This window comes from Hydrogenophaga sp. GW101-3F08 (genome assembly GCF_059424585.1).
In genome coordinates, this window is the sequence record NZ_JBWKZP010000002.1 from 668666 (window position 1) to 724778 (window position 56113).

Annotated in this window: 53 protein-coding genes (2 of these 53 cut by a window edge); 22 read left to right on the forward strand and 31 right to left on the reverse strand. The window is 66.3% G+C overall.

The window, feature by feature from the left end:
- A protein-coding gene (locus AC07YZ_RS08765; protein WP_226493550.1) for a phosphopantetheine-binding protein crosses the window boundary here: on the forward strand, position 1 shows a 1-nt sliver of it. It extends 284 nt beyond the left edge of the window; a 1-nt sliver of its 285-nt coding sequence is all that appears in the window; the start codon falls outside the window, past its left edge; its stop codon straddles the left edge of the window (only 1 of its three bases is visible, at position 1).
- Positions 1 to 672 carry the 3' portion of a COG4648 family protein gene (locus AC07YZ_RS08770; protein WP_494794465.1) on the forward strand. 3 nt of this gene lie to the left of the window's left edge, so only the last 672 of its 675 coding nucleotides appear in the window; its start codon lies beyond the left edge, outside the window; its stop codon occupies positions 670 to 672. Before AC07YZ_RS08765 ends, AC07YZ_RS08770 begins: the two co-directional genes overlap by 4 nt.
- Entirely contained in the window at positions 669 to 2018 is a 1350-nt protein-coding gene (locus tag AC07YZ_RS08775; protein ID WP_494794466.1) for an AMP-binding protein, read from the forward strand. Before AC07YZ_RS08770 ends, AC07YZ_RS08775 begins: the two co-directional genes overlap by 4 nt.
- Positions 2005 to 2310 carry a 3-hydroxyacyl-ACP dehydratase FabZ family protein gene (locus AC07YZ_RS08780; RefSeq protein ID WP_494794467.1) on the forward strand — a complete coding sequence of 102 codons (306 nt, stop codon included), beginning with the start codon at positions 2005 to 2007 and terminating at the stop codon, positions 2308 to 2310. Before AC07YZ_RS08775 ends, AC07YZ_RS08780 begins: the two co-directional genes overlap by 14 nt.
- Positions 2307 to 3212, forward strand: a complete 906-nt coding sequence (locus AC07YZ_RS08785) for a lysophospholipid acyltransferase family protein (RefSeq protein WP_494794468.1) — start codon at positions 2307 to 2309, stop codon at positions 3210 to 3212. The genes AC07YZ_RS08780 and AC07YZ_RS08785 overlap by 4 nt, the downstream gene beginning before the upstream one ends.
- Positions 3209 to 3778, forward strand: a complete 570-nt coding sequence (locus AC07YZ_RS08790) for a LolA family protein (protein WP_494794469.1) — start codon at positions 3209 to 3211, stop codon at positions 3776 to 3778. Before AC07YZ_RS08785 ends, AC07YZ_RS08790 begins: the two co-directional genes overlap by 4 nt.
- Positions 3775 to 6111 carry an MMPL family transporter gene (locus AC07YZ_RS08795; protein ID WP_494794470.1) on the forward strand — a complete coding sequence of 779 codons (2337 nt, stop codon included), beginning with the start codon at positions 3775 to 3777 and terminating at the stop codon, positions 6109 to 6111. Before AC07YZ_RS08790 ends, AC07YZ_RS08795 begins: the two co-directional genes overlap by 4 nt.
- Before the next feature lie 44 nt (positions 6112 to 6155).
- The gene (locus tag AC07YZ_RS08800; RefSeq protein WP_494794471.1) at positions 6156 to 6749 is read left to right on the forward strand and encodes an alpha/beta hydrolase; all 594 of its coding nucleotides are present in this window, start codon (positions 6156 to 6158) and stop codon (positions 6747 to 6749) included.
- Between the two features lie 3 nt (positions 6750 to 6752).
- A complete protein-coding gene (locus AC07YZ_RS08805) occupies positions 6753 to 7553 on the forward strand; it encodes a polysaccharide deacetylase family protein (RefSeq protein ID WP_494794472.1) in 801 nt (266 codons plus the stop codon).
- Between the two features lie 140 nt (positions 7554 to 7693).
- A complete protein-coding gene (locus tag AC07YZ_RS08810) occupies positions 7694 to 8884 on the forward strand; it encodes a beta-ketoacyl-[acyl-carrier-protein] synthase family protein (RefSeq protein ID WP_494794473.1) in 1191 nt (396 codons plus the stop codon).
- Entirely contained in the window at positions 8881 to 9723 is an 843-nt protein-coding gene (locus tag AC07YZ_RS08815; RefSeq protein WP_494794474.1) for a beta-ketoacyl synthase chain length factor, read from the forward strand. The genes AC07YZ_RS08810 and AC07YZ_RS08815 overlap by 4 nt, the downstream gene beginning before the upstream one ends.
- Positions 9717 to 10151, forward strand: coding sequence for a hotdog family protein (locus AC07YZ_RS08820; protein ID WP_494794475.1), 435 nt, complete (start codon positions 9717 to 9719; stop codon positions 10149 to 10151). The genes AC07YZ_RS08815 and AC07YZ_RS08820 overlap by 7 nt, the downstream gene beginning before the upstream one ends.
- 14 nt (positions 10152 to 10165) lie before the next feature.
- On the forward strand, positions 10166 to 10885 hold the full coding sequence (fabG, locus tag AC07YZ_RS08825; RefSeq protein ID WP_494794476.1) for a 3-oxoacyl-ACP reductase FabG: 720 nt from the start codon (positions 10166 to 10168) through the stop codon (positions 10883 to 10885).
- Positions 10886 to 10992: 107 nt separating this feature from the next.
- Entirely contained in the window at positions 10993 to 11544 is a 552-nt protein-coding gene (locus AC07YZ_RS08830) for a hypothetical protein (RefSeq protein WP_494794477.1), read from the forward strand.
- A gap of 27 nt (positions 11545 to 11571) precedes the next feature.
- Here the strand turns inward: AC07YZ_RS08830 and AC07YZ_RS08835 are convergent, their stop codons facing one another.
- Genes AC07YZ_RS08835 through AC07YZ_RS08860 form a run of 6 tightly spaced genes read right to left on the reverse strand, consistent with a single transcriptional unit; the run spans position 11572 to position 17272 of the window.
- On the reverse strand, positions 11572 to 12780 hold the full coding sequence (locus tag AC07YZ_RS08835) for a cation:proton antiporter (protein WP_494794478.1): 1209 nt from the start codon (positions 12778 to 12780) through the stop codon (positions 11572 to 11574).
- Positions 12777 to 13535, reverse strand: coding sequence for a class I SAM-dependent methyltransferase (locus tag AC07YZ_RS08840; protein ID WP_494794479.1), 759 nt, complete (start codon positions 13533 to 13535; stop codon positions 12777 to 12779). The genes AC07YZ_RS08835 and AC07YZ_RS08840 overlap by 4 nt, the downstream gene beginning before the upstream one ends.
- Position 13536: 1 nt before the next feature.
- Positions 13537 to 14319, reverse strand: a complete 783-nt coding sequence (locus AC07YZ_RS08845; RefSeq protein WP_494794480.1) for a glycosyltransferase family 2 protein — start codon at positions 14317 to 14319, stop codon at positions 13537 to 13539.
- On the reverse strand, positions 14312 to 15094 hold the full coding sequence (locus AC07YZ_RS08850; protein WP_494794481.1) for a lysophospholipid acyltransferase family protein: 783 nt from the start codon (positions 15092 to 15094) through the stop codon (positions 14312 to 14314). The genes AC07YZ_RS08845 and AC07YZ_RS08850 overlap by 8 nt, the downstream gene beginning before the upstream one ends.
- Positions 15087 to 15962, reverse strand: a complete 876-nt coding sequence (locus AC07YZ_RS08855) for a MipA/OmpV family protein (RefSeq protein WP_226493532.1) — start codon at positions 15960 to 15962, stop codon at positions 15087 to 15089. Before AC07YZ_RS08855 ends, AC07YZ_RS08850 begins: the two co-directional genes overlap by 8 nt.
- Positions 15959 to 17272 (reverse strand): NAD(P)/FAD-dependent oxidoreductase, encoded by a 1314-nt coding sequence (locus AC07YZ_RS08860; RefSeq protein WP_494794482.1) that lies wholly within the window; start codon positions 17270 to 17272, stop codon positions 15959 to 15961. Before AC07YZ_RS08860 ends, AC07YZ_RS08855 begins: the two co-directional genes overlap by 4 nt.
- Before the next feature lie 179 nt (positions 17273 to 17451).
- On the opposite strand from AC07YZ_RS08860, the gene dnaE reads away from it, so the two are divergent.
- Positions 17452 to 21018 carry a DNA polymerase III subunit alpha gene (gene dnaE / locus AC07YZ_RS08865; RefSeq protein ID WP_494794483.1) on the forward strand — a complete coding sequence of 1189 codons (3567 nt, stop codon included), beginning with the start codon at positions 17452 to 17454 and terminating at the stop codon, positions 21016 to 21018.
- 123 nt (positions 21019 to 21141) lie between these two features.
- Entirely contained in the window at positions 21142 to 23373 is a 2232-nt protein-coding gene (locus AC07YZ_RS08870) for an ATP-binding protein (RefSeq protein ID WP_494794484.1), read from the forward strand.
- Between the two features lie 3 nt (positions 23374 to 23376).
- On the opposite strand, the gene tolA is transcribed toward AC07YZ_RS08870, so the two are convergent.
- From tolA to ribD, 10 genes are all read right to left on the reverse strand, one after another.
- Positions 23377 to 24279, reverse strand: a complete 903-nt coding sequence (tolA, locus tag AC07YZ_RS08875; RefSeq protein ID WP_226493528.1) for a cell envelope integrity protein TolA — start codon at positions 24277 to 24279, stop codon at positions 23377 to 23379.
- Positions 24280 to 24302: 23 nt separating this feature from the next.
- Positions 24303 to 24743: an ExbD/TolR family protein gene (locus AC07YZ_RS08880; protein ID WP_494794485.1), complete on the reverse strand. Its 441-nt coding sequence runs from the start codon at positions 24741 to 24743 to the stop codon at positions 24303 to 24305.
- Between the two features lies 1 nt (position 24744).
- Complete coding sequence (gene tolQ, locus AC07YZ_RS08885; RefSeq protein ID WP_226493526.1) at positions 24745 to 25437, reverse strand: protein TolQ; 693 nt, start codon at positions 25435 to 25437, stop codon at positions 24745 to 24747.
- Between the two features lie 41 nt (positions 25438 to 25478).
- Positions 25479 to 25916, reverse strand: coding sequence for a tol-pal system-associated acyl-CoA thioesterase (gene ybgC, locus AC07YZ_RS08890; protein WP_226493525.1), 438 nt, complete (start codon positions 25914 to 25916; stop codon positions 25479 to 25481).
- Positions 25917 to 25978: 62 nt separating this feature from the next.
- Positions 25979 to 27199: a pyridoxal phosphate-dependent aminotransferase gene (locus AC07YZ_RS08895; RefSeq protein ID WP_494794486.1), complete on the reverse strand. Its 1221-nt coding sequence runs from the start codon at positions 27197 to 27199 to the stop codon at positions 25979 to 25981.
- 80 nt (positions 27200 to 27279) lie between these two features.
- The gene (gene nusB, locus AC07YZ_RS08900; protein WP_494794487.1) at positions 27280 to 27807 is read right to left on the reverse strand and encodes a transcription antitermination factor NusB; all 528 of its coding nucleotides are present in this window, start codon (positions 27805 to 27807) and stop codon (positions 27280 to 27282) included.
- A gap of 2 nt (positions 27808 to 27809) precedes the next feature.
- On the reverse strand, positions 27810 to 28274 hold the full coding sequence (gene ribH / locus AC07YZ_RS08905; RefSeq protein ID WP_494794488.1) for a 6,7-dimethyl-8-ribityllumazine synthase: 465 nt from the start codon (positions 28272 to 28274) through the stop codon (positions 27810 to 27812).
- Positions 28275 to 28310: 36 nt separating this feature from the next.
- Positions 28311 to 29441, reverse strand: coding sequence for a bifunctional 3,4-dihydroxy-2-butanone-4-phosphate synthase/GTP cyclohydrolase II (gene ribBA / locus AC07YZ_RS08910; protein ID WP_494794489.1), 1131 nt, complete (start codon positions 29439 to 29441; stop codon positions 28311 to 28313).
- On the reverse strand, positions 29438 to 30082 hold the full coding sequence (locus AC07YZ_RS08915; RefSeq protein WP_494794490.1) for a riboflavin synthase: 645 nt from the start codon (positions 30080 to 30082) through the stop codon (positions 29438 to 29440). The genes ribBA and AC07YZ_RS08915 overlap by 4 nt, the downstream gene beginning before the upstream one ends.
- Positions 30083 to 30198: 116 nt before the next feature.
- Entirely contained in the window at positions 30199 to 31422 is a 1224-nt protein-coding gene (gene ribD / locus AC07YZ_RS08920) for a bifunctional diaminohydroxyphosphoribosylaminopyrimidine deaminase/5-amino-6-(5-phosphoribosylamino)uracil reductase RibD (protein ID WP_494794491.1), read from the reverse strand.
- Positions 31423 to 31493: 71 nt separating this feature from the next.
- On the opposite strand from ribD, the gene AC07YZ_RS08925 reads away from it, so the two are divergent.
- The gene (locus AC07YZ_RS08925) at positions 31494 to 32009 is read left to right on the forward strand and encodes a GspH/FimT family protein (RefSeq protein ID WP_494794492.1); all 516 of its coding nucleotides are present in this window, start codon (positions 31494 to 31496) and stop codon (positions 32007 to 32009) included.
- A gap of 72 nt (positions 32010 to 32081) precedes the next feature.
- Here AC07YZ_RS08925 and AC07YZ_RS08930 read toward each other — a convergent pair whose 3' ends face one another.
- The 9 genes from AC07YZ_RS08930 to AC07YZ_RS08970 form a co-directional block, all read right to left on the reverse strand.
- Positions 32082 to 32570: a type IV pilin protein gene (locus tag AC07YZ_RS08930; RefSeq protein WP_319004829.1), complete on the reverse strand. Its 489-nt coding sequence runs from the start codon at positions 32568 to 32570 to the stop codon at positions 32082 to 32084.
- A complete protein-coding gene (locus AC07YZ_RS08935; RefSeq protein WP_494794493.1) occupies positions 32567 to 36841 on the reverse strand; it encodes a pilus assembly protein in 4275 nt (1424 codons plus the stop codon). Before AC07YZ_RS08935 ends, AC07YZ_RS08930 begins: the two co-directional genes overlap by 4 nt.
- Before the next feature lie 31 nt (positions 36842 to 36872).
- Positions 36873 to 37394 (reverse strand): pilus assembly PilX family protein, encoded by a 522-nt coding sequence (locus AC07YZ_RS08940; RefSeq protein WP_494794494.1) that lies wholly within the window; start codon positions 37392 to 37394, stop codon positions 36873 to 36875.
- 50 nt (positions 37395 to 37444) lie between these two features.
- The gene (locus AC07YZ_RS08945; protein WP_226493515.1) at positions 37445 to 38503 is read right to left on the reverse strand and encodes a PilW family protein; all 1059 of its coding nucleotides are present in this window, start codon (positions 38501 to 38503) and stop codon (positions 37445 to 37447) included.
- An 8-nt stretch (positions 38504 to 38511) separates the two neighbouring features.
- Positions 38512 to 38985 carry a type IV pilus modification protein PilV gene (gene pilV / locus AC07YZ_RS08950; RefSeq protein WP_494794495.1) on the reverse strand — a complete coding sequence of 158 codons (474 nt, stop codon included), beginning with the start codon at positions 38983 to 38985 and terminating at the stop codon, positions 38512 to 38514.
- The gene (locus tag AC07YZ_RS08955; protein WP_494794496.1) at positions 38975 to 39460 is read right to left on the reverse strand and encodes a GspH/FimT family pseudopilin; all 486 of its coding nucleotides are present in this window, start codon (positions 39458 to 39460) and stop codon (positions 38975 to 38977) included. Before AC07YZ_RS08955 ends, pilV begins: the two co-directional genes overlap by 11 nt.
- Positions 39461 to 39620: 160 nt before the next feature.
- Positions 39621 to 40082, reverse strand: coding sequence for a transcriptional regulator NrdR (gene nrdR, locus AC07YZ_RS08960; protein ID WP_494794497.1), 462 nt, complete (start codon positions 40080 to 40082; stop codon positions 39621 to 39623).
- 103 nt (positions 40083 to 40185) lie between these two features.
- Entirely contained in the window at positions 40186 to 41430 is a 1245-nt protein-coding gene (glyA, locus tag AC07YZ_RS08965) for a serine hydroxymethyltransferase (RefSeq protein WP_226493511.1), read from the reverse strand.
- A gap of 300 nt (positions 41431 to 41730) precedes the next feature.
- A complete protein-coding gene (locus AC07YZ_RS08970; RefSeq protein WP_226494764.1) occupies positions 41731 to 42582 on the reverse strand; it encodes a lytic transglycosylase domain-containing protein in 852 nt (283 codons plus the stop codon).
- A 783-nt stretch (positions 42583 to 43365) separates the two neighbouring features.
- On the opposite strand from AC07YZ_RS08970, the gene AC07YZ_RS08975 reads away from it, so the two are divergent.
- On the forward strand, positions 43366 to 46113 hold the full coding sequence (locus tag AC07YZ_RS08975; RefSeq protein WP_494794498.1) for a DUF349 domain-containing protein: 2748 nt from the start codon (positions 43366 to 43368) through the stop codon (positions 46111 to 46113).
- A 91-nt stretch (positions 46114 to 46204) separates the two neighbouring features.
- Here AC07YZ_RS08975 and AC07YZ_RS08980 read toward each other — a convergent pair whose 3' ends face one another.
- From AC07YZ_RS08980 to AC07YZ_RS09005, 6 genes are all read right to left on the reverse strand, one after another.
- On the reverse strand, positions 46205 to 47086 hold the full coding sequence (locus AC07YZ_RS08980) for a M90 family metallopeptidase (RefSeq protein WP_494794499.1): 882 nt from the start codon (positions 47084 to 47086) through the stop codon (positions 46205 to 46207).
- Between the two features lie 3 nt (positions 47087 to 47089).
- On the reverse strand, positions 47090 to 47956 hold the full coding sequence (locus AC07YZ_RS08985; RefSeq protein WP_494794500.1) for a UDP-2,3-diacylglucosamine diphosphatase: 867 nt from the start codon (positions 47954 to 47956) through the stop codon (positions 47090 to 47092).
- Between the two features lie 38 nt (positions 47957 to 47994).
- On the reverse strand, positions 47995 to 48501 hold the full coding sequence (locus AC07YZ_RS08990) for a peptidylprolyl isomerase (protein WP_068174292.1): 507 nt from the start codon (positions 48499 to 48501) through the stop codon (positions 47995 to 47997).
- Between the two features lie 2 nt (positions 48502 to 48503).
- Positions 48504 to 49061: a peptidylprolyl isomerase gene (locus tag AC07YZ_RS08995; RefSeq protein ID WP_494794573.1), complete on the reverse strand. Its 558-nt coding sequence runs from the start codon at positions 49059 to 49061 to the stop codon at positions 48504 to 48506.
- A 50-nt stretch (positions 49062 to 49111) separates the two neighbouring features.
- The gene (locus AC07YZ_RS09000; RefSeq protein WP_494794501.1) at positions 49112 to 50278 is read right to left on the reverse strand and encodes a L,D-transpeptidase family protein; all 1167 of its coding nucleotides are present in this window, start codon (positions 50276 to 50278) and stop codon (positions 49112 to 49114) included.
- Between the two features lie 338 nt (positions 50279 to 50616).
- On the reverse strand, positions 50617 to 51645 hold the full coding sequence (locus AC07YZ_RS09005; RefSeq protein ID WP_494794502.1) for a YybH family protein: 1029 nt from the start codon (positions 51643 to 51645) through the stop codon (positions 50617 to 50619).
- A 306-nt stretch (positions 51646 to 51951) separates the two neighbouring features.
- Here AC07YZ_RS09005 and cysS point away from each other — a divergent pair, with 306 nt between their 5' ends.
- The 4 genes from cysS to tilS all read left to right on the forward strand — a co-directional run bounded on the left by cysS (position 51952) and on the right by tilS (position 56095).
- Positions 51952 to 53337: a cysteine--tRNA ligase gene (gene cysS / locus AC07YZ_RS09010; RefSeq protein ID WP_494794503.1), complete on the forward strand. Its 1386-nt coding sequence runs from the start codon at positions 51952 to 51954 to the stop codon at positions 53335 to 53337.
- Positions 53337 to 53987 carry a DNA-3-methyladenine glycosylase family protein gene (locus AC07YZ_RS09015; RefSeq protein ID WP_226493504.1) on the forward strand — a complete coding sequence of 217 codons (651 nt, stop codon included), beginning with the start codon at positions 53337 to 53339 and terminating at the stop codon, positions 53985 to 53987. Before cysS ends, AC07YZ_RS09015 begins: the two co-directional genes overlap by 1 nt.
- 136 nt (positions 53988 to 54123) lie before the next feature.
- Positions 54124 to 55113 carry an acetyl-CoA carboxylase carboxyltransferase subunit alpha gene (locus tag AC07YZ_RS09020; protein ID WP_226493503.1) on the forward strand — a complete coding sequence of 330 codons (990 nt, stop codon included), beginning with the start codon at positions 54124 to 54126 and terminating at the stop codon, positions 55111 to 55113.
- Between the two features lie 7 nt (positions 55114 to 55120).
- Positions 55121 to 56095, forward strand: a complete 975-nt coding sequence (gene tilS / locus AC07YZ_RS09025) for a tRNA lysidine(34) synthetase TilS (RefSeq protein WP_494794504.1) — start codon at positions 55121 to 55123, stop codon at positions 56093 to 56095.
- Positions 56096 to 56113: the final 18 nt, after the last annotated feature.

A 56113-nucleotide genomic window follows, 5' to 3' on the forward strand; every position in this document is an offset into this window, starting at 1 on the left:
AACCAGACCCCGGTCCAGGTGTGGCGCATCGTCGCGACGGGCGCGCTGTTCGTCGCCTGGGCGATCGCGGCGCACCTCGGCAGCGCGGGGGTGGGCAGTGCCGGCTTCAACGCGGGGGTGGCGGTGTTGCCGCTGTTCGTGGCCCTGGGCGCGCTGCTGTGGCAGGCGCGCAGCCTGGCCGTGCTGGTTGGCGGCCTGGTGGTGGCGCTGGCCGCCGTGGTCTGGGCCTGGCCCCAGCTGCGGGACAACGTTCCCGGGCTGTACTACCTGCAGCACCTGGGCAGCCATCTGGCGCTGGGGGTGTTGTTCGGCAAGACGCTGTGGGGCCCGGGCGATGCCCTGATCACGGGCATGGCCCGGCATATTTTCGGCAACGGGATTTCCGAGCGCAAGGTCCGCTACACCCGGCAGGTGACCGCGGCCTGGGCGGTGTATTTCTTCGCCAATGCGCTGGTCTCGACCGGGCTGTTCCTGTGGGCGCCGCTGGAGATCTGGTCGATCCATGCGAACCTGCTCACCGGCCCCCTGATCGCGCTGATGTTCCTGGGCGAGCACCTGGTCAGAAAGCGCATGCTGCCCGTGCATGAGCGGCCCAGCATCGTCAGCGTGGTGCGCGCCTACCGCCAGCGCACCGGCCAGGCCGCCAGCAGCGAACCGGCTTCCCGTCCATGAGCGAATACCCCCTGGTCAGCGGCCGGGCGCTGGACGACATCCTGGCCTGGCGGCCCGAAGGCGCGGTGACGGTCCGCGACTTCCTGTCGGACGCCAGCGCCGTGGCCGCCGGCCTGCCCGACGGCACCGGTGTGCTCAACCTGTGCGAAGACCGGTACCGGTTCGCCGTGGTGTTCGCGGCCTGTCTGCTGACCGGCAAAACCAGCCTGCAGCCCTCGTCGCAATCGGTCGAAACGCTGCGTCAGATCATGCGGGACTACCCCGGGGTTTTCTGTGTGACGGACGGGGCCTTCGAGGCGCCCGGGCTCGACCTGCCCAGGCTGGACTTCCCCGATCTGTCCGCGCTGGAGCGGCCCGTGGTGGACCGCATGCCCATGATCGCTGCCGACCGGGTGGTGGCCATCCTGTTCACCTCGGGGTCCACCGGACTGCCGCAGCCCCAGAGCAAGACCTGGGGCAAGCTGGTGTTGAACGGCCGTGCCGAGGCGCGTGGTCTGGGGCTGGAGCAGACCCCGCATGTGCTTATCGGCACGGTGCCGGTGCAGCACAGCTACGGATTCGAGTCCACCTTTTTGCTGGCGCTGCACGGGGGCTGCAGTTTCTGGAGTGGCAAGCCGTTTTACCCGCAGGACGTGGTCGGGGCGCTGCAGGCCGTGCCCGGCCCCCGCATGCTGGTGACCACGCCGTACCACCTTTCGGCGCTGCTGTCTTCGGGCCTGGCCTTGCCGGCGGTGGACAAGTGGCTGTCGGCCACCGCGCCGCTGAGCACCGAACTGGCCGCGCAGGCGGAACGCCAGAGCGGCGCGCCGGTGCACGAAATCTACGGCTCCACGGAGTCGTCCCAGCTCGCCAGCCGGCGCACCACCGACGGTGCTGCCTGGCAGCTGCTGCCCGGTGTGGCGCTGGCGCAGGAGGGTGACACCACCTTCGCCCAGGCCGGCCATGTGGAAGGGCGCGTGCCGCTGTCCGACATCATCGAGCTGTTGCCGGACGGCCGCTTCCTGCTGCACGGGCGCCATGCGGACCTGGTCAACATCGCGGGCAAGCGCACCTCGCTGGCCTACCTCAACCACCAGTTGTGCGCGATCGAGGGGGTGCAGGACGGTGCCTTCTTCCTGCCGGACGAAGACGCCCGCGACGGCGTGACCCGCCTGACCGCGTTCGTGGTGGCGCCGGGGCTGGCGCGTGCCGATCTGGTGGCCGCGCTGCGCCAGCGCATCGACGCCATCTTCATGCCGCGGCCGCTGGTGCTGGTGGACGGTCTGCCGCGCAACAGCACCGGCAAACTGCCGCGCAGCGGCCTGCAGGCGCTCTACCAGAGCCGGGTGTCCGATGGGCAGCGCTGAGTCCGTCTGGCGCGTCCCGACGGACCACCCCGCCTTTGCCGGGCATTTTCCGGCGCGCCCCATCGTCCCGGGTGTCGTGTTGCTCGACCACGCGATCCTGCTGGCCCAGGGCCTGCAGGGCGGGCCTGTCGAGGGATGGCGGGTGGACCAGGCCAAGTTCCTCAGCCCCTGCGGGCCGGGGGAAGAACTGCATTTCACGCTGGAGGTGTCGGCGCGCGGCTCCATCGCCTTTCGGGTGAGCTGCGAGGGCCGTGCCGTCGCTTCCGGCAGCCTGGTGCCACCCTCCCAATGACCGCCCGCGTCCGACCCGGGTGGATGCGTCAGCAGGAGCGCAGCAACACCGCCATCCTCAAGCTGATGGTCTGGATTTCACTGACCTTCGGCCGCGGCCTGGGCCGCCTGGTGCTGCACGGCATCGCGCTCTATTTCTCCCTCTTTTCACCCCAGGCGCGCCGGGCCAGCCAGGCCTACCTGGCGCGCGCGCTCGGGCGGCCCGCGCGCTGGCGCGACGGCTACCGCCACGTCTTCAGCTTCGCCAGCACCATCCACGACCGGGTGTACCTGCTCAACGACCGCTTCGACGCGTTCGACATCGAGGTGTCTGGCGCCCACCACCTGGACCAGGCCTTGCTCCAGCAGAAAGGCGCCCTGCTGGTCGGGGCGCACCTGGGCAGCTTCGAGGTGTTGCGCTCGGTGGGGCGCAGCCACACCGGGCTGCACGTGGCCATGCTGATGTACGAGGAAAACGCGCGCAAGATCAATGCCGCGCTGGCCGCGATCAACCCCAAGGCGGTGCAAGATATCATCCGCCTCGGTCGCCCTGAATCCCTGCTGGAAGTCCGCGACAAGCTGGACGACGGGTATCTGGTGGGCGTACTGGCGGACCGCTCGCTCGGGGGCGATGCCCAGCTGGAGGTGCCCTTTCTCGGCGAGCCGGCCGCGTTTCCACTGGGGCCCTGGCGCATGGCGGCGATGTTGCGCCGACCGGTGTTTTTCATGACCGGGCTGTACCTGGGGGGCAATCGCTACCAGATCCACCTGGAACCTCTGGCCGATTTCTCCGAAACTTCGCGCGGCGAACGTGATCCAGCCATTGAGCAAGCGGTGCGGCGCTACGCCGATCTGCTCACGCGGTTCTGCCGGCAGGCCCCTTACAACTGGTTCAACTTCTTCGATTTCTGGCAGAAAAAATGATCAAACGGTGGTTTTTCGGTGTGGCACTGCTGGGCCTGACGGGGCTGGCACACGCCGCCTACGACGTGCAGCAGCTGATGGCCGAGCTGGCCCAGAACAAGGGCGGGCGGGTGCGCTTCGTTGAAAAGCGTTTCGTGGCGCTGCTGGACAAGCCCCTGCTGGCCTCGGGCGAGATGAGCTACACCCCGCCCGACCGGCTGGAAAAGCACACCCTGTTGCCCAAGCCCGAAACCATGGTGCTCGACGGGGACCGGCTCATCCTGGAGCGCGACAAGCGCCGCATGACGATCAACCTGGCCAGCCGGCCCGAAGCGCTGGCTTTTGTCGACAGCATCCGCAGCACGCTCTCGGGCAACCGGCGCTCGCTGGAGCAGAACTACGCGCTGCAGCTCTCGGGCGACAGCCGCCAGTGGGTGCTGGTGCTGGTGCCCAGCGAACAGGGCATCGCCGCCTTGCTCCAACGCATCACCGTCAGCGGGACCCAGAGCCAGGTGCGCAAGATCGAGTACCTGCAGACCGATGGCGACCGCTCCGAACTCACGATTGAACCGATCGAAGCGCAATGAGTTCTGCGCTGCGTGTTTTTGGTCTGTGGCTGCTGGCCATGGCCGCTGGGGCTGCGGTGGTCTGGAACAGCCATTTCTCGGCCGACATGTCGTTTTTCCTGCCCTCCAAGCCGAGCGCCGAGCAGAAGGTGCTGGTCGGCCAGCTCAAGGACGGCACGGTGTCCCGCCTGTTGATGGTGGCCATCGAAGGGGGCGACGCCGCGGCGCGGGCCAAGGTGTCGCGCGCACTGCGCAGCCAGCTTGCGGGCCAGCCCGGGTTTGTCTCGGTCCAGAACGGTGAAATCGAAGGCCTGGGGGCCGAGCGCGACTTCCTGGTGCGCTACCGCTACCAGCTGAGCCCAGCGGTGACGCCGGAGCGCTTCACGGTCGAGGGTCTGCGGGCCGCCGTGGGCAACGCCATCGACACGCTCGCCTCGCCCGTGGGCATGCTGTTCAAACCCTATCTGACGCGCGACCCGACGGGCGAGCTGCTGGCCGTGCTGGACCAGCTCAACCCCGGTGACCAGCCCGAGACCCGGGCCGGGGTCTGGGCTTCGCGCGACGGTGAGCGCGCCATGCTGCTGCTGCAGACGCGGGCGCTGGGCTCCGACACCGATGGCCAGGAAGCGGCCATCGCCCAGGTGAAGGACACCTTCGCCCGCGTCGCCGGGGAGGCCGGCGCGAGCGGGCTGACGCTGAGCCTGTCCGGGCCGGGTCAGTTCGCCGTGAAGTCGCGTGCAACCATCAAGGCCGAGGTGTCGCGCCTGTTCCTGTTGAGCAGCCTGGGCATCATCGTGGTGCTGCTGGCGGTGTACCGCTCGGGGCGCCTGCTCGCGCTGAGCCTGCTGCCGATGGCCAGCGGCGCGCTGGCCGGGGTGGTGGTGGTGAGTCTGGTGCACGGCACGGTCTTCGGCATCACCGTGGGTTTTGGCTCGGCCCTGATCGGCGAAGCGGTGGACTACGCCATCTACTTTTTCGTGCAGTCCGGCCGCCAGGGGCTCAAGAGCTGGCGCGAGGTGTTCTGGCCCACGATCCGGCTGGGTGTGTTGACCTCGGCGCTCGGTTTTGGCGCGCTGCTGTTCTCGGGCTTCCCGGGCCTGGCGCAACTGGGGCTGTACGCCCTGTCCGGCGTGGTCACCGCCGCGTTGGTCACCCGCTTTGTCCTGCCCACGCTGGCGGGCGGGCATGTGCGCGTGCCGGTGCCGGGGCGTTTCGTGAACGGGCTTTTCGCGGCGTTGGGCCAGGCGCACCGGCTGCGTCTGCCGGTGGCGCTGCTGGCCCTGGCGGCCTGCGTTTTTCTGTTCGTCGAGCGCGACGGGCTCTGGGATTCCAACCTGTCGGCGCTGTCCACCGTCAACCAGGTGGACGCGGCCAACGACGGACGCTTGCGCTCCGACCTGGGCGCGCCCGACGCGCGCTACATGGTCACCGTGACCGCGCCCGATCAGGAAAGCGCCTTGCAGGCCGCCGAGCGCGCCGGCGAGCAGCTCGACCGGCTGGTGGCCGATGGCCGCATCGGCGGCTACGACAGCCCGGCGCGTTTTCTGCCCAGCGTGCAGCGCCAGACCGCGCGGCTGGCCAGCCTGCCTTCGGCCAGCGAGCTGCAGACGCGGGTGTCGCAGGCGTTGAGCGATTCACCGCTGTCCGCGGGCAAGCTCGGGGGCTTCATCGAAGACGTCGAGGCGGCGCGGCGCGGCGGCGTTCTGCAGCGCAAGGACCTGGACGGCACGGACCTCGCGCTGGCGGTCGACTCCCTGCTCTCGCAGGGGCCGGACGGCTGGAACGCGATGCTGCCGCTGCGCCCGTCGAGCGAGGCGCAGGACGGCGAGCTGCCGGTGGAGCAGGTGCGTGCCGCGCTGGCGGGCAGCGGGGCCGTGTTCGTGGACATGAAGTCCGAATTCGACACGCTCTACCAGGGTTACCTGAGCGAGGCGGTGAGCCTGTCGCTGGCCGGTTTCGTGGCCATCGTGGGCCTGCTGGCGTTCAGCTTGCGCTCCGCGCGGCGGCTGGCGCGGGTGCTGCTCACGCTGGTGCTGACGGTGGCGATCGTGATCGCGGGGCTGCACCTGATCGGCGAGCGCCTGCACCTGCTGCACCTGGTCGGCATGCTGCTGATCGTGGCGGTGGGCTCCAACTACGCGCTGTTCTTCGACCGTGCGGCCGCTGGCGAACCGCTGGACGCGGAAATCCTGTTGTCCATGGTCGTGGCCGCCCTGACCACCGTGATCGGTTTCGGTGCGCTGGCGCTGTCCAGCGTGCCGGTGCTCAATGCCGTCGGGGTCACGGTGGGGCCGGGTGCCCTGCTGGCGATCCTGTTGTCGGCGGTGCTGGTGTACCCGGCACGGGCGAGGTAAGGGTGGACGGCGCTCTGCACCTTCACCGCGGCGCATCGACCCTGATGGTGCTGCTGCCCGGCGCCCAGATGCGGCCGCAGGAGATCGTGGACGCCGGCCTTTTTGACGCCGTGCGCCAACGCGGTCTGGCGCTGGATCTGCTGGTGATGGACCTGCGGCACGAAGCCGCGTGTGGCCACTCGGCCATGGACCGGCTGGAAAACGGCGTGCTGGCCCCGGCGCGTGAGCGCTACCAGCGCGTCTGGCTGGGCGGCATTTCCCTGGGCGGGTTGCTCGCCCTGTGCCACCAGGCCGAAAGCGCGGGCCGGGTGGACGGGTTGTGCCTGTTGTCGCCGTACCCAGGCAGCCGCATCACCACCAACACGATCGCGCGCGCCGGCGGGCTCGACGCCTGGCAGCCCAGCAACGAACAGCTGGAAGACCCGGAGTTCCGCGCCTGGCGCTGGCTCAAGAAGCCCGAGATCGACGTGCCGGTGTATTTCGGCTATGGCCTGCAAGACCGGTTTGCCGACGGCATGCACCAGATGGCCGGGCGCCTGCCCGGCGCCACCACCTGCACCCCGGCCGGCGGCCACGACTGGCCGGTCTGGCGCGCGTTGTGGGCAGACTTCCTCGACCGCAGCCATTTCCCCGCCTGACCCATGCCCCGACCCTGGACCGCTTCACCCACACTGAAAGCCAGCCTGGTGGTGCACGGCGCCGCAGCGCTGGGCACGCTGGCCGTGCCCGCCGCCTGGCCCTGGGCGCTGGGCGCGCTGCTGGCCAACCACGCGGTCCTGTCCACCGCCGGTCTGTTGCCGCGCTGCACGCTGCTCGGGCCCAACATCACCCGTTTGCCGGCTGGCGCGGTGGCGCGGCGCGAAATCGCCCTGACCATCGACGACGGGCCCGATCCCGAGGTCACGCCGCGCGTGCTCGACCTGCTGGACGCCGCGCAGGCGAAGGCCAGTTTCTTCTGCATCGGCCGGCGCGCCCGGCAATACCCGGGCGTGTGCCGCGAGATCGTGGCGCGCGGCCACCGCGTGGAAAACCACGGTGACAGCCATTCCAACGCGTTCTCGGTGTTCGGGCCGGCGCGCATGCGGGCCGACATCGCGGCGGCGCAGGCCACGCTGGCCGACATCACCGGGCAGGCCCCGTTGTTCTTTCGCCCCACCGCCGGTTTGCGCAACCCGTTCCTGGAGCCGGTGCTGGCCGCGCTGGACCTGCGGCTGGCGGCCTGGACGCGGCGCCCCTACGACACCCGCACCGGCGATGCGCAGCGGGTGCTGGCGCGGCTCACCCGCGGGCTGGCCGCGGGCGACATTCTGCTGATGCACGACGGGCACTCGGCCCGCACGCCCGATGGCCAGGCGGTGATCCTGGCCAGCCTGCCCGCGCTGTTGCAGACCCTGAACGAGCAAGACCTTCTGCCTGTCACTCTGCAGGCCGCGCTTTCCTGAGGCCGCCGCGTTTTCAGGGCCGGTTGGCACGGCGCTTGCCAGGGAAAACCCTTGGCGAACCCGATGCCAGTGTGGCGTGCACCGATCTGAGTGGTGGGGTGGACCCCATAAAATCGGGGTTTCCCTTTTCAAAGCTCTCTGTGACGCCTTTGCTGCTCTCCGCCTTCACCGCGACCACCTGCCTGGGCAGGGGGCTGGACGCCACACGCGACGCCTTGCGCAGCAACCGCTCCGGCCTGAAACCCTGCCGCTTCGAGACCGTTGAACTCGACACCTGGATCGGCGAGGTGGCCGACGTGGACGCGCAGCGCCTGCCCGCCGCGCTGGCGAGCCACGACTGCCGCAACAACCGCCTGACGCAGATGGGACTCGAAACCGACGGCTTCGCGGACCGCGTGCGCGAGGCGGTGGCCCGCCACGGCCGCACCCGCGTCGGCGTGTTTCTGGGCACCAGCACCGCCGGCATCCTGCAGACCGAACTGGCCTATCGCCGCCGCGACCCGGTCAGTGGCGCCTTGCCCGACGACTTCGTCTACCGGCACACGCACAACGCCTTTTCGCTGGCCGAATTCACGCACGACTACTTCGGGCTCGAAGGCATGGCCATGGCCATTTCCACCGCCTGTTCGTCCAGCGCCAAGGTGTTCGCCGCCGCCGCCCGGCAGCTCGCGCTCGGCACCATCGACGCCGCCATCGTGGGCGGCGTGGACACCCTGTGCCTCACCACGCTCTACGGTTTTGCCTCGCTGCAGCTGACCTCGTCCCAGCCCTGCCGGCCCTACGATGTGGCGCGCGACGGCATCTCCATCGGGGAGGGGGCGGCCTTCGGTCTGCTGGAGCGTGCCCCGCGGCCCGAGCCCGGCGCGGTGCTGCTCATGGGCGTGGGCGAGTCGAGCGACGCGTACCACATGTCCGCGCCACACCCGCAAGGGCTGGGCGCCCGCATGGCCATGGAAGCCGCGCTGCGTTCGGCGGGGATCGGCGCCGATGCGGTGGACTACATCAACCTGCACGGCACCGCCACCCCGGCGAACGACGCCGCCGAGGGCCTGGCGATACAGGCCCTGTTTGGCGACCGGGTGCCCTGCAACTCCACCAAGGGCGCCACCGGCCACACCCTGGGCGCGGCGGGCGCCGTGGGGGCGGTGGTCTGCGCGCTGGCGCTGACCGATGGCCAACTGCCGGGCAGCCCCGGCACGCAGGTGCTGGACCCGACCCTGCCGATCCGCTACCAGACCCACAGCGTGGCCGCCCCGGTGCGGCGCGTGCTGTCCAATTCCTTCGGTTTCGGCGGCAGCAACTGCAGCCTGGTGCTGGGGGTGGCCGCATGAACGCACACACCACCCAACCGGCCGGCACCGACGTGCCCGCAGACACCCCGTTGCACGCCTGGATCGATGGCATTGGCGTGATCACACCCGGCCTGCCGGACTGGCCAACGGCGCGCGAGGTGTTGCGCGGCGAACAGGCCTTTGTCCGCGCGGCCTCGCTGTTGCCGGTGCCCACGCTGCTGCCCGCGGCCGAACGCCGGCGCGCCAGCCGTGTCGTCAAACTGAGCCTGGGCCTGGGCCTGGAGGCCGCCGCGCAGGCCGGCGCCGACGTCGCCTCGCTGACCACGGTGTTCTCCGCCTCCGGGGCCGACGGCCACAACTGCCATGCGCTGTGTGAGCAACTGGCCACCGAAGACCGGCAGATCTCGCCCACGCGCTTTCACAACTCGGTGCACAACGCGGCCGCCGGCTATTGGGGCATCGCCACCCACAGCATGGCGCCGTGCCAGGTGATCTGCGCCTACGACGCCAGCATGGGCGCAGGCCTGCTCGACGCGCTGGCCCAGGTGGCCTGCGATCAGCAGCCGGTGCTGCTGGTGGCCTACGACAGCGAATACCCCGAACCGCTGCACAGCAAGCGCGACACGCCCGACTGCGGTGGTGTGGCCCTGCTGCTGTCCCCCGTGCGCAGCGAACGTTCCCTGGCCTCGATACGCGTCACACCGACCACCGAAGCCGCCGACACGCTGGCCGACGCCGGTCTGGAGACCCTGCGCCTGCAGGTCCCCGCGCTGCGGGCCTTGCCGCTGCTGCAGCGTCTGGCCACCGGGGCGGCGGGCCCGGTCTGCCTGGACTACCTGGCCCCGATGCAACTGATGGTGGACCTGCGGCCGTGTTAGACCACGACTGGATCGCCGCCCACATCCCGCACCAGGGCCGCATGTGCCTGCTCGACGCGGTGCTGGACTGGTCGGACACCACCATCGTGTGCCGCGCCGACAGCCACACCGCCGCCGACCACCCGCTGCGCGCCGACGGCCGGCTGGGCATCGCGGCGGGCATCGAATACGCCGCGCAGGCCATGGCCGTGTACGGCGTGCTGCTGGCGCCGGCGGCGCAGCCCCCGCGCCTGGGTTACCTCACCAGCGTGCGCGGCGTGCAGATGCACGTGGTGCGGCTGGACGATCTGGCCGGCGCGCTGGAGGTGCGGGCCGAGCGCCTCAGCGGTGACGCCACGCTCATCCTCTACCGTTTTCAGGTGCTCCACGAAGGCCGCTGTCTGCTCGACGGCCGGGCGTCCGTGGTGCTCGACGCCCAAGCCCTTTGAAGGAAACAACCCCCATGAAGCGAGCCCTGGTCACAGGTGGCAGCGGTGGCATCGGCGCCGCCATTTGCAGCAGGCTGGCCGCCGACGGCCACCACGTCATCGTGCACGCCAACCGCGGCCTGGAAAAAGCGCAGGCGCTGGTCGCGCAGATACAGGCCGCGGGTGGCAGCGCGCAGGCGGTGGCGTTCGACGTCACCGACCGCCAGGCCACGGCGGCGGCGCTGGAGCGTCTGGTGGAAGAGGGTGCGATCCAGATCCTGGTCAACAACGCCGGCATCCACGACGACGCGGTGTTCCCGGGCATGAGCGGTGAGCAATGGGACCGCGTGCTGGACGTGTCGCTCAACGGTTTTTTCAACGTCACGCAACCGCTGACCATGCCCATGATGCGCACGCGCTGGGGCCGCATCGTCAGCATCTCGTCGGTGGCCGCGATCGCGGGCAACCGAGGCCAGGTCAACTACTCGGCCGCCAAGGGCGCGCTGCACGCGGCGAGCAAGTCGCTGGCGCTGGAGCTGGCCAGCCGCGGCGTCACGGTGAACGCGGTCGCGCCCGGCCTGATCGCCACCGGCATGATCGACGGCAGTTTCGACGCCGATGCCGTCAAGAAGCTCGTGCCCATGCAGCGTGTGGGCCGCCCGGAAGAGGTGGCGGACTTGGTGGCCTTCCTGGCCTCGGACCGCGCGGCCTACATTTCGGGACAGGTGATCTCCATCAATGGTGCGATGATCTGAAGCGCTGTTTTGAGCGCCGGCCGGCGGCGTGTGAACGCCCCGGGGCGCGCATGCTTGTCCGACCCCTGCCGCTTGTGAACGAGCGGCCATTGCCGAAGGAGAACGCCATGTTGCCCACTCTGAACCGTTACCTGGCCTGTCTGTGTGTCGCAGCCCTTGCGGGTTCGCCCGCGGTGCACGCACAGAGTGGGTCCACGCAAGCGCCCGCACAGGCCGCGCAGCCGCCCGTTGCGACGCAGCCCGCCGTGCCAACCCCGTCAGAGGACGACGCCCCGGTGCAGGCCTGTCTGAAGGCCTGGGGCGCCCACCCGTTCGGCACCCGCCCGACCTACCGCACGCTGGCGACTTCGGTGAAGGTGTTCGGCATCGGCTCCGATACGGCCGACAAGGAGGTCACCAGCCAACCCGCGCTGATTCTGGTCAACCCCGGTGTGAACGTGATGGGCGGCTCGGTGATCGAGCTGATGAACCCCAATGGCTGGTACTGCCTGCGGGCCTCGGTCAACGTCATGGGCGGCATGAACATCAAGCTGCACTGCCGCGCGCGGCTGGCCTCCTCGTCGGGCGGCGCGACCGTGATGAGCGCGGACAACGACGCCAAGGGCGTCACGGTCATGGGCTCGATCCAGGTCGAGCGCGTGGGCTGTGGCGGGGCCTGAAAGGCGATCCGACCCCGCGCCCGGGGGTCACTTGGACACCAAGCCGGCCTGGAAGCGCTGCGCGGCGCGGTGCATCAGCGGTTTGACCATGGGTACGGTCAGCATGGTGCTGGCCACCGCCATCAGCAGCAGGGCGGTGAACGCCGCGTTGGTGATGATCTGCTTGTCCAGCAGGATGTTGGCGAAGATGATCATGATCAGCGCCTTGGTCTGCAGCAGCCAGCCGATGATGGACGCCTCGCCGGGCGACCAGCGCAGCACGTAGGCCGCCAGCCGCACCCCGAGCAGCTTGCCCACCACCGAGGCCACCAGCAGCAGCCCGGCGGCCGCGAACACCGCCGTGCCGCCCACCGCCCAGTTGGTGCGCAGGCCGGTGGAGAGGAAGAACACCGGCATCATCACCAGCAGCACGTGGTGGCGAAGCTGGTCGAGCTTGTCCTGGTCGAACCAGTGCGCGTCCATCACGGCGCCCGCGAGGAACGCACCCACCATGTAATGCAGGCCGGCCCAGTCGGCGCCCAGCCCGCACACGGCCAGCCAGATCAGGGCCATGTACCAGCGGTCGCGCTCGGGCAGCCAGGCCATGAGTTTGCGATAGGCCAGGCTGAGCACCACGAAGGCGAGCAGGAAGGCGACCTGTTTGCCGATCCGGCCCCAGTCCATCAGGATCAGGGCCAGCACGCCCCAGATCGCGATGTCGTCCAGGCTCGCATAGCGCAGGATGCGCTGCCCCAGGGGCTGGCGCAGGATGTCGAGCTTTTCCATCAGCAGGATCAGGATCGGCAGCGCCGTCACCGCGCAGGCCATGCCGATGCCAAGCACGAACTGCCAGGACATGGCTTGCGCGCCCATCCAGCCGTCAAACCCGAGCATCACCGCCGCCGCGGCGCAGCCCAGAAGCAGGGGCGCGCCCAACGCCAGGCCGGCCGTGATGCTGCTCTCGCGCCGGTGCTCCCAGGCCTTCTTCAGGTCGAGCTCCACACCGGCGATCATCACGAACAACATCACCGACCACCAGGCCAGGCCGTTGAGCAGCTGGATCACGCTGGGGGTGAAGACGAAGTCGTAGTAGGCCGGAAACCACTTGCCCAGCACACCGGGCCCGAGCAGGATGCCGGTGATGATCTGCACCACCACCAGCGGCGCGTAGTGGTCGGTGCGGCCCAGGCGCCAGATCAGCCAGGGCACGGTGAAGATGATCGCCATGGCGATCAGGAAAACCTCGGTGGTGCTCATTTTTTGCCTCCTGTGTATTCGCGGAACACGCCCAGACTGATGCGGCAGTCCACGTCCTGGAACCCGGCCCGGCGCAGGGCCTCCAGGATGCGTTCGGGCTCGATCGCCGCCTCGATGGTGTCGCCGTAGTACTCCCACAGCCGTTTCACGTCGGCATGCCGGCGCGTCAGGCGGGCCAGCACCGGCACCACCACCGCGATGTGGAAGTGCAGCAGGCCGCGCGCGATCCGGCTGCGGGGACGGCTGATTTCCATGATGCAGACCTTGCCGCCCGGGCGCAGCACGCGCAGGTATTCGGCGAAGGCCCGGTCGAGGTCGCCCACGTGGCGCAGGGCGTAGCCCATGGAGACGAAGTCCACCTGCGCGTCGGGCAGGGGAATGGACTCGGCGTAGGCCTCGATGGTCTCGACATCCACCTTCTTGCGCAGCTCGGCCAGCATGCCGGGCGAGGGGTCGAGCGCCAGCACGCGCCCTTCGGGCCCGACCAGTTCGTGGCCCGCCACGGTGACCAGGCCGGTGCCGGCGGCCACGTCCAGCAGGGTCATGCCGGGCTGCAGGCCGTTGCGCACCAGCACCTCGCGCCGGTACCAGGCGCCGCTGCCCAGCGCGGTGAGCGCCTCGGCGTTGTCGTAGCCGGGCGCGGCCTGGTCGAACATGGCGCGGGTGACGCTGCGGCGCTCGTCCTCGCTGCGGAAATAGGGGTTCAGGCGCGGGTCGGATTTCAGCGCGGCGGTGCGCGGTGGGGTGGGTGTCATGTCAATGTCCAGAGGCGCTCAGGCGGCGCCAGATCAGCAGGGGCAGACGCAACACGAACCCCAGGAAGAGCCGGGTGTGCATCCAGGTCAGCAGGGTGTTGTCGCGCAGGTATTTGAAGTGCGACACGCCGCCTTCTTCGGCCGAGAGGTAGCGCACCGGCGCGTCGATGTTGATGGGCCGCACACCGGCCCAGCACAGCCGCACGACGGCCTCGGGGTCGAAGTCGAAGCGGCGCATGAAGCGGTGGCCCTGCATGATGGTCATGAGCGGGGCGATCGGGTAGACGCGAAAACCGTACAGCGAGTCGCCGATGCCCATCCACAGGGTCTCCAGGTTGGCCCAGCCGTTGGACACCTTGCGGCCGTTGACGCGCAGCGCCGGCGCCTCGGGGCCGAACACCGGTTTGCCCAGCACCATTGCGCCGGGTTGGTGTTGCGAGGCCTGCATGAAGGCCGGAATCAGGTCGGCCGGGTGTTGGCCGTCGGAATCCATGGTGAGCGCGTGGGTGAAGCCGGACCGGGCCGCCTGCGAAATGCCTTCGAGCACGGCCGCGCCCTTGCCCCGGTTTTCCGGCAGCACGATGACCCGCAGGCCCTCGTCGCCGGTGGCCATGTCCTGCAGCTGCTGGGCCGTGCCGTCGGTGCTGCCGTCCACGACCACCCAGACCGGGGTCCATTGCGCGCGGGCAAGCCGGACCGTTTCCAGCACCCCGACGCCGGGGTTGTAACTGGGGATCAGCACCAGGTGGGTGCTGCTGGACGGGGGTGTCGGGGCGTCATTCATCGTGGGTGAAACGGGCGGACCCGTGCAGGCTGGACTCGTTGCGGAAATAGGCTTCCAGCTCGTGGGTGAAGGCCGCGTAGTCGAGGGGCGCCGGGAAGCGCCGGCCCAGGCGCACGCGGCAGTGCAGGGGCAGCTCGGGGCGGCGAAACAGTGGCCAGGCCTTGCCCAGGTAGGGGGTGGAATATTCGATCAGCAGGGTCTGTACGGGCACGCCCGAGCGCCGAGCGATCATGCCCAGCGTCGGGGTGAAGGGGTCGACCGGGAAGTTCCGGGTGCGACTACCTTCCGGGAACAGCAGCACCTGGGCGCCTTCTTCCAGCCCCGCTCGGCTTTGCCGGATGATCTGCAGCGCGCCGTCGTTGCGGATGTAGCGGGCCAGGCGCGCGGCCGAGCCGAACAGCACGTTGTCCATCAGGCTGGCTTTCATCACACAGATGGCGTTGGGCAGGCGCGAGACGATCAGTACCGCGTCGAGCAGAGAGGGGTGGTTGGCCGCGATGATCATTGGGCCTTCCCGGTGCAGGTGTTCGAGCTCGGAGAGGTCGAAGCGGCAGGCACACAGCCCACCGAGGACGTGCAGGTAGAGGCGAAAGCCGATGGTGATGACGCGCCGTCCCAGGGTCTGCCCGAGTCCGCGCGGCAGCACCGGGTGCAACAGCATGGCGAAAGGCAGCCAGCTCAGGCAGAGCGCCGCCAGAGTGCCCAGACCGATGAGCATGGCCACATGCTCGTAGGCGATCCACAGGGGGTTGCGTCGCAGGCTCCGCTCAGTCATCGACCGGCACACGGGTGGACGACTCGCCGAAGATCCACGACACCGCCACACCGCCGGCGACGTAGTGCTTGCTGCGCACCAGCGGGCTGTCCTCGAAGCTCGCCCCGCCCAGGTTGTCGTAGCGCAGGAACGCACCGACCCAGTGGCGCGGGTAGCGCTTGGACAGCGCCAGCAGGTACTGCATGCCGGCAAACCCGGCGCGGGCCTGGTAAGCGGGGCGATCGGCCGTGGCATAGGGCGCATCGACGCCGTAGAAATAGGCGTGCTGGCGCCGGTCGCCATACAACGGCCCGGCCTGCAGCCCCAGGTTCCAGCCCGGCATGCCCGGCACGTCGGTGACGTCCAGGTTCAGCTTGGGGTGGAACACGGCGCCGATGCTGCGGGAATGGCTGTTGAGAGTGTAGGCGGCGCGCAGCGGCAGCTCCAGCTTGAGCAGGCGCGCGCGGCCCTCGGTCTGCCAGAGCACGAGGTCGAGGCGCGGGCCGAACTCCACATTCGCGTCCAGATCGGGCATGCCCGCGCGGGCGCGGATCTTGTCGCTGGTGGCGGGTGGCGACAGCGCGGCCGACACCGTGAGCTCGACCCGGTCCGAATCGAACAACTGGCCGCGCACCCCGTGGCGGTCGGCCTTGAGGAATTCGCCGTGGTAGGTGAAGTACGGGGAGGGCAGCACAAACTGGCTGGTCTGATCCGATCCCCGGTAGGCGGGGAAGCTCACGACCGCCACGCCCATGCCCGCCTCCCAGAGCGGTTTTTCCTCCGCAGCCAGGGCGGTCGAAGCGCCCACGCAAACCAGGGCCGCGCAGGCCAGTGCAGCTTTCGGGCGGGTGCGCGGCCCGAAGGCCGGCGTGTGCTGGGGGCGTGTCATGCGTTGTACAGGCTGGGGTCTTCCACCGCGCGGATGTTGGCCCGGCGGCGCTGCCAGGCCTGGAAGGCGCGGCGGGGTTGCAGGACGTTGGCGGCGTAGTACATCGCCTTGAAGAAAAAAACCGCGCGCCAGATGGGGGTCTTGCCGAACACGTCGCCCGCCAGCACCGACAGCAGCGCTTCCTTGAAGCGGAAGATGTTGCTCGGTTCCATGAAGAAGTCGCGCATGATGGGGTTCGTCACGCGGTAGATGAACCAGGAGAAAGCCTTGGGGCCGTGTCGCATCACGCGGTCGAACTCCTTCAGGGCGGCGCGCGCCTGGGCCGGGCGCCTGAGGCAGGTGTCGATGGTCTCGGCGCCGATCACCCCGCTGTGCATCGCCAGCCACACGCCGGACGAAAACACCGGGTCGATGAAGGCGTAGGCGTCTCCCAGCAGCAGGTGGTTCTTGCCATGGTTGCTCTGCGACACATAGGAAAAATTCCCGGTCGCTTCCACCTTGTTGATCAGCGTGGCCTCGCCCAGCCGGGCGGCCAGCTCGGGGGTCTGCGCGATGTTGTCCATCATGAACTGCTGCAGGCTGCGCTGGCCCCGGGTCTTCATGTAGTACGGCCAGGTCACCATGCCCACGCTGGTGGTGTCGTTGGTCATGGGGATGAACCAGAACCAGCCGTGTTCGAACCAGAAGATGGTGATGTTGCCTTCGGCCGAACCTTCGTTGCGCTTGGCGTGGCTGAAGTGGCCGTACACCGCCGAGCTGTTGTGCTTGGGGTTGCGCTGCTTGATCTTGAAGCGGTTGGCCAGGAATGTGTCGCGGCCCGAGGCGTCCACCACGAAGCGCGGGTGCCATTCGACCTCGCGGCCATCCTCGTACTGGGCGTGCACGGTCGAAGCCTCGTCGTTCTGGAAATCGACCGCCGTCACCTTGCAGCCTTCGTGCACGTCCACCCCTTTGCGGGCGGCGTTGCGGATCAGGATTTCATCGAACTCCGCGCGCTTGACCTGGTAGGCGTGCGGCATGGACTTGTCCCAGGCGTCAGCAAAATGAAACGTCTGTTTCCAGTCGTGATGGGGCGAGACGAACTCGGCGCCGGGCTTGTGCATGCCGATGGCCTTGATCTCGTCGGCGATGCCCATTTTTTCAAACAGGGGCAGGTTGGCCGGCAGCAGCGATTCCCCGATGTGGAAGCGGGGATGGTGGGCCTTTTCCAGCAACACCACCTTGTGGCCCTTCTCCGCCAGCATGCTGGAGACGGTGGACCCGGCCGGGCCGCCCCCGATCACCAGCACGTCACATGTCCGGTCATCCATTCCCTGTGCCTGTGTATTCATCGGTTTTCTCCGCCGGAGCCTTCGTTGTCGAAGGGGGTTTGAGGGGTGCGCGTCAGCGGGCGATCTTACCCGCTCGACCCGCTGTTGCATGGGGGCGGGTGAGCCGGTGACAGCGTCCACCGGCTGGTCAGGCGAAAAGAAGATGGCATGATCGAAAGATGTTCATCCATCTGCGCCTGCACACCGAATTTTCCGTCGTTGACGGCACCAACCGCATCGACGACGTGGTGGCCGCGGCGGCCGCCGACGGCCAGCCCGCCCTGGCCATCACCGACCTGAGCAACCTGTTTGGGGCGGTCAAGTTTTACAAGGCCGCGCGCGGCGCGGGCGTCAAGCCGCTGCTGGGCGCCGAGGTGATGCTGCAAGGCTTCACCGACGAAACGCCGGGCGCCATGCCCGGCAGCCACCAGCCGGCCGCGCCGCGCGTGATCCTGCTGGTGCAGGACAAGCAGGGTTATCTGAATCTGAGCGAGCTGCTGGCGCGCGCCTGGACACGCAACGACGGCCGTGGCCTGGCGGTGCTGCAGCGCGAATGGCTCGAAGAACTCAACGGCGGCTTGCTGATGCTCTCGGGCGCGCAGGCCGGGCCGGTGGGGCAGGCGCTGATCCAGGGCGATGCAAACCGCGCGGCCGACATCGCGCTGCAGCTCGGAAGCCTGTTCACGCACCGCTTCTACATCGAGCTGCAGCGCGCCGGCCGCGTGGACGACGAGCGCCATGTGACCGCGGCCGTGCAACTGGCCGCCCGGCTGCACCTGCCGGTGGTAGCCACGCACCCGGTGCAGTTCCTGGAGCCCGACGACTACGAGGCGCACGAAGCCCGGGTCTGCATTTCCGACGGCGAGATCCTGGGCAACAACCGGCGCGTGCGCCGCTTCACCCGCGAGCAGTACTTCAAGAGCGCGGCGCACATGGAAGCGCTGTTCGCCGACATCCCCAGCGCCGTGGCCAACACGCTGGAGATCGCCAAGCGCTGCAACCTGAGCCTGGTGCTGGGCAAGCCGCAGTTGCCGAATTTCCCGATCCCGCCGGTCAACGGCGTGGTCATGTCGGTGGAGGACTATTTCCGCCACGTCTCGTACGAAGGGCTGGAAGGGCGGCTGCGCCATTTGTTCCGCGACGAGGCCAAGCGCGAGGAGCAGCGCCCGCGGTATGTGGAGCGGCTGGAGTTCGAGCTCAACACCATCCTGAAGATGGGGTTCCCGGGCTACTTCCTCATCGTGTCGGACTTCATCAAGTGGGCCAAGGAAAACGGCTGCCCGGTGGGGCCGGGCCGGGGTTCCGGTGCCGGCTCGCTGGTGGCCTACGCGCTGCTGATCACCGACCTGGACCCGCTGCAGTACAACCTGCTGTTCGAGCGCTTCCTGAACCCGGAGCGGGTGTCCATGCCCGACTTCGACATCGACTTCTGCCAGTCCAACCGCGACCGCGTGATCGACTACGTGAAGGAGCGCTACGGCAAGGACGCCGTGAGCCAGATCGCCACCTTCGGCACCATGGCCGCGCGCGCGGCCATCCGCGACGTGGGCCGGGTGCTCGACTTCTCCTACGGCTTCTGTGACGGCATCTCCAAGCTGATCCCGAACAAGCCCGGCATGTCGGTCACGCTGCAGTACCCGCCGGTGCCGAAAAAAGAGGGCGACAAGAACAACTACGCGATCGAGATGGAGCCGGTGCTGGCCGAGCGCATCCAGAAGGAAGACGACGTCAAGACCTTGATCGAGCTGGCGCAGAAGCTCGAAGGCATGACGCGCAACATCGGCATGCACGCCGGCGGCGTGCTGATCGCGCCGGGCAAGCTCACCGATTTCTGCCCGCTTTACCAGCAGCCCGGCAGCGAGTCGGCGGTGAGCCAGTACGACAAGGACGACGTGGAGGCCGTGGGCCTGGTGAAGTTCGACTTCCTGGGACTGGCCACGCTGACCATCCTGGAGATCGCGCGCGAGTTCATCATGAAGCGGCATCCCGGGCAGGAGAACTTCCGCTACGAGGACGTGCCGCTGGACGACCGGGCGGTGTACGCGCTGTTCTCGCGCGGCCAGACCGAGGCGGTGTTCCAGTTTGAAAGCCGCGGCATGCAGGGCATGCTGAAAGACGCCAAACCGAGCCGTCTGGAAGACCTGATCGCCCTGAACGCGCTCTACCGCCCAGGCCCGATGGACCTGATCCCCAGCTTCGTGAACCGCAAGCACGGCAAGGAAGTGGTGGAGTACCCGCATCCGCTGGTGGAGTCGGTGCTCTCCGAGACCTACGGCATCATGGTCTACCAGGAGCAGGTGATGCAGACCGCGCAGGTGCTGGGCGGTTATTCGCTGGGCGGCGCCGACATGCTGCGCCGCGCCATGGGCAAGAAGAAGGCCGAGGAGATGGCCGAGCACCGCGCCATCTTCCGCAAGGGCGCGGCGGAAAAGGGCATCAGCGAAGACAAGGCCGACGAGGTCTTCGACCTGATGGAGAAGTTCGCGGGCTACGGCTTCAACAAGTCGCACGCCGCCGCCTACTCGCTGCTGGCCTACCACACCGGCTGGCTCAAGGTGCACTACACGGCCGAGTTCTTCTGCGCCAACATGACGGTGGAAATGGACGACACCGACAAGCTCAGGGTGTTGTTCGAAGACGCGCAGAAGATGGGGATCGCCTTCGAGGCGCCCGACGTGAACCGCGGCTTCCACCGCTTCGAACCCATCACCGACAAGTCCATCCGCTACGGCCTGGGCGCGATCAAGGGCACGGGCCAGCAGGCCATCGACGCCATCGTGGCCGCGCGTGAAGGCCGGGGCGAGGGCCCCAGCGGCGGCGAGTCCGGCCCGTTCAAGAGCCTGTTCGACTTCTGCCGCCGGGTGGACCGCACACGCCTGAACAAGCGCACGGTGGAAGCGCTGATCAAGGCAGGCGCGTTCGATTCCCTTCACCGGAACCGTGCCGAGGTGCTGGCCTCGGTCGAGCGGGCGTTCGACTTCGCCGCGGCCCAGCAGGCCAACGCCAACCAGGGCGGGCTGTTCGACATGATGGGCGGCGACGACCACGGGTCGAGCACGCAGGAGCCCGATCTGGTGGCCACCACGCCCTGGGGCGTGAAAGAGCAACTGACGCTGGAGAAAACCGCGATCGGCTTCTACTTCTCCGGCCACCTGTTTGACGAGGTGCAGCGCGAGGTGCGGCGTTTCGCGCGCACCGAGCTGGCCGACGTAAAGGAGAGCCGCGACCCGGTGATCCTGGCCGGCATCGTGACCGACTTCCGTGTCATCAATGGACAACGCGGCAAGCTCGCGCTCTTCAAGCTCGACGACAAAACCGGGGTGCTGGAGGTGAGCGCCGACGAAAACCTGATCAACCTGCACCGCAACCTGCTGAAGGACGACGAGCTCATCATCGTGCAGGCGCTGGCCCAGCCGGACCGTTTCTCCGGCGGCCTGCGGCTGAAGATCCAGCAGATCTGGGACCTGGCCGCGGCGCGTTGCCGTTTCGGCAAATACCTGCGCGTGGCCGTGAACGGCCAGGCGCCGGCGGTGGCGGCGCTGGTGCGCGAGTTTCCTCCGAAGCGGGAAGTCACCGATCAGGGCGAGTTCACGCGTGGCCTGCCGGTGCGCCTGGCCCTGCTGCGCGAAGGTGCCCAGTGCGAACTGCAACTGGACGACCGGGCGCTGTTTTTCCCGACCGACGCCGCGCTGGCGAGCTGGATGGCACAGGCGCACGAACAGCGCGCCGAAATCGTGTTCGACTGATGGGGTTGCACCACACGGGTGCGTTTGTAGGCGTGCAAAAACCACGCCAGCGCGACCTGCATCACGCGCTGGCAAGGTTTATGCCTTTACTGGGGTCGGCTTGCGTCGATAGTCAAGGCAACCATGAAACTACAACACAAGGCCTGGGCGCTGGTTCTCGTCACCGTCGGGCTCTGCTCCCTGGCCGCCATGTTCGGCATGCGCTGGCTGGTGGGCGATTCGTTTTCCCGACTGGAGCGAGAGCGCGCCGCGCGTGAAGGCGATCGGGCCAGCCGCCTGTTGAGCCAGCAGGTCCAGGGGCTGAGCGCCACCGTGCGCGACTACGCCCAGTGGGTCGATGCCGTGTCCTTTGCCCAGGGGCGCAAGCCCAGCTTCGTGGACGACAACTTCGACACCAGCAACATGGGCTACCTGCGCATTTCCGAGGTGCTGATCGTCGATGCCAAAGGCAACCCCCTGACCAGCCTGGCCGCGGGATCGGCACCCGAGCTCATGCCGGTGTCGCCCGAACGCCTGCAGGAGCTGCGTGCGCTGTTGGCCCCGGTGATCGCCGACCCGAGTGGGCGCACCCTGCTGCAGACCTACCGCGTGCAGGACGGCCGCCTCGATCTGGTGACGGCCTCGGCCATCCGCGATCCCGACCGGCCGGACGATGTCTCCCACGGCGCCATTCTGATGCTGCGCCATTTTGACGAGGCCGAGCTGCAGCGTTTCAGCGAACTGCTGATGATGCCGGTGCGTCTGTCGTTCGACCACCCCGGCCACTTGGGCGAGCTGACGCACCTGGCGCCGGTGGACGACAAGCACGAGGATCTGCACGCCGTGCTGCGGGATCAGCAAGGCCAGCCCGTGGCCGAACTGGTGCTCAGCCTGGACCGCCAGTTGTTCCAGGCCGCGCAGTCCTTGAGCCTGACCGGCATGGCCCTGTCCGCCCTGGCCGGTTTGCTGGCCAGCCTGCTGCTGGTGGTGCTGCTGGATCGCCTGTTGCTGCGTCGCCTGCAAGCGCTGCACCGGGAGGTGCAGGACATCACGGAACGCGGTCCCACGGCGACGGACCGTCTGCAGATACCAGGAAAAGACGAACTGAGCACGCTGGGAGAGGGCATCAACCACCTGCTGGAGCGGGTGCAGCGCGATGCCCAGACCCAGCGCGAGGCGCACGAACGCCATGAGGCGCTGCAGGTGCAACTGATGCAGAGCCAGAAGACCGAGGCGCTCGGCCGGCTGACCGGCGGCATCGCGCACGATTTCAACAATTCGCTGGCGGCCATCACCGGCTGGGTGCGCTTGGCCTCCGAAGATCTGGACACCGAACACCCCAGCCACGAGGCCTTGCAGCAGGCGCTCAAGGCCACCCGCTATGCCGACGGGCTGATGCGCCAGTTGCTCGCCTTTGGCCGCCAGTCGGCACCCAAACTCCAGCAGGTGCACCTCTCCCACCTCATCGAGGAAACGCGCCAGATGATGGCCTCGGGTCTCACGAGAGAGTGCGAGCTGGTGGTGGAGTGCCGGGTGGACGACGACGAGGTCGTGGCCGACCCCACCCAGTTGCAGCAGGTGCTGGTGAACCTGCTCATCAACGCGGCCGATGCCATGAAAGGCAAGGGGCGCATCGAACTGCTGCTCGACGAGCTGGAATTGCCACCGCCTCCCGGGCAGGCGCCGCCACCCGGTGCGGCCGAACTGAACCCGGGAAGGTACTTGGTGCTGCAGGTGTGCGACCGCGGTCCCGGCATCCCGCCCGAGCACCTGGACAGGCTGTTCGAACCCTTCTTCACCACCAAGCCCAAGGGCCGCGGCACGGGGCTGGGCCTGTCGGTGGCTCAGGGCATCATGGCGCGCCACCAAGGGGCCATCGGCCTGCGCAGCGAGGTGGGCGAGGGGGCCTGTTTCATGCTGTATCTGCCGGAGAGCCGGCACGACGCGACCGCAGCGCCTCTCACCACGCCCGGCGGCGGGTCTGACCAGGGGCGGCAACTGCTGTTCGTGGACGACGATCAGTCGGTGCGCCACGCCTGGAGCGCGCTGCTGGAGCGCAAGGGCTGGCAGGTCACGCGCTCGCGCGATGGGGAAGAGGCCTGGGCCCAGTTCATGCAGACCGGCAAGCGCTGGGATCTGGTGCTCACCGACCAGTCCATGCCACGGCTCGATGGCGTGGGGCTGGCCCTGCGCATCCGGGCGACCCAGTCGCCACCGCCCATCGTGCTCATGAGCGGACACGCCAACGAGGTGCCGTCCGATTTGCTGCAGACGCTGTTTGCCGCCGTGCTGCACAAGCCGGTGGATGCCAACGAGCTCGAGCGGGCGCTGCAGAAGGTGCTTGCGCCCGACGAACCGGCGGCCGCCGGGCACTGATGGTCAGTCCAGCGGGCGCACCACCACGGTCATGGGAGAAGGCACGGTTCCGTCCGTGTCGCGCGGCAGGCTGCCGGTGCGGTCGATCGCCCGCAGGGCTGCGTCGTCCCAGGCGGTGTTGCCACTGCTCTTGACGAGGCGACGACCGGTGATGGTGCCGTCGGGTGACGCGCGCACCTCGACTTCGGCCCGCAGGCTGTTCGGGAAATCCTGGGCGTAGATGATGTTGGGCCGGATGCGCGCGATCACGCGCGCCGCGTAGCCGGCCGATGGCCCGCTCGACTGCTGGGCCGAGCCCTGGGCCTGGGGGCCGCCACTGGCGCCTGCCTGGCCCAGAATGCGTCGCATCTGATCGTCCCGCGCCTTTTTCGCCAGCGCTTCGTCCCGCCGCTCCTGGGCCTCGCGCTTTTGGTCGGCCAGCTTTTTCTCTTCGGCCTTCTTCTTGGCGTCCTCGGCCTTTTTCTTCTCGAGTTCCTTTTTCTCGCGCGCCTTCTCTTCAGCCTCTTTCTTGGCCACCTGTTTCGCCTTCTGCTCTTCGGCCTCGCGCCGGTCTTCCTCGAGTTGTTTCTTCTTGGCCTGCGCGGTCGCGATGTCGGCCTGCTTGACGGCCGGCGGTGTCGGTTCGGGTTTGGGCTCGGGCTGCGGTTTGGGTTGTGGTTTCGGCTCGGGCTCGGGGGGCGGTGGGGGCGGAGGAGGGGGCTCCACGGCCCGGGGGGCCGCTTCCTGCGGCAGGCGAGACCAGAGCTCGGCCTCGAAGGTCACGGGCGGCGTGTCGCTTTGCCAGCGCACGCCCCAGGTCAGCGCGCCCATCAGCAACAGGTGCGCGATCAGGGCCAGGCCCATGGGGCCGAGCCAGCGGCCGGGACGCGGCGGCTTGAGGTCCAGGGGTTCGGCGGTGACTTGCATGCTCGGGCGGTGAGGCGCTGGGCTCAGCGGGAAGTCTGCACGGACAGGCCGACGCGTTCAACACCCGCGCGCTGCAGCGTGTCCATGACCTTCACCACGGTTTCGTACTTGATGGTCTTGTCGGCGCTGATCACCACGGGGACCTTGGTCGCCTCGGAGGGGCTGGAGGCGCTCTGCAGCTGGCGCACCTGCTCGGCCAGTTGCGCCATCTTGACGGTCTGCGCGCCCTTGCTGGAGCTGCCATCACGCACCTGGATGCGCTCTTCCTTGTCGATCAGCACCTGGACATAACCCTTGGGTGGCGCATTGGCCTGGCCCACGCTGGGCAGGTCGATCTGGCTGGGCGAAATCAGGGGCGCGGTCACCATGAAGATGATCAGCAGCACCAGCATCACGTCGATGAAGGGCACCATGTTGATCTCGTTCTTGGTGCGCCGCACGCGGCGGGAGGATGTGGCGGCCATGTCAGTGTCCCGAGGCCGACTGGTTGCCCAGGTTGCGGTGCAGGATGTTGGAGAACTCTTCCATGAAGGTCTCCAGCCGGTTGGCCACGCGGTCGATGTCGTGGGCGAAACGGTTGTAGGCCACCACGGCGGGAATCGCGGCGAACAGGCCGATGGCGGTGGCCACCAAGGCCTCGGCGATGCCGGGCGCCACCGTGGCCAGGGTCACCTGGGCCAGCGCGGCCAGGCCGGTGAAGGCGTGCATGATGCCCCAGACGGTGCCGAACAGGCCCACATAAGGCGCCACGGAGCCCACGGTGCCGAGGAACGAGAGGTTCACCTCCAGCGTGTCGAGTTCGCGCTGGAAGCTCGCGCGCATGGCACGGCGCGCGCCGTCGAGCAGGGCGCCGTTGTCGCTGATGCGGCGCTCGCGCAGCTTCTGGTATTCGCGCATGCCGCTGGCGAAGATGCGTTCCATCGGGCCGCCGTGGCGGGCGCTCTGCGCGGCCGCGGCGTACAGGTCGTTGAGGTTGGCGCCCGACCAGAACTCGCGCTCGAAGGCTTCGTTGTGCGTGTTCACGCGCTTGAGGGCGAAGACCTTGCGGAAGATCGCGGCCCAGCTGATGACGGACATCACCACCAGCAGCACCACCACGGCTTGAACCACCCAGCTCGCATTGATCAGCAGTTGGACGATGGAGAGATCTTGGGTCATGGGTCTGAAACGGTTGTTCGATCGAATCTCGCCTGGACGGATCAACCGCAGGCGCTCAGGGATTCCAGTATGGAGGCTGGGATGCGTTGGGGTCGCATGCTGGCGGCGTCCACCCACCCGATGCGGATGGTGCCTTCGCACAGCAGCATGGTAGCGGCGTCGGGCTGGCCGGGTGTCAGGCAGGCCGTCTGTTGCATTGTCAGCGAAGCGCGGCCCGCTTCCTGCACACGCGCTGTAACGAGAAGCAAATCGTCGAGCCGGGCCGGGCGGTGGTAGCGCATCTGGGCGCTGGTGACGACGAACATGCCACCCACTTCCTGGCGCAGGCGCTGCTGTTCGAGCCCCAGTGCGCGCAGCCATTCGGTGCGCGCGCGTTCGAAGAACTTGAGGTAGTTGGCGTAGAACACGATGCCGCCCGCGTCGGTGTCTTCCCAGTACACGCGCACCGGCCAGTGGAACGTGGCCCCCGCGCTCTCCAAGGGGGCTGAATCCGCCTTGGGGCGACGCGGCGGCTGGGCCGGGGTTGCGACTGGCGCCCCGCTCACAGCGCCGCCTCCAGCCGGGTCACGGCTTCGCGCAGCTGCGCCATCGAGTTGGCGGTGGAGAAGCGCAGGTAGCGCCAGGGGTCGGCGTTGCCGAAGTCGCGGCCTGGCGTGGTGGCGATCTGGCAGCGGCGCATCAGCTCAAAGGCCAGGGCCCAGCTGCCGCCTTCGCCGGGGTGTTCGCCGCGCAGGGGAATGCCCCAGCGTTCGCACAACGGCGCCACGTCGGCCCAGGCGTAGAACGCGCCATCGGGCATCACGGGCACCGTCAGGCCCAGGCGGTTGAGTTCGGGAATGAAGGCGTCGCGCCGGGCCTGGAACTCACCCCGGCGGCGCTCGTACTCGGCCAGGCTGTCGGGTTCGAAGCAGGCCAGCGCGGCGTGTTGTGCGATGGTGCTGGCGCAGATGAACAGGTTCTGCGCCAGCCGCTCCACCACCGGCACCAGCGCGGGCGGCAGCACCAGCCAGCCCAGGCGCCAGCCGGTCATGTTGAAGTACTTGGAGAAGCTGTTGATGCTGATGACCTCGTCGCCGAGGCCGTCAGGCAGACCGAGCGCGCTGTGGCCGTAGTCGGCATCGAAGCTCAGGCCCAGGTAGATTTCGTCGACCATCGTCACGCCGCCCTGGCGGCGCACGAAGCGGGCGATGCGCTCCAGTTCATCGCGCGCGATCGAGGTGCCGGTGGGGTTGGACGGCGAGGCCAGCAGCACACCGCGCGTGGCTGGCCGCCAGTGGTCTTCGACCTGCGCCGCGCTGAGCTGGAACCGTTGTTCGGGGCCACAAGGGACCAGCACCGCACGGCCTTCGGCGGCCTGCACAAACTGCCGGTTGCAGGGGTAGCTCGGGTCGGGCATCAGCACTTCGTCGCCCGCTTCGATGAGCGCGAGACAGGCCAGTTGCAACGCGGCCGAGGCCCCGGCGGTGACCACGATGCGCCCCGGGTCGATATCAAGCCCGAAGCGCGAGGCGTACCAGCCGCTGATCGCTTCGCGCAGCGCCGGCAGGCCGGTGGCCGGGGTGTACTGGCTGCGCCCGGCATGGATGGCGCGCTCGGCGGCGGCCTGCACCAGCGGCGGCGCGGTGAAATCCGGCTCGCCGATGTTGAGGTAAAGCATGGGGCGGTCGCCCGGACCGGCCTGCGCGGCCATGGCGGAAGCGGCCTTGGCCAGCTCCATCACGTAAAAGGGTTCGACGCGCTGTGCGCGCTGGGCGATCTTCATCTCAGTTCTTCACCACGCGAAGCGCCGCGGCGCATGAAGCGGCCCGGTCGGAAGTTCCGACGGGTTGCCTTTGGACGGACTCAAACCGCATCGTCGGCGGCGCGGGGCGGAGGCGCTTTGCGCGGCCCTGTCTTGGCCGGTGCCGCGGCCACTTCGAGCGGACGCAATTGCGCGGCGAGCTGGTGCAGCACACCGTTGACGTACTTGTGGCCGTCGGTGCCGCCGAACGATTTGGCCAGTTCGATGCACTCGTTGAGCACCACGCGCCAGGGCACGTCCAGGCAATGCTGGAATTCGTAGACGCCGATCCACAACACGCCGCGCTCGATCGGCGAGAGCTCGACCAGCGGGCGGTCGAGCAGGGGGGTGATCAGACCGTCCAGCGCCACGGCCTCGGCGATGCAGCCGTGCAGCAGTGCGTCGTAGTGCACGCTGTCGGCTTTGTGGAAGCCTGCGAGATCGCGCGTGAAGAGGTCGATATCGGTCGCCTCGTTGCGGCCCACCAGGTGCTGGTAGAGCGCCTGCAGGGCGAATTCGCGTGCGCGGGTGCGGGCCGATTTGTCGGCGGCCTTGCGGGCTTTGGGGGCGCTGGTGGTGGTGTCGTTCATGTTCAGCCGATGTGTTCCAGCAGGTGAGCCATCTCGACCGCCACGCGCGCCGCATCGCGGCCTTTGTCGGTCTGGCGGGCCACCGCTTGTTCCACGTTCTCGGTGGTGAGGATGGCGTTCGCGATGGGCAATTGGTAGTCCAGCGCGAGGCGGGTGACCGCCGAGCCAGACTCGTTGGCCACCAGTTCGAAGTGGTAGGTCTCGCCGCGGATGATGCAGCCCAGCGCGATGAGGGCGTCGAAGTCATCGCGCTCGGCCAGGGCCTGCAGCGCCACCGGAATCTCCAGCGCGCCGGGCACCTTCACGTGGGCGATGTTTTTTTCCTGCACGCCCAGGGCCAGCAGCTCGGCCTGGCAGGCCTGGTAGAGCGCGTCGGTGATGCCTTCGTTGAAGCGGGCCTGGACGATGCCGATGCTGAGTTTTTTGCCATCCAGCAGGTTGGCTGTGCCTTTGTCTGCGCCGAACATGAGGGGTTCCGTTTCTGTGTGTTGTTGTGAGAGAGGTCAGGCGGTGCGGCTGAGGTAGCCGGTGATTTCCAGGCCGTAGCCGGCCATGCTGGGCATGCGCCGTGGGTTGCCCATGAGCTGCATCTTATGCACGCCGCATTCGCGCAGGATCTGCGCGCCCACGCCGTAGGTGCGCAGGTCCATGCGCCCGCGTTCGGGGGCCTGGGCCGAACGGGCCGTGCCTTCGAACTGCGACAGCAGCTGTTCGGCGGTTTCGCCGCAGTTGAGCAACACGGCCACGCCCGCACCGGCCTCGCTGATGTGGCGCAGGCTCGCCTCCAGGCTCCAGCTGTGCATGGAGCGGCCGACTTCGAGCGCATCGAAAACCGACAGCGGCTCGTGCACACGCACGGCCACGCTGTGCTCGGGGGTCCACTGGCCCTTGACCAGGGCCAGGTGCAGCGCGCCACTGGGTTGGTCGCGGAAGGCGGTGGCGCTGAATTCGCCAAAGGCGGTGTTGAGCGCGCGGGTACCGAGTTTCTGCACCAGCGATTCGTTGCGACTGCGGTGTTCGATCAGGTCGGCGATGGTGCCGATCTTCAGGCCGTGTTCGGCCGCGAAGAGCTGCAGATCGGGCAGGCGCGCCATGGTGCCGTCGTCTTTCATGATCTCGCAGATCACGGCGGCGGGGCTGCAGCCCGCCATGGCGGCCAGATCACAGCCGGCTTCGGTGTGGCCCGCGCGCATGAGCACGCCGCCCTCGACCGCCTGCAAGGGGAAGATGTGGCCGGGCTGCACCAGGTCGGCGGCTTGCGCGTTGACCGCCACGGCGGCCTGCACGGTGCGCGCGCGGTCGGCGGCCGAGATGCCGGTGGTCACGCCTTCCGCCGCCTCGATCGACACGGTGAAGGCCGTGCCCATCTTGGTGCCGTTGCGCGGCACCATGGGGGGCAGGCGCAGGCGCTCACAGCGCTCGCGCGTGAGCGTGAGGCAGATCAGGCCGCGGCCGTAACGGGCCATGAAGTTGATGGCCTCGGGGGTGACGTGGTCGGCGGCGAGCACCAGGTCGCCTTCGTTTTCGCGGTCCTCTTCGTCCACCAGGATCACGATGCGCCCGGCACGCATGTCGGCCACGATGTCTTCAACGGGAGAAATGGGGACCGGAGCCAGGGTGTCGGTGGCGCTCATGCGGTTTCCTTCGATGGGGTGAAGCCCGCGCTGAGCATGCGCTCCACGTAGCGCGCGACGGTGTCGATTTCAAGATTCACGCCGCTGCCCACGGCCAGCTGGCCCAGTGCGGTGGCGTGCACGGTGTGGGGAATGAGGTTGATGCTGACCTCGCAGCCCTGGGCGCTGTCGTGCACCTGGTTAACGGTCAGGCTGACGCCGTTGACGGTGATCGAACCCTTGTAGGCCAGGTATTTGCCCAGCTCGGGCGGCGCCATCACGCGCAGCTCCCAGCTTTCGCCCACCTGAGCGAAGCGGGTCACCCGACCGATGCCGTCCACGTGGCCGGACACGATGTGCCCGCCCAGGCGGTCGTGTGCGCGCAGGGCCTTTTCCAGATTGATGCGGTGGCCGACCTGGTCCAGGCCGGTGGTGCGGGCCAGGGATTCGGCAGAAATGTCGATGCTGAACCGCTGCTGCGCAAGGTCCAGCGAGGTGACGGTCATGCACGCGCCGTTGAGCGCGATGCTGTCACCCAGGGCCACGTCGTCGAGGTAGCCCGGCGGCGCCTCGATGGTGAGTCGCTTGCCGTGGTCCAAAGAGCTGCCCTGAGCGTGGAGGTCGGCGATACGCCCCACGCCGGTGATGATGCCGGTAAACATAGGCGCGTATTTTCGCAGGGTTTGAAGCCCTATTCCGGTCAGGGCGCGCGACGGGGGCAGAAATGCCGGCCCGAAGGCCGGAAAACCGGCGCTGGAGGTGGTCGGCGGCGACGCCCTCAGGCGGTCAGGAAATCGTCGCGACCCACCACCCGCGCCAGGATGCGCAGGTCGTCGCCCATCCGATCCACCGACTGGAAACCGAGTTCGACGCCATCTTCCAGTTTCTCCAGCGGCCCAAAACTCGCGAGGCCGCGGCCGCTGCCCAGGAGTTTGGGGGCCAGGTAGAGCAGAAATTCGTCCGCCAGACCTTCGCGAATCAGCGACCCGTTGAGCTTGTGGCCGGCTTCGACGTGCAGTTCATTGACCTCGCGGCGCGCCAGATCGCGCAGCATGGCGGCCAGATCGACCTTGCCCTCGGTGCCCGGCGACTGGCCCGGCAAAGGGATGACGGTGGCACCGAGGGCTTCCAGCGCGGCTTGTCGCTGGCCGTCGGCGACGGCGCAGTAGATGAATATCCGCCGCGTCAGCCCATGTGCAGGAGCTTGGAACAACCGGGCATCCAGGGGCGTTTCCAGTCGGCTGTCGACCAGCACCAGGTGCGGTTGGCGTGGCGTGTCCACCAGACGCGCGTCGAGCATCGGGTCGTCTTCCAGCACGGTGCCAATGCCGGTCAGCACCGCGCAGGCCCGGGCACGCCAGGCATGACCGTCGGCGCGCGCCGCTTCGCCGGTGATCCACTGGCTCGTGCCGTTGTCCAGAGCGGTGGTGCCGTCGAGCGAAGCGGCCATCTTCATGCGCACCCAGGGCGTCTGGCGGATCATGCGACTGAAGAAGCCGATGTTGAGTTCACGCACGGCGCGGGCCACCACGTGATCGGTTGGCAGCACGTCCACCTCGATGCCGGCGGCCTGCAGGCGTTGCACGCCGCGCCCCGCCACCAGAGGGTTGGGGTCCAGCGTGACCACCACCACCTTGCCCACGCCAGCCGCGATCAGCGCGTCGCAGCAGGGGGGTGTGCGGCCGTGGTGGGAGCAGGGTTCTAGGGTCACGTAGGCCGTGGCGCCACGAACACTGAGGCCTTGTTCAGCGGCCGCACGCAGCGCCGTGATCTCGGCGTGCGGGCCGCCCACCGCCTGCGTGCTACCCGTCACCCGGTGTCCGCTGCTGGTGATCAGGGTGCATCCCACGGCCGGATTGGGCGGGCAGAGGGTGCGGATCCTGGCGCTGGCTTCCAATGCCGCATGCACCGGGCTCGCCTGCAAAGAGTCCTCCGAATGGGGGTTCTCAGGGTCGGGTGTGCTCGAATAGACTCCGGACAGGGATGGGGTCGATGGTGTCATGGTGTCCTCAGAGACACGCCATCATAGGTCAGCTCGGGCCGGCTCTCCCTGGTGGTTAAGGGAGGGAAATCATGAAGCTGAACGCAGCCCGTGGGGTGACTGCGCTGGAGTTGCTCGTCGTCCTGTCGGTGGTCGCCATTCTGGCGACCCTGGCTTTGCCATCCTGGCAGGAACTGTCCAATGCCCAGCGGCGCTGGGCGGTGGCCAGTCAGCTAAGCGCCCATCTGGCGCTGGCTCGCAGCGCTGCCATTTCACGAGGGCGATCGGTGACGCTATCGCCTCGGGGGCAGGGATGGTCTGGTGGGTGGCGGGTTTATCTCGACAGCCAGCCAAATGGCCAATGGGACGCCGGTGAAAGTATCCTGGCCGAGCATGAAGGTGACGCACAGACCAGCATTGCTGGCAACGGCAGCATGAATCGCTACATCCTCTTCGACCCCGACGGGCGCCCGGTCCAAACGGGTGGTGGATTTCTGGCGGGTACTCTGCGGGTGTGCGTCCCTGCCACACGGGGCGTGACGGCGCTGATCATGAACGCCGCAGGGCGTGTGCGCGAAGAGCGGCGAAATGGGGATTGCATGACCTGATCCCCATGAATGCGGCAAAAAAACGGGCACGCCTGTGGTGCCCGTGATCTTCTCAGGACTGCGTCCGGCAACTCACCGCCAGCAATCTCCCAATGCGGCCGTGCCGGTCCTGCCTTTGGTGCCAGCCTGTGTCAGGGTCAATGTGCCACATCCAGCATCGACCGTTGCCTGGCTTCCTTGGGGGGCCGCCTGTACCGTGTAAGTCGACTGCGTCGGTTGACCCGATGTGAAACTGAACGTATAGAAGTTGGTCATGTCCGCTCGGCAGGCCGGGTTTGGCAGCGCCACGGCCACCGGCGTAGCGGCCGCTGTCTGGTCATAGCGCATGTTGGTCGTGTAGAAGCGCTCCATGAACTGGGCCATTTCCACCAGGCATCCCTGCGCGGCAGCGCGGCGCGTCTTGGCGACCGATTGCTGGTAGCTCGGGTAGGCCACCGCCGCAAGAATGGCAACCACCGCCACCACGATCATCACCTCGATCAGGGTGAAACCCTGCATTCTGGAGGTGTTGTTCATGCGTTTGCCAGCCATGCGGCTGATCGACTTTTGCCAAGTGCTCATCGAACAATCTCCCGCCAGGAAATGCGACCACGGAACGATGACCCACCACCACCGAGGTTGACGCGGACATCTTCCACCTTGCCTTCGGAGCCGCCCACCACCAGGCGGTCGCCAATCAGAATGGGCTCGCCAGGCTTACCGACACCGAGATCAATGGAGCCCGCATAGTCGCCATCAGGGAAGGTGTCATCTGTGAAGCCTCCGTCGTCATCAAAGTCGAAGAGGGGGTTGACCAACCGACCACCGGTGTATGGGTTGACCGCATTCAGGAAACCTCGACCGGTCGGCTTGCAAACGTCGTCCACTGGAATCACGGAGCTGGCGAGCAGGGTAGGTTCTGCCAGCTGATAGACCCGAGATGCCGTGACCATTCGTTCGCCCTCGGCGATTAGGTCAATGACCCAACCTTTCTTGAATTGCATGGCATTTGGGTTAATCACATTAAAAGACCGGGCTGACTTGCCGGCAATCGTGTCTTGGTCTTCAAAACCCGGGGTCAGCAGCAGATCTGATCGCGCGATCGGTGCCCCCTCGTCGATCAATCCGTACCAGGACTGTCTGTCGGTATTGCTTGGGTCAGAAACTTGGAAATCACTGCCAGTACCGAAATAAACGTACCACTGGCCCACATGCGGGTCACCGGTGTATTCCGGCATCGTCTTTTGGTGCGCAGTAATGGGGGCCGTGATCGGTTGTGGAGCCCCTGCGGCGCTTGTGGCCGTGAACAGAGGTTGTCCACTGAAGGCCACCGACCAGTCCGATGAGGTGCTGCTGCTCAGGTCAAACTTCCACACGTTGCCTTTGAGGTCACCCGCATAGGCGGTGACCACCTTGCCCGAACCATCCAGCACAAGGCCCGGTGTGGACAGACCGTTGTCGCCCGCCACGCCGGTATCAATTTTTTCAATCAGGGTACCGTTGTCCAGTCGGAAGATGTAGAGAACAGCCTTCTGGTCGGTGCTGTTGTAGCCGTTGCCGATGATCACCGCCCAGGTGCCGTTCTGCAGTTGGGCAATGATCGGACGACCCAGCATATAGCCCAGGTCTGGATCGGTGGAGGAGAAATACTCCCACAGCACATCGTCCCCATCAAAATTGGCCGGATCGCTCACATTCAGGCCAAACAGGCCCTTGCCGCCACGGCCGAGGGTCCCCACCAGATAGTTCACGCCTCCTGTCTGGACCTTGGTCGAAACGGCGATGTCGCCGTCGACAAAGAACTCGTGGCTGGTGTTATAGCTGGTGGCAGTCAGGTTCTTCAGCCTTGCCGTGACGGCGCTCGGGATGTAAGCAAAGTGCTCGTTACCGTTTTGCGAATCAAAGGCATGCAACATGCCGTCGTTGGCGCTGATGAAGACCGTGTTCGAGTCCTTTACGTAGAAGGGCGACGAGTGCGCAATGTCTCCCAGCACCGTGTCCGGATTGCGGTTGCGCAGCGTACCGCCCTTGCTCAGTTCATGGGTGCGATCACCGCGGAGGTAGTTCAGAATGTCCGATGAGTTGTCAAACAGGGCCTGTTCGCTCGAAGACAAGGTCGCCCAGTTGAACAGTCTACCAACCAGGCTCCCGGTGCGCATGGATCCATAGTAGATATCACGGGGGGCATCGTGCGCGGGAATCAGTTGCGATGCCCGCCAGGCTGGATTGGCATTGACACCGTCGGTGGTGACTTGGTAGGCCACCAGGTCACCGGACCATTTTTCGCTGTTGAAGATACCCTGGTAGACAAAGGTCTCGGTAGAGAGTGTGGTGCTGTTGGCCACCACATTGCCGCCACTGCCGCTGCGCTTGATGATGTTCTCGAACGCCTTCTTGAGGGAGTCCTTGAGCTTCAGTGGGTTCTGCACGAAAAAATAGGTGTCCGGCACACCATCGCTGTCTTTGTCCCACTCGGAGTCCTGATCCAGGCTGTCACTTTCGTTGCCGTCAACATAGCCACCGTGCTTGGCGGCGTACCACAGCGGGTCCTTGAGCAGGGTGGCGGAAGGGCTGGTGCTGGTCGTGAACGTGTAGGTGGATACGGTTTGCCCGATGGATGGGATGTTCTGGCACTCGGTCTGCTGGGCCGCCGTCAGCGTGCCGTCACAGTAGCCAGGCGTCCGTCCCGCAGGGACGTTCAGAAAATACATGGGGCTTGAGGTTTCATCACGGGCCACCAGGTAAACCCCATCCTGCGTGGAGCCCGACACGATATAGCCCATGTTCTGTTGCATGCCACCGGCCTGGTAGGTGGGGGTGACCGTCACCTCGACCTGGCCCAATGCGTTTTCCTTGACGACGTATTTCGAGATGGCATCCATGTCATGGTCGGCGCCTTGCTCCACGTCCTCAAAATTGATCTGGAACTCGGCGTAGTAGCGACCATTGTTCACGCTGCTGTCGGCATCGCCTGTTCCCGAATTGGCGATCTTCTCCACATAGAAATCGACAATCTGATTGGTGGGCTGGAACTGCCCCTTGGTGTTCGAAACGCCGAACCCTCCCACTGTCTTGGCGAACGGAACAATGGTGATGGTTCGTCCGCTGGACGTCTTGACCGCGATCTTGGGCAGGGGAGAGCTCAACGCCACCACATAGGTGTCAACAGTCTGGTTGCCCGTCAACGTGGTGCGCAAATCGGTGGTCTTGGCAAAGCGGGCCACCGAGGCGCTGTAGTAGCTGCCCTCCTTGGTCGGCTCCTCGGGCGCCAAGCCCCGGATCCGCCCCAGCGATTTGACGGTCTTTGGGGTAGGCGCGGTGTCAAAAAAATTCTCCGATTGGCCGATGAAGAACTGCTGGTCGATGATGTTGGTTTCCAGCGAGGAGATGGTGGTGCCGATGGTTTCGACACTCATTCCCGTCAGGTCGCCTGTGAACGAACCAAATTCGCTGTAGACGCCAGGGAGCTGGTCCGAATCGAATGATGGGTTGACGTCCGAGATGGTCAGGAAGTTGGCCCGTGCGCAGGAAGAGGCACTGGCAGCGCTGTTGGACGCATATGGGTCATCCCAGGCTGCAGAGCTCAGACCCACTTGTCCATCGATCGTGGTGCCATCCGCGTAGGCAGCGGTGGCGGCACTTTTACCGGCAAAGTAACGGGTGGCTTCGTACAACAGTTCACCCACCGGATTGCCCCAGTCGGCAAACTCGCCGTCGGTCATCGAACGCGTCGCAACCCAACCCCCTCGGTAGTGGTTGTTTGTTGTCGTGTTGTTGTAGTCCCGGATGCGCAGCTTGTTGAAGGTATTGACGATGGGGGCATTGGAATTGAATTGCCCAGAGGTGCTGTTCACTTCGTCGGCAAACGACGAAACGACCTTGCGCAGCCGTCCGCCGCTCATGGGTTTATCGTAGCTGCCAGACAGCATGCCGAAGAACATGCTCTCGTTTTCGCCGTAGTCGTGCAGCAGGCCCACCGGTTTGTAGACCGGGGTGCCACCATTGGGATATTGCTTGCAGCCGTTGTGGAAGTTGGCGGTACAGACCTGAACCCGGACGCGGTAGTTGACTTCGCCATCGGTGTTGTTCGGGAAGTTGCCTGTGGACAGCGTGCTGCCCAGCACCGGGCGCTCCTTGGAGGCCCATTCCCAGATCCGGTGGTCGCCGCTAACACTCGTCCGTACGCGCAGCAGCGGCTGACGTGTATCACTGCAATCGCTCAACGTGCTGCAGTTGACTCCATCGGTACTGGTCAGGCTGCCGAAAAAATGCCGACGGTTGGTGCCATTGGGCTCGTTGAACGGGGTGTAGTCGCTGATCTTGTAACCATCGGTCGTTTCGCTGTGGTACTCCTTGCCCCAGCTGTGCGAGTCTTGCGGAATGTAGGCGCGGCGCAGCACGGTGTCGCTGGTGGTGTCGACCTCCCGGTGGCCACCATAGAGCACTTTGCGCAAGGCGTCGATGCGGCTGGTGGTCATGTAGTTGAGCCAGCGGCCAGACCATTGGGCCGAGCCGGTACAACGGCCCAGATTGTCCGTGGTGCCGGCCGGCTCAAAACGGTCGCTGCTGTAGTTGTAGCAATAACCGGAGTCAAACAAGCCGTAGTAGTTGATCGACGGCTTGAACCGGATGTCCAGCGTGCCATCACCATCGACGTCGCTGGCATCGTTGTAGGCCTCGTAGAACAGCTTGTGGTCCTTGCTCATGACCAGCATGGTCATGGGGGTGGCATTGGTGGTAGACCCCAGAGGGGTGCTGGGCCAGGTCACGGCACCGGCACTGAGATAAATGCCGGCCGCCAGGGTGGTCAGTGCCACCTTTGCGACACGGTTGGCGAGCGTGGACAGCTTCATGATGACCTTCCTTCTTTTCACTTTTTTGGTGTCATTCCGTGGCGTAGACGGACTGCAGAATCACTTCCGCCCGATCGGATCCGGCTTGGCTGCGCGCCGTGATGCGGTAGCGGGCGCAGGTGGCATTCACCAGCGGTGTGCTGGGGTCGCAGGGGAACGCGTTGCCCAGGAATTCCACGAAATACTGCGGCGAGGACCCGGCCTGGGTATTCAGGCTGACGGTGGCGTTGGTCCAACCTGAGAAACCGTTTATGGCCCAACGGCCTTCACAGTAGAGACCCGGCGCGGAGCATAGGCCGCCGGAACAGGTTGAACTGCATTCGGTGGCGTTGGTGGGCGCGGCGAGCGCCAGGGCACTGGTGTGCTTGGGGGTTGTCTGGGCCTGAGCCGCGGCCACGGCTTCGCCTGCACGCAGCCCAGCTTCAGCCGACTGGAAGGCTAGGCTGCGGTCGTAGAAGTTGGAGGACATCTTCGCTTCCAGCACCACGTTGCGCAGACTGGCCACGCCGATCAGTGTGATGAGGACCAGCAGGATGAGCGAGATGATGAGCACGGCGCCGCGCTCCTGTCTCGGTGCGGGTATGTGGGAAGTGTGCAATGGCTTCATGGCAGGCGGTTGCGAAGGGTGACCACGTGCGTCATCTGGCGCTGCAAGGCGGCGCCGTCGGTGCCCACGTTCTGCAGGCTTTGTAAGGTCAGCGTGACGCGAACGGCATTGACCCGGGGCCAACTGGTGACGGAGGCTGCGGTCGCGTAGTCGGTCGGCAATGCACCCGTGGCGTCTGTTTCCAGATAGGTCAGTTGCATGTCGGTGACGCCTTCGGCAATCTCTTCAATCAGCGGCGTTGCGCTGACTGTTCCACCGCTGTTCACCAATCGTGCTCTGTACAGCGACCGCCCGCCTCGCCCATTGAATCCGATGTACCAGATCTCGCTGGTCAGCTTGACCATGTAGCCGCCACTGAAGTCGTACAGATTGCCGTTGACGTTCGAGCAATCGGTGGGGTAGCCCAAACCCTTGCTGCAGTTTCCGGGCGACACCCCAGCAACACCTGTGTTGTGAACCACTGTGCTATTGGAGGTACTCGCACTGGTCACCTGCAGAAGAGCGGCCTGCCGATAGTTGCACACCAGTACGATGTCGCCATCCACTAGGCCATGACTGTTGGTGCCTACGTCAAACTGGGCCGAAGTGGGAACGTGCCCGTTGATCCGCACGCCGGTGTTCAGGTTGCCAAACACCAGGAAGACCGCATCGGTGCCATCGACCCGTTGACCCGCACCGGTACCGATGGTGATGCCGTTGGCTGCCGTACTGTTGTCATAGCCCCGGATGCCATCGGTCCAGTTGGCCCACCAGAAGGCGCTGCCACCGGAATCAGGGTTTATCACATCCGCGGTGGGCACACCCCGACCACACGGACTTCCGCCGGCTTCGCGCACTTGCCGCGCCATCAGTTCCACGGCAGTGCGTCCGCTTTCCTGCATGCGGGAGAGCTGCTCGGTGGTGCGATAGGCCTGCTGATTGGTGACGAACACGCCGATGACGCCTCCCACCAGGAACAAGCCCAGCGCAATGGCCACCATGAGCTCAACAATACCGAAGCCGCGAATCTGTCTGCGGGAGGGGCGGGGTCTGGAAATTCTGGGACGCTGGGTCATGGTTGTTCTCACAGCACACTGATCGTCTCGACCATCTGATTGGAGTCGCCGCTGATAGCCCGCGTGTCGTCCCAGAAGATGCGGACGGTGCATCGCTCACCCTGGCAGGTGATTTCGCCGCAGGTGGTGTCGCGATTTCCCAGGGTCTGCTTCAGCGCCTGCATCCAGAGACGTTGGTCGCTGGTGATCAGTGTGGTGCTGGCGCTGACGCTGCATGTTCTGCTGATGTTGTATTGCCCGGTACGCGCGGCATTCACGTTGGCGCGCATCGCGTCCAGCATCAGGTAGCTCAAGGTCACGGCCTGGCTGCGCTCGAATGCGCTCTGGTTGTTCTTCAGCGTACTGCTTTGCAGGCCTGCAATGCCCAGCAGGCCGATGGCCAGCACGAGCACGGCCACGAGCACCTCGATGAGGCCGAAGCCTCGTTGGGAAGAACGGCCGGCACGCGCCGGACGGGCAGGTTGTCTGTGTTTATTCGACATGGATCGATCCCGTGCGAATCCGGATGTTGCGGGTTTGTGCGCCTGACGTGATGGTGATCTGGCCACCGGTGATCAAGGTGGTACCGACGGTGGCGGTGCTGCAGGTGCAGCTGTAAGGCAGGCCGTCGGCCCGGTAGTCTGCGCAGAAGGTGCCCACCGTGGTGCTGCCTTGCAGGGTGCCTTCGCGGATGGCCGTGGCTGAAGAGGGCGTGCGAACGATCCAGCCAGTGCTCGCACTGCAGAACCGGTGCGTTGCGTTCTTGCGAATGGCTTCGCTGCGCGCGGTTTGCAGCCCACCCAGCAACTCGTTGGATTGCGCAGCGACCCGATTTTTTTCCATCATGCCCTGGAAGCTGGGTACGGCGATACCCAGAAGGATCGCTGCCACGGCGAGCGTCACCATCAGCTCGATGAGCGTAAAGCCGCCCGAACGGTGTCGAGTCGGCTTGCTCAATGGGTATGTGGACTTGTCCAATCGATCTCCGAAACAAACAGCAACTGGTAACAAGGTCAGAGTAACCTCTGGCCTGCTATGTTTTCATAGCGTAACAGTCGGGTTTGGCCCGGATGTACGAAGAACGATGGACGGAGCGTCTGTCCGACTGTACGGAAACGGTGTTGATGCCCTTGGTGCTTCAGCCACTGCTGCGTGAGGTGGTTTCTCTCACGGCGTCCATGAACTCGTTCACATCGTCGAAGCTGCGGTACACGCTCGCGAAGCGTATGTAGGCGACTTTGTCGAGCTTCTTGAGTTCGCGCATCACCATTTCACCCAGGCGGGTGGCGGGAACTTCGCGGACGCCCAGGTTGAGCAGCTTTTCTTCGATGCGCTCGATGGCGGCGTCGACCTGCTCGGTGCTGACCGGGCGTTTGCGCAGCGCCAGCGCGAAGGACGCCCTGAGCTTGGCGGGCACGTAGTCGACGCGCCGACCGTCTTTTTTCACCACAGCTGGAAAGCTGACTTCCGGGCGCTCGTAGGTGGTGAAGCGTTTTTCGCAGTGGCTACATTGGCGGCGGCGGCGGATGAAGTCGGCGTCTTCGGAGATCCGGGTCTCAACGACCTGGGTCTCCAGGTGACCGCAGAAGGGGCATTTCATGGGTACACCAATATACAGAGGGTTGCTGCCTGGCCGCCCACTGGCGAGATGCGCTACCGATGACGGATCGCGTCCCGCGCGGCGGCGCAGGCAGGAGCATGGCTTATTTATAGACCGGGAACCGGGCCGTCAGCGCGTTGACCTTGGCGCGCACGGCCTCGATGTTGGCCGGGTCGCGCGGGTTGTCCAGCACGTCGGCGATCAGGTTGGCGGTCAGCCGGGCCTCTTCGTCCTTGAAGCCTCGGGTGGTCATGGCCGGGGTGCCGATGCGCACGCCGCTGGTGACCATCGGCTTTTCTGGGTCGTTGGGGATGGCGTTCTTGTTGATCGTCATGTGGGCGCTGCCCAGCACGGCCTCGGCTTCCTTGCCGGTGATGCCCTTGGCGCGCAGGTCCACCAGCATCACGTGGCTCTCGGTGCGGCCGCTCACGATGCGCAGCCCACGCTGGGTCAGGGTCTCGGCCACGATCTGGGCGTTCTTCACCACCTGTTGCTGATAGGCCTTGAACTCCGGCGCCAGTGCTTCCTTGAAAGCCACGGCCTTGGCCGCGATCACGTGCATCAACGGGCCACCCTGCAGTCCTGGGAAGATGGCGCTGTTGATGGCTTTTTCGTGCTCGGCCTTCATCAGGATGATGCCGCCGCGCGGGCCGCGCAGGCTCTTGTGGGTGGTGGAGGTCACCACGTCGGCAAAAGGCACTGGGTTGGGGTACACGCCAGCCGCAATCAGTCCGGCGTAGTGGGCCATGTCCACCATGAAGATGGCGCCGACGTCTTTCGCCACTTTGGCGAAGCGTTCGAAATCAATGCGCAGGCTGTAGGCCGAGGCGCCGGCAATGATGAGCTTGGGCTTGGTCTCGTGGGCCTTGCGCTCCATGGCGTCGTAGTCGATTTCTTCCTTGTCGTTCAGGCCGTAGCTGACCACGTTGAACCACTTGCCGCTCATGTTGAGCGCCATGCCGTGGGTGAGGTGACCACCTTCGGCCAGGCTCATTCCCATGATGGTGTCGCCCGGCTTGAGGAAGGCGAGGAACACGGCCTCGTTGGCCGAGGCGCCGCAATGCGGTTGCACGTTGGCGGCGTCGGCGCCGAAGATCTGTTTCACACGGTCAATGGCCAGCTGTTCGGCCACGTCCACATACTCGCAGCCACCGTAGTAGCGGCGGCCCGGATAGCCTTCGGCGTATTTGTTGGTGAGCTGGGTGCCCTGGGCGGCCATGACCGCGGGTGAAGCGTAGTTTTCGCTGGCGATCAGCTCGATGTGGTGTTCCTGGCGCGCGTTTTCGGCCTGGATGGCGGCAAACAGTTCGGGATCGGTTTGCTCGATGAGGATGTTGCGGTCGTACATGGTGGCAGTCTTGGGTAACGTGGATCCCGGCGCGATGTGGACCACATCGGCAGGGGCTGCCCAGGCGAACGGCTGAACACCCGGTCGGGCCGGGCGGCACGCTTCCCAGTGGTTGTCCCGGCCGCTGATCGCTTTCAGCGCCGGGGGGCCACGTCAACGCAGCCAGTCAGAAGGAGTTCGTCCTTCGGTTGGTGCGCCTATCGCCAGTCGCGTACCCGGTTAGTTTAGCCGAGGCTTGCGCGGGCCATGGCTGTCAAATGGAGAGATCGGACGCCCGTGGGGTTTGCGTGTGCGGCTCGATCACGAGTTCGCCAGAGGCGTCTCGGGTGGGACGACGGGGGCCGCAGGCGCTTCCGCTTCGAAGTCGGTCGCAGAGTCTGGCTCGGGTGTGGGCTCGACGGTCGCGGGTGCGATCACCTGGGTGCGTTGGATTTGCGGGAAATAGCGTGGCATGGGTTTGCCCAGGGCCACGCTCTGGATGCGCAGGTGTTCCGCCATGACCTTGTTGATGTAGTCACCGCCATCGGATGAGACTGCGCCCACGTAAAGCCGCAGGCCGCCCTCGATCGAGCCTGCCTGCTTGATGCAGTCCTGCAGCACTTTGGCGCCCACACGAAGGTTCGACACCGGGTCGAAGGCCGCCAGTCGCCCGCCGAAATCCTCGTATTTGTCGGTGTGGACCCGGGTCAGCACCTGCATCAGGCCTTGTGCACCCACGGGGCTCTGTGCAAACGGGTTGAAACGCGACTCGATGGCCATGACCGCGAGGATCAGCGTGGGATCTACCCGGGCTTTCTGGCCGACGTCAAAGGCCTCCGCCACCAGCACGCTCAGGGGTTCGGGCGCCACACGGTATTTGCGGCTCAACCAGAAGGCCACATTGGCCTGCTGTTTTGGGAGGTCGGTCGGCTGGACGGCGGTGACGCGCTCGATGGCGCTGGGCTCGGGGTTGAACACGGCCGCGTCTGCGGTTTCGGTCGTTGCTACTTGGCGCTCCAGCAACCAGCCGAGCAGCTGTTGTTCGGCGCTGGTTCGCAGATCGCTGCGCGCGGCCAGCGTGATCAGTCCGACGGCCAGCAGGGTGCCCAGCAGCGCCAGGCCATTGTGGGTGATGTCGAAAAAGCCGCGGGACACATCGCCCAGTGCGGCCATGAGGGCCGCCTTGGCACCTTTGGTGCTCCTTGTTTGTTGTTGTTGCGCTGTCATGTTGTCGCTCCTTTCTGTGTCGCCCTGACGGGTGGGTCCGGTCGACTGGATTGGGTCGCCATCGACGGCAGGACCTCATGGGCCTGGCGATCGACTTAGCCGGGTTCGGCAGCGGGTCGGGTTTACCCTGGATGGGCAAAGCCGACGGATGTTATGGAGTTGTACATGTCAAGTCAATGTTTAAGATGTTATTTATTATGACTTTTGTGTATTAAGAAGATGTGATGGACTGTGATGCACAGACATCCCTAGCGACACCACCAGCGTGGATCGGGCTTCCAGTCCCGTGTGCCACTTTTGACCGTTTGTCGGGCAATTGATACCTTTCGTTCTCGGGGTGGGTCGTTCGAGGCGGGTGAATGGGCCGTGGTTGCGTGATTGAAAATCCACATGGTCGCACCTGGGCGAAACCCTTGAAGCAATGGCCGAACCGGGGTAACCTGTGCTTGCCTGTCATTGCGACTGGCATCAGCTGGCAACACGGTCTGACCGTCTGCCGGCTCCAAAGGGAGCAATCTGTTGCTTCCAGGCTGGGGAGACATCAAACTCTCTCCGCCAAATCCGACGGCAAGTGCATTACGCCCGCCGTCAGCCCCGGTGGGTTCAGCCCATCGGGGTTTCTCGTTTCTGGGGTGTCCCTTTCTGTGCGTGCGTGAACAGCGGCGACAATACGCGCTTGCTCGATGCCGGCACGGTGTCGAACCCTTCCTTTTCTGAGTCTCCTGTTTGATGTCGCTGTTTCCCCTGCGCAAGTCGCCGACCCCATCCAACGCCGCCGCCGTGAATACCCCCATCCCGACCAAGCCCTCAACCTTCTCCGCGCCACATCCGCTGGATGCGCTCACCGGAGGCGCGTTTTCCGCACCCACCTCCGGCGAGCGTGCGGCGCGCATCCGGGAGTGGCTGGGCAGTGGGCCGTCGGTGGAGTTGATGAACGAGGTGTTCAAGGAGTTGTCGCACCGCGACCGGGGCGCCGCCAAGCCGCTGAAGGAAAAGCTCGACGAACAGAAGCGCCAGAAGTCGCAGGAGCAGATCGCCGTGGAATGGGCCCACAAGGCGCAGACCCTGCTGGACCACTCGCGGCTGAACCTTGCGGATGCCTTGGCCTGGCAGCGCGACGCGGCCCGGGCCGGTGCGCCCCTGTCTCGCGAACCGCTGGCCTCGCTGAAACAGGCATTGACCGAGCGGGTCAAGGCCATCGAAGACCTGCAGCACCGGGTGCAGGTGGAGCGCGAAGCCGCGGTGTTGATCGCGCAGCGCATCGAGGTGCTGTCGACCAAATCCTGGCGCGATGCCCAACACAGCGCCGACACCCTGCGTGCCGATGTGGCGCACTGGCTGCAGCAGACCAGCACGCTGCAGAACGATGCGCAGTGGGCGAGTGTGGAGGCCAAGTTCCCGCCCATGCTGGAGGCCTCGCGCAGCCAGCTGCAATTGGTATGGGATGCCTTCGAGGCCGCATTGGCTCAGACCGTTGCCGCCGATGCCGATCCGCAGGCGCCGCTGCCCGCCGTGCCCGTGTGGGCCGACGAACTGCGCGTCGCTCGTGGTGTGGATGTGGTGGCGCCGGCTGAGAGGTCCGCCCAGAGTGCGCAGGCCGCGCAGGAAAAACGGACCCGTGTGGCCGCCGAGCTGGACAAAGTGCTGGGGGTGCTCGAACGTGAGTTGGCCGAAGGCCACGGCAAAGCCACGCCCAAAGCCGCCTCCGATGTGCGCGCGGTGCTCAAGAGCCACGCGCGGCATATCGGTGCCGAGCTGGAGGCGCGGGCCCATGCCGCCTTGACCCAGGCGGGTGAACTCGAAGGCTGGCAACGCTGGCGCGCTGATCAGCTGCGCGAAGAACTGGTCGCCAAGGCCGAGGCCCTGCTGCAGGCCCCTGAAGGCCAGCGCCTGGGTGGGCGCAAGATGCAGGAGACTCTGCGCAGTTTGCGCGACCAGTGGAAGAGCACCGACCAGGGCGGGCAACCCAATCACGCGCTCTGGAAGCGTTTTGACGAAGCTTGTACCGAGGCCCACAAATGGGTGGAAGCCTGGTTGAGCCAGGTGCGCCAGCAGGCCGATGCCCACCGGGCCCAGCGCCTGGGGATCATCGAAGAACTCAAGGCATGGACCTTGGCGCACGAGCAGAGCAGCGACTGGAAAGCCATGGTGCGGGAGCTGCACGCGTTCTCCGAGCGCTGGCGCGAAGCCGGGCACCTGAGCGAAAAGGCGTTTGCTGAGATCCAGCCGATCTGGAAAGACGTGATGCACGCCGCGCACGCACGTCTGGAGACCGCGCAGGCCGAGAGCACGGCGCGTCGCCGGGCGCTGATCGACGAAGCCATCGCGCTGGGGGCCGCACCGGTGTTGCGCATCGACGCGGTCAAGGCCCTTCAGCAGCGCTGGCAGGCCGAGGCCCACGCGGTGCCCCTGGAGCGCAAGCACGAACAGAAGTTGTGGGAGGCGTTCCGTCAGCCGATCGACGAGGCTTTCTCTCGCAAGAGCAGCGAACGCGAGAAGGCGTCCACGGCGCTCAATGCGCACGATCAGCGCGTGCTGGATGCGTCCCGCGCCCTGGAGGACGCGAGCGCCAGTGGCGACGCGCAGCGGATCCGCGAGGCGATGGCTGCGCTGGAGGCTGCGCTGAACGCTCAGCCCGAGGCCGTGCCTTCGGGTCGGCGAGACGCTGCTACGCCCACCGGACCCCAGAGCGGGGCGGCCGAGGGTGAAGGGGGCACCGACGCGGTGTCTCCCAACGAAGCGCAAGCGGCCGAGGGCGATGCGGTCGAAGGTGCGCCTGAGGTACCGGCCAAAGCGGCGGCCCCCGCCGCGCCCCCGAAGAAGGTGGTGGCGGTGCGCGGGGACGACCGTCCTGGCATGAAGAAGGCCGAGCCTGCGGGGCGGGACGGCCGGCGGGGTGATCGCCCGGAGGGGCGCCGTGATGGCGCTCCCGGGCGGCCCGACGCACGAGGTGGGCGCGATGGCGGTGCGCCGTACCGCGATCAGCGCGATTGGCGCGAGGAGCGTGAGCCTCGCGGTCCTCGACTCGGCGATGCCGCCTTCCGCGCGCAACGCCAGGCCATCGAATCGGCACAGGCCAGTCTACGCAAGCTGGCCGCGCAGGCCCACGGCGAGGTGTTGACCCAGCTGATGTCCGCGTGGGAGCAGCGCGACGCGCAGCAATTGCCCACCGCGCAGGCCTTGGGGGCGCGCGTGAATGCGGGCAGCCGGGCCGCCTGGGCGGCGGCGCTGTCGCAGGCCCCCGCTGGGTTGCCGGGTGAAACCCTGCTGAGGCTCGAAATGGCCGCCGAGGTGCCCACGCCCGCCGAACACCTGAGCGACCGCCGCATGCTGCAACTGCAGTTGCTGACGCGCCGCAATGCGGCCAGTCCGGCCGAAACCTGGAGCGAAGACGTGGCGAAGGTGCTCGGTTCGGGTTATGACGCGGCTGCGGCGCGGCGCTTGCAGGCCGTGCTCAAGGTCCTGCTCAAGCGTTGACGCGGTTTGCCTGGAGCGTCGCGAGAGCGGGGCTCCGGGTACGGTCGCTGGTTGCGCGGGGAGGGGGCCCGCCACCGTGACCGGCTGGGGTTCAGGTTCTGGGTCGAAAGAAGCCGTCGTACAGCGGTATCAGCTCGGGGAACTCCAGCGCGAAGCGCTCGCGGTTGACGAAATAGGCTTCACAGGTCACGGCGAAAAATTCCGCCGGATCCTTGGCGGCGTAGTCGTCCAGCCAGGGCGGTTCACCACCGAAGCGTTCGGCCAGGGTCAGGCTCTCACGAAAGCGGTTGTAGGCGGCCTGCATGGTCCGCCGCCAGTGCTCCCGTGCTTGTGCGGCACTGTCCGAGCCCAGAAAACCCTTCGCCAATGGAGGCGCTCCGTCGGGTGTATCGCCCGTGCGCATGCCGTGCATGTCGATCTTGTGCACGAACTCGTGGATGACGACGTTGCTGCCATGTTCCGCCGCGGAACCGGCATGGGCAACGTCTTCCCAGCTCAGCATCAAAGGCCCGCGGTCCATCGCCTCGCCGGCGAGCACCTCGCGGTAGCGGTGCACCACGCCCATGCCATCGGTGACCTCGCGCTGGGCCACCGCTGCGCCGGGCTGCACCACGATGCCCACGAAGTCGCCATACCAGTCCAGCGCGGGCAAGGGGTCGTTGGTGGGGGCCTGGGCGACGCCGCCCATGTACAGCAGGGGCAGGCAGGCCTGGGCGGCGATGGTCAGAGCCATGGCATCGGTGATGGTCAGGCCATTGGCGCCGTGGAATTCTTTCTCCAGCAGAAAGTGCTGGCACAGCTGGCGCAACCTTTGTTGCTCGTGTGGGTCGAGTGCCGCCAGGAAGGGGTGTTGCGCCAGCATGGCGTTCCACAGGGCGGAGGGGATCTCTGGAGGGCGGCGCAGACGCCGCGGTAGCCAGCGCTGGATGAAGGTGGGCAGGAGGCGGCTCACAGGTGGTGGTCGACGCGCCATGGCTCAGCAGGGCATGAGTGGCTGCCGCTCATGCCCGCTCAATGGCTGTGGCAGGCGGTGGAACCCCCGTGCGTCGAGTCTCAACACTTCGGCGCGCGGCGGGTGGGCCAGTGCGTCCCAGTCGCTGAGAACCACACGGCGCAGGCCGTCGCCCAGTTCGTGCTGGGCCGGCCGGTGGGTGTGGCCGTGGACCAGGGTGCTGGCCGCGCCGCGCCGCAGCCAGTCCTTGGCGGCGGTGGCATCCACATCGGCCCACAGCGTGGGGTCGTTCGCCAGGCCGCGCTTGCGGAGTTCGCTCTGGGTGCGCAGACCACGTGCGATGGCCTCGCGTTCGGCCAGGGGCTGGGCCAGGAAGGCCTGTTGCCAGTCCGGCTGGCGCACCATGGCGCGAAAGCGCATGTAGTCGGTATCGTCCAGGCAGAGCGCGTCGCCGTGGCTGAGCAGCCAGCGTTGGCCCAGAAACGCCAGCACCGTGGGATCGGACAGCCCATGCATGCCGCAGGCGCTCAGACCCGCTGGACCCAGCAGGAAATCGCGGTTGCCGTGCATGAAGTACACGGGGGTGTGCTGGCCATGGGCGTGCAGCGCTTCGGCGCAGCGGCGCCAGAAACCGTGGTCGGCGGAATGCTGTGTGCCCGTGGGGGGGAGGGCGGCCTGAAGCAGGTCGTCGCCCACCCAGACCTCGAACAGGTCGCCCAGGATGAACAAGGCATCGGCCCGTTCGGCCGGGGGGCGCTGCAGGTAATGCAGCCAGCATTCGAAGGTGGCCGGCTCCGAGGCCTGCAGGTGCAGGTCGGAAATGAAGTCGACCGCTTGCCAGTGCGCAGGGGCGCGGAGTGCGGCGAAGCGGTCGGAGGTCGGGGTGTCCATGGAGCAAGAAGCCCATCGGCCCCCTGGGTCGCGGTGCGTCAGAGGGCGACCGCTTTTTCGATCACCACATCGTCCTTGGGCACATCATCGTGGAAGCCCTTGCGGCCGGTGGTCACCGCTTCGATTTTCTTGACGATGTCGGTGCCCGAAACCACTTTGCCGAACACGGCGTAGCCCCAGCCCTGCGCGCTGGGCGCGGTGTGGTTGAGGAAGCCGTTGTTGGCGACGTTGATGAAGAACTGCGCGGTGGCCGAATGCGGGTCACTGGTGCGGGCCATGGCCACGGTGTAGCTGTCGTTCTTCAGGCCGTTGTTGGCTTCGTTGTTGATCGGCTGGTCCGTGGGTTTCTGGTTCATGCCGGGCTCAAAGCCGCCGCCTTGCACCATGAAACCGGGAATGACGCGGTGGAACACCGTGTTGTTGTAGTGGCCCTTGTTCACGTAGGACAGGAAGTTGGCGGTCGACAGCGGCGCCTTTTCGGCGTCGAGTTCGAGGGTGATGACGCCAAAGCTGGCGATGTGCAGTTCGACTTGGGGGTTGGCCATGTTCATTTCTCCAGAGTGGCTTTGAGGATGGTGATGGGGGACTTGGGCACGTTCTGATGCATGCCCTGGTTGCCGACCGGGACGAGCTTGATCTTGTCAACCACGTCCATGCCGGCGGTGACCTTGCCAAAAACGGCGTAACCATAGCCGTCCGGGCTGGGGGCATTCAGTCCGGCGTTGTTCACCACATTGATGAAAAACTGTGCGGTGGCCGAGTTGGGGTTGGAGGTGCGGGCCATGGCGATGGTGCCGCGGTCGTTTTTCAGACCATTGCTGGCTTCGAGCGGAATGGGCGAACGGGTTGTCTTTTGCTGGAGATCGGTACCGAAGCCCCCACCCTGGATCATGAAGTTGTCCATGACCCGATGGAAGACCGTGCCATCGTAGTGTTTGTCCTGCACGTACTGCAGGAAGTTCTCCACCGTCTTCGGCGCTTTGTCGGGGTAGAGCTCCAGCACGATGTCGCCCATGGAGGTGCTCAGCCGCACTTTGGGGAGCGCACTGGGCGTTTGTGCCGCAGCAGGGAAGGCCAAGGCGCACAGGGCGCTGGCGGTCAACATCGTGGCCAGTCGGCGGCGCAGTGGGCTGGCCAGAGGGGGGAGGCGGTCCATCAGGTGTTTCCTTCAAAAAAAATCTTCCACTGGTCGCGCTCGCGGGCCCAGTACTGGCGCTTGGTCACTCCACGTGTCTGGCCTTGCGCCACTTCGCCAAAGGTGACCACCATGGTGTCCTGGCTGTCGCGCCAGCGCAGCATCGACACTTCTTTGAGCTGCAGGTCGCGTGCTGCCCCGGCGCTGCGAAGTTCACCTTCCACCCGCGGCCACCACTGGGAAAAATCACGCCCCTGGTTCTGGAAACGGTTGGAATAGAACCCTTTGAGGTCGTCCAGTTGGCCCTGGCTCTTGGCGCTGCGCCAGGCCTCGAGCGCCGCTTCGAACGACTGGCGTTCAGCGTCCAGCGATTCGGGCGTGACCCAGTCGAGCGACGGTGCGATGACCACCGGCGTGGTGCGGATCTGCACCGTGGACAGCAGGCGCTCCAGATCGGGGTTGGACAGCACCACGCAGCCGTCCGAGGCCAGCGGCGCGCGCACGAACTGCTCACGGGGTGTGCCGTGCAGCCAGATGCCGCTGCCGGTCTTGCCCCGTTGAACATCCAATGGATTCGGGTAGTTGATGGGCAGCGCGCCAACGCCGTACAGATCGGGCAGGTTGTCGGGGTTCAGGTTGCTGGTGATGTAGTAGACCCCCAGCGGGGTGCGCTTGTCGCCTTCGACAGCCTTTTCGATGCCCTGCAAGCCCACCGAGATGTAGAAGTCGCCCAGCAGGCGCAGGTGGGGCGCGGCAAAACCGTCGGCCCCAGGCCGGGCCGTTGCGAGGTTTTCGAACAGGTACAGGCGCGAGCGTGAGGCGTCCACGGCGATGGCGTGCCGGCTCTGTGACGACAGGGCCAGAAACTGGGCCGGGATGCTGCCCTGTGGAGGGCGTTCGATGAGCGCGCGCAGACGGCGGCGCGACTCGTCGCGCAGAGCCGCCAGTTGCTCCGCCGCGGCCTGCGCCTTGGTGTCGGGCACATCGCCCAACTGACGCACCGGCCGCGCCTGCAAACTCAGCAGATCGCCATGGACCAGATGGGCCAGGTGGAAATTGGGGTGGTCTTCCACCAGCACGGACGCCTTGCGCAGCGCCTCACGGTGTTGTCCCTGGCTGATCAGTCGATAGATGTCGATCAGCCGTGCTTCGGCCTGTCCCAGCAGAGGCAGGACTTCCTGGAGCACTTCGCCGGATAACGGCCTGGCCTGCAGTCCCGACGAGGTGCCTGCCGACAGCTGATGGGCTGCGTCCTGCACCTTGGCCAACGCGCTGTCGAGGAGCGAAGGCCGTTGTGTGACGGCAGCGAGTACGGGCTGTGTCTGCGCGGTACCGGCTGCGGGCGTCAAACCGACCGCATCCGTTGGGCCGCGGGTCACGCAGGAAGAGAAGAAAAAAAGCAGGATCGCAGAGACGGCGAGCGTGACCAAGCCGGCAACCGGGCGCCGCACACCGCCGAACCCCGAATTCAGGTAGGCGGCGGGGACACTGGCATGCCCTCTCTGGAAATACCGCCGACCGGCCATCAGGAACCCGTGGATTCGCGCACGATCAGCCAGCGGTCGCCTTTCTTGACCATATCGAGCGACTTGCGGCCGCTGACATTGATGTTGTCTGAACTGTAGGCCTGCTGGAACCGCGCGGTGGCGCGCTCACCTTGCACGGAGACGGACAGATCGCTGATGCCCACGTCGATGCGGGTGCGGGGCACGATGCGGGCCTTGCGGTCGGCTTCCCAGTCGCTGCGCGACTGGCCCTTGGGCGGTGTGAAGCTGGGCGCGTAGGCACCCAGATAGTTCTGCATGTCCTTGCTCGACCAGGCCTTGGCCCAGGCTTGCACCGCGGCTTCGACGTCGTTTTTCTCGCCGCTGGTCGCCACGGGGGCGGCGGCAGGCGCTGGTGCTGGCTTGGTGGCTGCGGCGGACGGAGGAGTCACGGGGGAGGTGACCGCCGCCGCGGTGGCGGGGCGAGCGCTTTTGGTGTCAGCCGAAAAGAGGTTGCGGATCAGGCTCAGCTTGGGGGCGACACCCGTGTTGCCCGAATCCAGCTGCAGGGCCTTGCTGTAGGCCTGGCTGGCCAGTTTGGCATACACGTCGCCCAGGTTTTCGTGGGCGGTGGCGTAGCTCGGGTTGGTGCGAATCGCCATTTCGAGTGCGGCGCGTGCCTTGTCGAACTGGCTCTGACCGGCGTACAGCACAGCCAGGTTGTTGTAGGGCTCGGGCAGCTCGGGATAGTCCTCGGTCAGCTTGCTGAACGTTGCGATCGCATCGGTGGGCTTGCCGCTTTCGGTCTGGATCACGCCCTTGAGAAAACGCATCTGGGCGTCGCGGGGCTTGTTGGCCAGGTGCTGATCGGCTTTGGTCAGGGCTTCGCTGAATTGTCCTGCGCGCATGAGGCGATTGACCTCGGCGTAGTCGTCGGACTGGGCCATCACCAGCGGAGCGCTCAAGGCCGCCGAGAGGGCGACCGACATGGCCATCAGACGCAGAGGCTGGGTGACCGTGGCACGGGTGCCGCTGCGAAATTGCGCTTGCAGGAAAGACGGGGTTTTCATGGGGTGGGGCATGGGACCTCAGATGGCGAAAGCGGCGGACCAAAGACGGTGGGCGGACCTGCAAAACATCACTATAGCGCCCATCGAGACACGGTCATGCTGCCTGGGGCTGGCTATACTGACAGATTGTATCTGAGGGGGTAAGTCCAATGGCTACCTGACGCGAGGGGTGCGCCCCGCATCCCGTCGTGTGGTGGCCGGCCCAACCCATTGCCGCGACCGGCGCTTTCCCAATGCATTGCCGATGCGCCGATGGCCAGTGGGTTCAACGGTCGCAGCGCATCCAACCCGTGTGGTCCGTTTCCCATGACTTTGAGCATTTTCAATACCCTGTCCCGACGTGTGGAGGCCTTTGAGCCTCTGGAGCCAGGCCATGTGCGCATGTACGTGTGCGGCATGACGATCTACGACTTCTGCCATATCGGTCATGCCCGCATGATGATGGCTTTCGACGTGGTGCAGCGCTGGCTCAAGGTCAGTGGTTACCGTGTGACCTACGTGCGCAACATCACGGACATCGACGACAAGATCATCAAGCGTGCGCTGGAGCGTGGCATCACCCTGCGGGCCCTGACCGACGAGATGACCGCCGCCATGCACGAGGACATCGGCGCGCTGGGCATCGAGCCACCCAGCCTGGAGCCGCGCGCCACCGAGTATGTGCCCCAGATGCTGTCGCTGATTGGCACGCTGCAGGGCAAGGGGCTGGCCTACCAGGCCGACAACGGTGACGTGAACTTCGCCGTGCGCAAGTTCGATGGCTACGGCAAGCTTTCGGGCAAATCGCTGGACGACTTGCGGGCTGGCGAACGGGTGGCGGTGGCTGCCGACAAAAACGATCCGCTGGATTTCGTGCTCTGGAAATCGGCCAAGCCCGACGAGCCCGCGGAGGCCCGGTGGGACAGCCCGTTCGGTCCGGGCCGCCCGGGTTGGCACATTGAGTGCTCGGCGATGAGTTGCGCCACGCTGGGTGAAACCTTCGACATCCACGGTGGGGGCGCCGATCTGCAGTTCCCGCACCACGAAAACGAGATCGCCCAGTCGGAGGGGGCCAATGGCAAGCCGTTGGCGCGTTTCTGGGTGCACAACGGCTTCGTTCGTGTCGACAACGAAAAGATGTCCAAGAGCCTGGGCAATTTTTTCACCATCCGAGAGGTGCTGCAGAAATACGACCCGGAGACGGTGCGTTTTTTCATTCTGCGTGCCCACTACCGCAGTCCGTTGAACTACAGCGATGTGCATCTGGACGATGCGCGTGCGGCACTCAAGCGCCTGTACACCGCACTCAGCCTGGTGCCGGCCGTGGACGCCCCGATCGACTGGAGCCAACCGTTTGCCCAGCGCTTCCGTGCCGCGATGGACGAGGATTTCGGCACGCCCGAGGCGGTGGCCGTGCTGTTTGATCTGGCGGGCGAGGTCAACCGCAGCCGGGATGCGTCGCTGGCGGGCCTGTTGCGGGCGCTGGGTGGCACCCTGGGGTTGCTGCAGGCCGATCCCGGGGCGTATCTGCAGGGTGGCGGCGCGGCGGCGGGCGGCCTGGATGAGGCCGCCATCCTGGACCTGATCGCCCAGCGGGCCGCGGCCAAGCAGGCCCGCAATTTCGCTGAAGCCGACCGCATCCGCGAGGCCTTGCAGGCGCAGGGGGTGGTGCTCAAGGACAGTCCGACCGGCACCACCTGGGAGCGTCACTGATGGCCTCGTCCGTCCTGCCCGACGTCGGTCCCGAGGCGCCTGATTACTGGGTTGAAGCCTGCCGCCATTTGATGAAGCGCGACCGCGTGATGAAGAAATTGATCCCGCTGCATGGCGGCGTCAGTCTGCAGTCGCGCGGGGATGCTTTCGTCACGCTGGCGCGCAGCATCGTGGGCCAGCAGATATCGGTCAAGGCCGCGCAGTCGGTCTGGGACCGCTTTGCCGTGCTGCCAAAGAAGATGCTGCCATCGCAGGTGCTCAAGCTCAAGGTGGACGACATGCGCGCGGCCGGCCTGTCGGCCCGCAAAGTGGAATATCTCGTCGATCTGGCGCTGCACTTCGCCAATAACCAGGTGCATGTGGATGCCTGGGAAGAGATGGACGACGAGGCCATCATCGGTGAATTGGTGGCCATTCGTGGCATTGGCCGCTGGACCGCCGAGATGTTCCTGATCTTCCACCTGATGCGTCCCAACGTATTGCCAATGGACGATCTGGGCCTGCAAAATGGCATCAGCCGCTGTTATTTTTCGGGCGAACCCGTGAGCCGAAGCGAGATTCGCGAAGTGGCGGCGACCTGGGCGCCGTTCTGCAGCGTGGCGACTTGGTATATTTGGCGCTCGCTGGACCCGGCCCCCGTGGCCTATTGAGGAACCCCATCCCCCCGTTGCTCGCTCACTTCGTGTAGCCGCATACCCCCTCCAGGCGGTGGCACCTGCGGCCCGGCAAAGCCGGTTTCGCGGTGTCCCCCTGAGGCAATTCGTCAAAGACCAGAGGAGTCGACTCTTGGCCAAAAAGAACTTTCTCGACTTCGAGCAACCCATTGCCGAACTCGAATCCAAAATCGAAGAACTCCGTTATGTGCAGACCGAGTCCGCGGTCGACATCTCAGCGGAAATCGAACAGCTGTCGGGCAAGAGCCTGCAGCTCACCAAGGACATCTACAGCAGCCTCACGCCCTGGCAGATCACCAAGATCGCGCGCCACGCCGACCGGCCGTACACGCTGGACTACGTGCGCGAGATCTTCACGCACTTCCAGGAGCTGCACGGTGACCGCCATTTTTCGGACGACCTCTCCATCGTTGGCGGTCTGGCCCGGTTCAATGGCCAGCCCTGCATGGTGCTCGGGCATCAGAAGGGACGCGACACCAAGGAGCGTGGCCTGCGCAACTTCGGCATGACCAAGCCCGAGGGCTACCGCAAGGCGCTGCGCCTGATGAAGGTGGCCGAGAAGTTCAAGCTGCCGGTGTTCACCTTCGTGGACACGCCGGGCGCCTACCCCGGCATCGACGCCGAAGAGCGCGGCCAGTCCGAAGCCATTGGCCGCAACATCTTCGAGATGGCGCAACTCGAAGTGCCGATCATCTCCACCATCATCGGTGAAGGCGGTTCCGGCGGTGCGCTGGCGATCTCGGTGGCCGATCAGGTGCTGATGCTGCAGTACTCGGTGTATTCCGTGATCAGCCCCGAAGGTTGCGCATCGATCCTCTGGAAAACCAGCGACCGCGCCAGCGATGCGGCCGATGCGCTGGGCATCACCGCGCACCGCCTCAAGGCGCTCGGGCTGGTGGACAAGATCGTCAACGAGCCGGTGGGTGGCGCGCACCGCGACCACAAGCAGATGGCCGCGTTTCTCAAGCGCGCGCTGACCGATGCCTGGCGCCAGGTGGCCGATCTCAAGGTCAAGGAACTGGTGGACCGCCGCTACGCGCGCCTGAACAGCTACGGCCGTTACACCGACACCAAGGCCGACAGCAAGCAGGAAAAACGCTGAGGTGACCATGGCCGCACCGTTGCCCAACCCCTGCGAGCAGGCGTTGGCCCAATGGTGCGCTGGTGAGCGGTCCATGGCGGCGCCCTCGCTGGTGGCCGTGGCTTATAGCGCCGGCGCCGATTCCACCGCCTTGCTGCTGGCCGCGTGGCAGCGCTGGCCCGGGCGGGTGGTGGCGCTGCACGTGCACCACGGCCTGCAGGCCGCGGCCGATGGCTTCGAGTCCCATGCCCGGGGTTTCTGTCTGCGGCATGGCATCGAATTGCGGGTGGCCCGGGTCGACGCGGCGCATGCACCTGGTCAGAGCCCCGAAGACGCGGCGCGCGTGATGCGCTACCGGACACTGGCCGACATGGCCCAACAGGCGCGGGCCGCATGCGTGTTGCTGGGACAGCACGCCGACGACCAGGCCGAGACCCTTCTGCTCGCGCTCAGCCGGGGCGCGGGTCTGCCGGGGCTGGCGGCCATGCCCGAGCGGTTCGAACGGCACGGTGTGCGCTTCGGCCGCCCGTTGCTGGCTTTGGCGAGCCAGTCCTTGCGCGATTGGCTTGGGGCCACCGGCCATGCTTTCGTGGACGACCCGAGCAACAGCGACCAGCGCTTCACGCGCAACCGCATCCGCGCCGTGCTCATGCCCGCTTGGGAGGCGTGTTTTCCGGGGTTTCGGACGCAGTTGGCACGCAGTGCCCGACACGCCGCCCAGGCACAGGTGCTGCTCGATGATCTGGCGCGCCTGGACCTGGCCGAGACCGGCTCACCACCGGCCATCCGGGCGCTGCAGCGCCTGACGCCCGAACGCCAGGCCAACGCCTTGCGCCACTGGCTGCGCGGCAGCGCGGGCGTGGCGGCGAGCGCGGCGCAGCTCGATGAGCTGTTGGCGCAGATCGCCCACTGCAGTACGCGTGGTCATCAGATCCGCCTCAAAGTCGCCACGGGGTTTGTGGTCCGGGACGGTGACCGGCTGCGTTACACCCCGCCGATATAATTGATCGGTTTTGCCCGG

Bases quoted from the DNA above. Each gene is read 5' to 3' on its own strand.
- nrdR (WP_494794497.1), bottom strand. From the start codon at position 40,082: ATGAAATGCCCCTTCTGCGGTCACCTGGAGACCCAGGTCGTTGAGACC.
- AC07YZ_RS08975 (WP_494794498.1), top strand. From the start codon at position 43,366: ATGTCGCTGTTTCCCCTGCGCAAGTCGCCGACCCCATCCAACGCCGCC.
- AC07YZ_RS08995 (WP_494794573.1), bottom strand. From the start codon at position 49,061: ATGTTGACCGCCAGCGCCCTGTGCGCCTTGGCCTTCCCTGCTGCGGCA.
- AC07YZ_RS09005 (WP_494794502.1), bottom strand. From the start codon at position 51,645: ATGAAAACCCCGTCTTTCCTGCAAGCGCAATTTCGCAGCGGCACCCGT.
- tilS (WP_494794504.1), top strand. From the start codon at position 55,121: ATGGCCGCACCGTTGCCCAACCCCTGCGAGCAGGCGTTGGCCCAATGG.
- AC07YZ_RS08915 (WP_494794490.1), bottom strand. From the start codon at position 30,082: ATGTTTACCGGCATCATCACCGGCGTGGGGCGTATCGCCGACCTCCAC.
- ribH (WP_494794488.1), bottom strand. From the start codon at position 28,274: ATGTTCGGCGCAGACAAAGGCACAGCCAACCTGCTGGATGGCAAAAAA.
- AC07YZ_RS08990 (WP_068174292.1), bottom strand. From the start codon at position 48,501: ATGGCCAACCCCCAAGTCGAACTGCACATCGCCAGCTTTGGCGTCATC.
- AC07YZ_RS08925 (WP_494794492.1), top strand. From the start codon at position 31,494: ATGAAGCTGAACGCAGCCCGTGGGGTGACTGCGCTGGAGTTGCTCGTC.
- AC07YZ_RS08880 (WP_494794485.1), bottom strand. From the start codon at position 24,743: ATGGCCGCCACATCCTCCCGCCGCGTGCGGCGCACCAAGAACGAGATC.
- AC07YZ_RS08790 (WP_494794469.1), top strand. From the start codon at position 3,209: ATGATCAAACGGTGGTTTTTCGGTGTGGCACTGCTGGGCCTGACGGGG.
- AC07YZ_RS08785 (WP_494794468.1), top strand. From the start codon at position 2,307: ATGACCGCCCGCGTCCGACCCGGGTGGATGCGTCAGCAGGAGCGCAGC.
- tolA (WP_226493528.1), bottom strand. From the start codon at position 24,279: ATGCAAGTCACCGCCGAACCCCTGGACCTCAAGCCGCCGCGTCCCGGC.
- AC07YZ_RS08815 (WP_494794474.1), top strand. From the start codon at position 8,881: ATGAACGCACACACCACCCAACCGGCCGGCACCGACGTGCCCGCAGAC.
- AC07YZ_RS08855 (WP_226493532.1), bottom strand. From the start codon at position 15,962: ATGACACGCCCCCAGCACACGCCGGCCTTCGGGCCGCGCACCCGCCCG.
- AC07YZ_RS08985 (WP_494794500.1), bottom strand. From the start codon at position 47,956: ATGGACACCCCGACCTCCGACCGCTTCGCCGCACTCCGCGCCCCTGCG.
- fabG (WP_494794476.1), top strand. From the start codon at position 10,166: ATGAAGCGAGCCCTGGTCACAGGTGGCAGCGGTGGCATCGGCGCCGCC.
- AC07YZ_RS08895 (WP_494794486.1), bottom strand. From the start codon at position 27,199: ATGAAGATCGCCCAGCGCGCACAGCGCGTCGAACCCTTTTACGTGATG.
- AC07YZ_RS08945 (WP_226493515.1), bottom strand. From the start codon at position 38,503: ATGACCCAGCGTCCCAGAATTTCCAGACCCCGCCCCTCCCGCAGACAG.
- dnaE (WP_494794483.1), top strand. From the start codon at position 17,452: ATGTTCATCCATCTGCGCCTGCACACCGAATTTTCCGTCGTTGACGGC.
- AC07YZ_RS08980 (WP_494794499.1), bottom strand. From the start codon at position 47,086: ATGGCGCGTCGACCACCACCTGTGAGCCGCCTCCTGCCCACCTTCATC.
- AC07YZ_RS09015 (WP_226493504.1), top strand. From the start codon at position 53,337: ATGGCCTCGTCCGTCCTGCCCGACGTCGGTCCCGAGGCGCCTGATTAC.
- AC07YZ_RS08870 (WP_494794484.1), top strand. From the start codon at position 21,142: ATGAAACTACAACACAAGGCCTGGGCGCTGGTTCTCGTCACCGTCGGG.
- AC07YZ_RS08850 (WP_494794481.1), bottom strand. From the start codon at position 15,094: ATGACTGAGCGGAGCCTGCGACGCAACCCCCTGTGGATCGCCTACGAG.
- ribBA (WP_494794489.1), bottom strand. From the start codon at position 29,441: ATGAGCGCCACCGACACCCTGGCTCCGGTCCCCATTTCTCCCGTTGAA.
- AC07YZ_RS08830 (WP_494794477.1), top strand. From the start codon at position 10,993: ATGTTGCCCACTCTGAACCGTTACCTGGCCTGTCTGTGTGTCGCAGCC.
- ribD (WP_494794491.1), bottom strand. From the start codon at position 31,422: ATGACACCATCGACCCCATCCCTGTCCGGAGTCTATTCGAGCACACCC.
- AC07YZ_RS08835 (WP_494794478.1), bottom strand. From the start codon at position 12,780: ATGAGCACCACCGAGGTTTTCCTGATCGCCATGGCGATCATCTTCACC.
- AC07YZ_RS08780 (WP_494794467.1), top strand. From the start codon at position 2,005: ATGGGCAGCGCTGAGTCCGTCTGGCGCGTCCCGACGGACCACCCCGCC.
- AC07YZ_RS08930 (WP_319004829.1), bottom strand. From the start codon at position 32,570: ATGAGCACTTGGCAAAAGTCGATCAGCCGCATGGCTGGCAAACGCATG.
- AC07YZ_RS08860 (WP_494794482.1), bottom strand. From the start codon at position 17,272: ATGGATGACCGGACATGTGACGTGCTGGTGATCGGGGGCGGCCCGGCC.
- glyA (WP_226493511.1), bottom strand. From the start codon at position 41,430: ATGTACGACCGCAACATCCTCATCGAGCAAACCGATCCCGAACTGTTT.
- AC07YZ_RS08805 (WP_494794472.1), top strand. From the start codon at position 6,753: ATGCCCCGACCCTGGACCGCTTCACCCACACTGAAAGCCAGCCTGGTG.
- cysS (WP_494794503.1), top strand. From the start codon at position 51,952: ATGACTTTGAGCATTTTCAATACCCTGTCCCGACGTGTGGAGGCCTTT.
- AC07YZ_RS08845 (WP_494794480.1), bottom strand. From the start codon at position 14,319: ATGAATGACGCCCCGACACCCCCGTCCAGCAGCACCCACCTGGTGCTG.
- AC07YZ_RS08840 (WP_494794479.1), bottom strand. From the start codon at position 13,535: ATGACACCCACCCCACCGCGCACCGCCGCGCTGAAATCCGACCCGCGC.
- AC07YZ_RS08795 (WP_494794470.1), top strand. From the start codon at position 3,775: ATGAGTTCTGCGCTGCGTGTTTTTGGTCTGTGGCTGCTGGCCATGGCC.
- tolQ (WP_226493526.1), bottom strand. From the start codon at position 25,437: ATGACCCAAGATCTCTCCATCGTCCAACTGCTGATCAATGCGAGCTGG.
- nusB (WP_494794487.1), bottom strand. From the start codon at position 27,807: ATGAACGACACCACCACCAGCGCCCCCAAAGCCCGCAAGGCCGCCGAC.
- AC07YZ_RS08970 (WP_226494764.1), bottom strand. From the start codon at position 42,582: ATGGCCGCACTGGGCGATGTGTCCCGCGGCTTTTTCGACATCACCCAC.
- AC07YZ_RS08800 (WP_494794471.1), top strand. From the start codon at position 6,156: ATGGTGCTGCTGCCCGGCGCCCAGATGCGGCCGCAGGAGATCGTGGAC.
- AC07YZ_RS08935 (WP_494794493.1), bottom strand. From the start codon at position 36,841: ATGAAGCTGTCCACGCTCGCCAACCGTGTCGCAAAGGTGGCACTGACC.
- AC07YZ_RS08775 (WP_494794466.1), top strand. From the start codon at position 669: ATGAGCGAATACCCCCTGGTCAGCGGCCGGGCGCTGGACGACATCCTG.
- pilV (WP_494794495.1), bottom strand. From the start codon at position 38,985: ATGTCGAATAAACACAGACAACCTGCCCGTCCGGCGCGTGCCGGCCGT.